Origin of the sequence: Halomonas sp. SL1 (assembly GCF_003030865.2) — a bacterium.
GTDB classification, from domain to species: Bacteria; Pseudomonadota; Gammaproteobacteria; order Pseudomonadales; family Halomonadaceae; genus Halomonas; species Halomonas halophila.
The window spans coordinates 1-56,088 of sequence record NZ_PYUQ02000003.1; the positions used below are offsets into that span (position 1 = coordinate 1).

Sequence of the window (56,088 nt, forward strand, 5' to 3'; positions counted from 1 at the left end):
TGTGGGAGTTCCCATGCGAGAGTAGGTCATCGTCAGGCACTTATCCCGAGAAAACCCCGAGCCCAAAAGGCTCGGGGTTTTTTCATTCGGGTCGATGAAAAAGAGAAGGCAAGGGCGTTCCTGGAGAGCACCGGAGCGCCGGCCGGATCCCCGTCAGGCACTTATTACCGAGATAACCCCGAGCCTGAAAGGTTTGGGGTTCTTCATGTCTGGACGGTCGAACAGGGTGCCGAGACTGAGCCTGGATCGATATCCAAAAAAACGCCCCGTCCTCTTCAGGAGGGCGGGGCGTTCGTGGACGGGATGAAGCGCTAGTCGACGTGCTTGGTCTTCTCGGGTAGCAGCCCCTTGGGCGCGAAGCGCAGCACCAGGGTGATCAGCAGGCCGATCACGAACACTCGGGCCTGAAGCGCGCGGCTGTCGAGGCTGGCCGGGGCATCCCAGCCGAAGGTGCTCTCGCCGAAGTGCACGGCCAGCTCCATCAGGAACAGCGCCAGCGGCTCAGACATCAACCAGATGATGTACACCGCCACGGCGCCGAAGATGGTGCCCAGGTTGTTGCCGGGGCCGCCGAGGATGACCATCACCAGCACCAGGAAGGTGTGGTTCAGCGGCAGGTAGCCCTGTGGGTCGAACAGGCTGTTGAAGCTCGCCAGCACGGCACCGCCGATGCCCATCAGGATGCAGCCCAGCACGAAGATCTCCAGGCGGCGTCGGTTGATGTTCTTGCCCATGGCCGCGGACGAGATCTCGTTGTCGCGGATGGCGCGGATCATCCGCCCCCAGGGGGCGTGGTAGGCGCGGTGCAGCAGGAAGAAGATCGCCGCGATCACCACCGCCGTCACCGACAGGTACAGCGCGCGGGCCAGGGTGAAGCCGACTTCGGCGGGGCCGGGCACCGGCCAGGGCAGCGGCGATACGGTGGCGGTGCCGCGGGTCAGCCAGTCGGAGTTCTTGAGGAACGCCTTGATGATCTCGGCGATGCCGATGGTGGCGATGGCCAGGTAGTCGCTGCGCAGGCCCAGGCAGACGTGGCCGATGAAGTAGCCCACGCCGCCGGCCAGGGCGCCGCCGACGATCCAGCCGACCCAGGGCGGCAGGCCCAGGCCGCCGACGAAGCCGGCCTGGGACTCGATCTGCCCGGTCACGCCGCGGAAGGCGCTGATCACTACCAGGTAGAGCACCACGGCCAGCACCACGGTGATGACGGTGCGCAGCTTCTTCGGCACGCCGATGCGGTCGAGCCGCGAAGCGCCGAACACCACCAGCGCGGCGCCGACGATATAGCCCAGCACGACGCCGAGCTCGCCGGGCAGCTCGGAGTCCCAGAAGGCCTCGTTGACCGGCACGCTGAAGAACATGGCGCAGAAGCCGCCCAGGGCGACGAAGCCCATGACGCCGGCATTGAACTGGCCGGCATAGCCCCACTGGATGGTCAGGCCCAGGGCCAGGATGGCGTAGCAGGCGGCCTCGACCAGCATGCGGGTGCTGTAGGCGGCGCCCATGATCCCGTAGACGCCGAGCACGGCGATCAGCAGGGCCACGAAGATGACCACCTCGCGCAGCGGAAAGCGGCGCGGGGCGGCGACGGTATCGGTGCGTGTCGTGCTCATCAGATCACCTTGCCCTTGAAGATGCCGGTGGGGCGCCACACCAGGATGGCGACGAGGATGAAGAAGGGCACCACGATCTTGTACTCGGTGCCGACGAAGGCCAGGTTGCCGGGCAGCGACAGCCACTCGGGCAGGCTGTCACGGAACGGCCGGAGCAGGATGCCCCAGTTGAACACCGCCAGCGTCTCGGCGAAGCCGACCACGAAGCCGCCGGCGATGGCGCCGTAGGGGTGGCCCACGCCGCCGACGATGGCCGCGGCGAAGATCGGCAGCAGCAGGAAGAAGCTGAGGTCCGGCTTGAAGGTCACGTCCAGCGACAGCAGGGTGCCGGCGATGGCGGCCAGGCCGCCGGCGAGCACCCAGGTCACGGCAACGATGGTGTTGGTGTTGATGCCCGAGGCCTGGGCCAGCGAGGGGTTGTCGGACATCGCCCGCATGGCCTTGCCCAGCCGCGAGCGCGACAGGAAGAAGTGCAGTGCCACCACGCTGATCAGCGTCAGCGCGAACAGGTAGAGCTGCGGCTCGGTGATCACCACCGGCACTCGCACGCCCTCGATGGGCAGCGGAATGCGGAAGATCTCCTTGCGGTCGTCGACGTAGAGGCTCTCGCCGCCGGTGCCGGCGAACAGCCGGATCAGCCCCTGCAGCATCAGGGTCACGCCCAGCGAGGCGATGACCATGACGATCGGCTTCACGCCGTGGGCACGCAGCGGCTTGTAGAAGGTGCGGTCGATGCCCACCGCCAGCAGCGCGGTCAGCGCCATGGCCAGCGGCAGCATGATCAGCGGCGTGGGCACGCCGATGGCGGCGCCGGCCTGCGGGAAGAGGGTGGTCAGCAGCAGCACCATGAAGGCGCCGAAGGTCATCATGTCGCCGTGGGCGAAGTGGGCGAAGCGCATGATGCTGAAGATCAGCGTCACGCCCACCGCGCCGATGGCGTAGATCGAGCCGGCCACGCTGCCGGCGATCACCACGTTGTTGATGAAGAAGACGAGTTCGTTCACGGGGTCTCTCCGATGTGCCGTCGGGGCGGTCTCAGCCGCCGAGGAAGCTCTTGGCGACGTCCGGGTCGGCCAGCAGGGCCGCGCCGGTGTCGGTGAAGCGGTTCTGGCCGGCGGCCAGCACGAAGCCCTTGTCGGCGATGGCCAGCGCCTGCTTGGCGTTCTGTTCGACCATCAGGATGCCGACACCGGCGGCGTTGACCTCCCTCACCCGCTCGAAGATCTCGTTCATGTACAGCGGCGAGAGCCCGGCGGTGGGCTCGTCGAGCAGCAGCACCTCGGGCTCGGCCATCAGCGCGCGGCCCATGGCGACCATCTGGCGCTGGCCGCCGGAGAGCTCGCCGGCGGGCTGGTGGCGCTTGTCCTTGAGCGGCGGAAAGAACTCGTAGACCCGGGACAGCATGCGCTTGACGTTACCGGGCTTGAGGTAGGCGCCCATCTCCAGGTTTTCCTTCACCGAGAGGCTGGGGAAGACGTTGTATTCCTGGGGCACGAAGCCCATGCCCTTCTGCACGAGCTTGTTGGGCGGCAGGTTGTGGATGGGTTCGCCGCGCAGCAGGATCTCGCCCTGGCTGACGTGGAGCAGGCCGAACACGGCCTTGAGCATGGTCGACTTGCCGGCCCCGTTGGGACCGACGATGACGCCGATCTCGTCCGCCTCGATGGCCATGTCCACCCCGTTGAGGATGTTCATGCCGCCGTAGCCGCCGTGCACGTCGCGTGCGTCGAGTAGTGGCATAGCTGGTTCTCTGCGTTGTCGTTATCGGGCGGGATCCGGCCGCCCGTCGTTGTTGTTGCTGCGACGGGCATTCCTCGGGTGACGGGGAATGCCCTGGTGTCGCGGACCCGCTCCTTGAGCCCCGGGAGCGTCGGTGCCCCTAGGCCGCCGGAGAACCGAAGTAGGCCTCGATGACCTCGGGGTTGTTCTGGATCTCCTCGATGCTGCCCTCGACCATCACGCTGCCCTGGGCCAGCACGATCACCGGGTCGCAGAGCCGCGCGATCATGTCCATGTCGTGCTCGATGACCAGGAAGGTGTAGCCCATCTCGCGGTTGAGGCGCTCGATGTTGCCGACCAGGTCGCCGAGCAGGGTGCGGTTGACCCCGGCGGCGATCTCGTCCAGCAGCACGACCTTGGCGTCGGTCATCATGGTGCGGCCGAGCTCGAGCAGCTTCTTCTGGCCGCCGGAGAGGTTGCCGGCCAGCTCGTTGCGCACGTGGTGCAGGCCGACGAAGTCGATCACCTCCAGCGCCCGGCGCCTCACCTCGGCTTCCTCGCGTCGCACCTGACCCGGCTTGAACCAGGAGGCGAACAGGTTCTCGCCGGCCTGGGCGGGCGGCACCATCATCAGGTTCTCCAGCGCCGTCATGTTCGAGAACTCGTGGGCGATCTGGAAGGTGCGCAGCAGGCCCTTGTGGAACAAGGCGTCGGCGGGGCGGTTGGTGATGTCCTCGCCGTCGAAGAGGATCTGGCCCGAGTCGAGCGGCAGGGCGCCGGCGATGATGTTGAACAGCGTCGACTTGCCGGCGCCGTTGGGGCCGATCAGGCCGGTGATCGAGCCTTCCTCGACCTGAAGGGAGCAGTCGTTGATGACCTGGAGGCCGCCGAAGGCCTTGTTGACGTGTTGGACGTCGATGATGGCGGACATGGTGCCCTCGTTATGCATTGTTCATTGTTATGGGGTGGAGCGAGGGGCCTCATGAGCCGTGGCGCTCCACCAGGAAGCTGTGTGCGGCGGCGAAGGCGCCGACGATCACCGCCGCGCCGATGGCCGGAACCCAGTAGCCCTGTACCTGGGGAATGCTGCGCAGGAACACGAAGGCCACGGCGGCCGGCGCCACGAAGCGTACCAGCAGGCGCCAGACCCGGAACCAGCTCGCGCCGGTGCGCATCTCCTTGGTCACTTCGCCATGGGTCAGTACCCAGCCGGCGAACAGCGCGATCAGCAGGCCGCCGAGCGGCATGAAGATGTTGGTGAGCAGCTCCAGCACCGCGAAGGGGCTGCGGCCGAACAGCTCGTGGAAGGGCGAGTCGCTGGCCCAGGTGTTGAAGCTGAACACCGTGAGCAGGCCCAGCGCCCAGCTGGCCACCACCATGGCGGACACCGCCTGGGGGCGGCTGAGGTCGAAGCGCTCGACCAGGTAGGCGGCCACCGGTTCGATCAGCGAGATCGCCGAGCTCAGCGCCGCGCCCAGCACCAGCAGGAAGAAGACGGCACCGAGCAGCGTGCCGCCGGGCATCTCGCCGAAGGCCAGCGGCAGGGTGACGAACATCAGCCCCGGGCCCTCGGCCGGGTCGAGCCCGGCGCCGAAGACCAGGGCGAAGATCGCCAGGCCGGCGACCAGCGCCACGGCGGTGTCGACGATGGCCACGGTGAAGGCGGTGCCGGTCAAGGAGGCGTCGCCGGACATGTAGGCCCCGTAGGCCATGATGGCCCCCATGCCGAGGCTCAGGGTGAAGAACGACTGGCCCATGGCCTCCAGCCAGCCCTCCAGGCTCAGATCGGCCAGGTGGAAAGTGAACAGAAAGTCCGCGGCGGCGGCCATGTCGCCGATCATCACCGCGTAGGCCAGCACCACCATCAGGATCACGAACAGTGCCGGCATCAGGATGCGCAGGCCGTTCTCGATGCCGCGATGGACGCCGAGCCCGACGATCAGCGCCGAGGCGCCGATGAACAGGCTGTGGTAGAGCGCCAGCAGCGGCGGCGAGGCCAGCAGGACATCGAAGCTCGCGGCCACGCGCTCGGCATCGGCGTCGATCAGTCCACCGCTGAGCATCAGCCCGGTGTAATGAATCGCCCAGCCGGCGATCACCGAATAGAAGCTGAGAATCACGAAGGCCGAGACCGCGCCCAGCCAGCCGATGGATTCCCAGGCGCGGGAGGTGTGATGGGTGCGGGTCAGGAAGCGCATGCCCATGATCGGGCTGCGTCGGCTGTTGCGGCCGAGCATGGTCTCGGCGATCAGGATCGGGATGCCGACCGCGAAGATGGTCAGGGCGTAGACCAGCAGGAAGGCCCCGCCTCCGTTCTCGCCGGCCAGGTAGGGAAAGCGCCACAGGTTGCCCAGCCCTACCGCCGAACCGACGGCGGCGAGCAGGAAGGTGCCCTTGTGCGTCCAGACGTTGTTGGTGCTCATCGGTTCCCGGCGCTCGCGGCCTCGTGACTCGGGCCCCACGGCCACGAGCGGGCCATGGGGGCTGCGTGGGGCGGTGCCGCCCCATGGTCGTCACTGTGCGCCAGACGCGGGGTACTTGACCAGATGGCTAGCGTTTAGGGGCCGTTGGCGATGGCGGATGGTAATCCGGTCGCCGGCTCAGTCGGGAGCGTCGTCCGCCTCGGGGTGACGCGGCTCGAGCGCACGCAGGGCATCGGGCAGGCGCACGGTGTCGCCGAGCGCCAGGTCGCCGACGTGCTGCTCGCGGCGTCCGTTGTCGTCGGCGATCAGCGCAACCACCTCGCCGATGCTGGTGTCCTCGACGTGGGCGTCGACCCGCACCCGCACCGTGAAGCCGCGGAAGTGGGCGCTGATGATGCTGCCCTCGTGGGGCTCCGGGTAATCCTGGGGATGGTCCTGGTAGTAGCGCAGCACGCTGGCGCTGCCGGGATCGTCCCATTCGACGTGCTTGTGCATCGGGCTGGCCTCCATGGCGAATGCTGGAGCCTCAGCATAGTCCCCGGCCGGGGGGCGAGGCCACCGATGGAGGGAAAGGGCTGGCACGGCGGCCGCTGAAACGAAGGAGCCCGCCATGATGGCGGGCTCCTTGTGCGCAGCGAATCGCGGCGCTCAGACGCGCGGTGCGGCGAAGACGCTTACTTCTTCTTGGCGCGCTTGCGCTCGTTCTCGGACAGCAGCTTCTTGCGCAGGCGGATGTGGTTCGGGGTGATCTCCACCAGCTCGTCGTCGTCGAGGAACTCGATGGCCTGCTCCAGGGTGAAGCGGATCGGCGGGGTCAGCACCAGGTTCTCGTCGTTGCCGGAAGCGCGCATGTTGTCGAGCTTCTTGGCCTTGGTCGGGTTGACGACCATGTCCTCGGCACGGCTGTTGATGCCGATCAGCATGCCCTCGTAGACCTCGGTGCCGTGCTCGATGATCAGCTTGCCGCGGTCCTGCAGCGCGAACAGCGCGTAGGCCAGGGCCTTGCCGGAGACCATGGAGACCAGCACGCCGTTGCGACGCTCGACCGAGGCGTCCGGCTTGAGGTCGCCGTAGTGGTCGAAGCGGCTGGTCAGGATGCCGGTGCCCGAGGTCAGGGTCAGGAACTGACCGCGGAAGCCGATCAGGCCGCGCGCCGGGATGATGAAGTCGAGACGCACCCGGCCCTTGCCGTCGGGGTTCATGTTCTTGAGCTCGCCCTTGCGGTAGCCGAGCTCTTCCATGATGGCGCCCTGGTGCTGCTCCTCGCAGTCGATGATGACTTCTTCGTAGGGCTCCTGCTCCTGGCCGTCGATCTCGCGGATGATGACCTCGGGGCGGCCCACGGCCAGCTCGAAGCCTTCACGACGCATGCTCTCGATCAGCACCGAGAGGTGCAGCTCGCCGCGGCCGGAGACGATGAACTTCTCGGGGGAGTCGCCCTGCTCGACGCGCAGCGCCACGTTGTGGATCAGCTCCTGGTCGAGGCGATCCTTGATGTTGCGGCTGGTGACGAACTTGCCGTCCTTGCCGGCGAACGGCGAGTCGTTGACCTGGAAGGTCATGGACACGGTCGGTTCGTCGACGGTCAGCGCCGGCAGCGCCTCGACGGCAGACGGGTCGCACAGCGTATCGGAGATCGCCAGATCCTCGATGCCGGTGATGCAGATGATGTCGCCGGCGGTGGCTTCCTCGGTCTGCACGCGCTCGAGGCCGAGGTGGGTCATGACCTGGCCGATCTTGCCGCGGCGGGTGTTGCCTTCCTTGGAAACGACGGTGACCTGCTGGTTCGGCTTGACGCTGCCGCGGGTGATGCGGCCCAGGCCGATGACGCCGACGTAGCTGTTGTAGTCCAGTGCGGAGACCTGCATCTGGAACGGCGCTTCCAGCTCGACCTTGGGCGGCTCGACGATGTCGACGATGGCCTCGAACATCGGGCGCATGTCATCGCTCAGCTCTTCCGGCTCGGTGCCGGCGATGCCGTTGAGCGCGGAGCAGTAGATGATCGGGAAATCGAGCTGCTCGTCGGAGGCGCCGAGGTTGTCGAACAGGTCGAAGATCTGGTCGATGACCCAGTCGGGGCGGGCGCCCGGGCGGTCGATCTTGTTGACCACGACGATCGGCTTGAGGCCCTGGTCGAAGGCCTTCTGGGTCACGAAGCGGGTCTGCGGCATCGGGCCGTCGACGGCGTCGACCATCAGCAGCACGGAGTCGACCATGGACATCACGCGCTCGACCTCGCCGCCGAAGTCGGCGTGTCCAGGGGTGTCCACGATGTTGATGTGGTAGTCGCGGCCCTTGCCATCATCCCAGCGGATCGCCGTGTTCTTGGCCAGGATGGTGATGCCGCGTTCCTTCTCCTGGTCGTTGGAGTCCATGATGCGCTCCTGGCCTTCGGCCTTGCGGTCCAGGGTGCCGGACTGCTGGAGGAGCTTGTCGACCAGGGTGGTCTTGCCGTGGTCGACGTGAGCGATGATGGCGATGTTGCGAAGATTCTCGATCACGACGGGATCCTGCTGGGAAATTGGGGTGGCATTATAGGGTCAGGACCTCGACGCTACCAGCCTTGTAGCCGCCGGAATCCGGATCGTCGAGGTGTTTTTCGCCATGGGGCGCGTCGCACGGCGTCCGAACGGCGGAAGCGTCGGTTTGGTGCGCGAGAAAAGAAGGTGTGCACACGTTTGGTGCAAAGAGGCCTTCCAGGCTCCATTATGGGGCGTTCGGCACGGCCTGGAAGGCGTCATGAGCGGGCATGGTACGGGGTGGTCGGCTTTGCACTCTCATGGAGCAATTTTTTTCTTCTTTCTCTTCAGCTGTTTATAGATCGGTGTCGGCGTGCGTCGTCATTTTGGCACGTTGTATGCTTTGTTTCGGACAATGCCATGGTCGTGCATGGCGGCGTGGGCATCGCGCCGACGCCATGCTACAACGTCGACTGGACACACCCGCGACCGACGACAGACAGATTCAGCGGAATACCAACACCAGCCACTGTACCCTGGAGGACCTCATGTCCGAGAAGACTCTCGCCCTGATCGAAGAGCATGACGTGAAGTGGATCGACCTGCGCTTCACCGACACCAAAGGCAAGGAACAGCACGTCACCATTCCGGCCCGTGACGTCGACGAAGAGTTCTTCGAGAACGGTCAGATGTTCGATGGCTCCTCCATCTCCGGCTGGAAGGGCATCAACGAGTCCGACATGATTCTGCGCCCGGAAGACGGCACCGGCTTCCTCGACCCCTTCACCGAAGACGCCACCCTGATCCTGCGCTGCGACATCATCGAGCCGGCCACCATGCAGGGCTACGAGCGTGACCCGCGCTCCATCGCCAAGCGCGCCGAGGCTTACCTGCAGTCCACCGGTCTGGGCGATACCGCCTTCTTCGGTCCGGAGCCCGAGTTCTTCATCTTCGACGAAGTGCACTGGAAGGCCGACATCGAAGGCGCCATGTACAAGATCACCTCCGAGGAAGGCGCCTGGGCCACCGACCGTCAGGTCGAAGGCGGCAACCTGGCGCACCGTCCGCGCGTCAAGGGCGGCTACTTCCCGGTTCCGCCGGTCGACAGCTTCCACGACATCCGTGGCGCCATGTGCAACACCCTCGAGGCCATCGGCCAGTCCGTCGAGGTGCACCACCACGAGGTCGCCAACGCCGGCCAGAACGAGATCGGCGTCAAGTTCAACACCCTGGTGAAGAAGGCCGACGAACTTCAGGAAATGAAGTACGTGGTGCACAACGTCGCCCACGCCTACGGCAAGACCGCCACCTTCATGCCCAAGCCGCTGGTCGGTGACAACGGTTCCGGCATGCACGTCCACCAGTCCTTCTGGAAGGACGGCCAGAACCAGTTCGCCGGCGACGAGTACGCGGGCCTGTCCGAAATGGCGCTGTACTACATCGGCGGCATCATCAAGCACGCGCGTGCCCTGAACGCCTTCACCAACGCGTCCACCAACTCCTACAAGCGTCTGGTGCCGGGCTTCGAAGCGCCGGTCATGCTGGCCTACAGCGCCCGCAACCGCTCCGCTTCCATCCGTATCCCGTACACCGCCAGCCCGAAGGGCAAGCGTGTCGAGGCGCGTTTCCCCGACCCGACCGCCAACCCCTACCTGTGCTTCGCGGCGATGCTGATGGCCGGCATCGATGGCATCAAGAACAAGATCCATCCCGGCGACGCCATGGACAAGAACCTCTATGACCTGCCGCCGGAAGAAGGCAAGTCCATCCCGACCGTCGCCGAGAGCCTGGACCAGGCCCTCGAGGCGCTGGCCGAGGACCGTGCCTTCCTGACCGAAGGTGGCGTGTTCACCGACGAGATGATCGATGCCTACATCGAGCTCAAGGAAGAGGACGTCGAGCGCCTGCGCATGACCACGCATCCGGTCGAGTTCGACATGTACTACAGCTGCTGATGCCGCGCGGCGCCTGGCGCCGCGCTCCAGCACGCGAAAGGCACGCCCGAGGGCGTGCCTTTTTTGTGCGTCTTTCTTTTGCGTGTCTCGATGCCGCGGGCTGACCCCGTCATGGCCATCAGTGGATCAGCATGTGACCGACGATGCCCATGGCGAAGCCGAGCACTGCGCCCAGCGGCGGCCCCCAGTGGCGTTCGAGGCGGGCCTGGGGGGCCAGGTCCTGAAACACCGAGTAGAGGATGCCGCCGGCGGCGAACAGCATGATCGCGGCCACCGGGGTGGGGTAGTCGCCCAGCCACCAGAGCCCGCCCAGCCCCGCCAGCGGGCCCAGCCAGGCCATGGCGAAGAACAGCGTCAGCAGGCGCCGGGCCGAGTAGTGGGTGGTCTCGCGCAGCTCGCGATAGGCGTTGAAGCCTTCCGGCAGGTTCTGCAGCGTCATCAGCAGGGCCAGCAGCACGCCGCTGCCACCGCCATAGGTGAAGGCGGCCCCCAGAGCCAGGGCTTCGGGCAGGAAGTCGGAGAGCATGGCCGTCAGCTGGCTGGCGGAGGTGCCGTTGCGGTCGAGCAGGATGTCGATGCCCATGAAGGCCAGGCCGCCGGCGAGGAACCAGAGCATGGCCGGCCCCGGGGCCAGCGCCTCTAGGCTGTTGGGCACCAGCACCAGGGCCACCGCCGAGAGCAGGGCGCCGCCGCCGAAGGCGATGATGCCGTGGCGCAGCTCGTTCTCCAGCCAGTTCGGCCCGAGGCGTTCCACCTGGGCGACCCAGCCCCCCAACGGCATCGCCATGCCGGCCACCAGGGTCAGCAAGACCACTTTCTCCCATGCCTCCATGCCCGTCGCTCCTTGGCTGTTGGTGTCGCCGCCTCATCCTACTCTTCTTCACCCGGGGCGCGAACGTGGATTCCGTTCCGGGGCGACGGTGGGCTAGGCTTGGAGCAGGACGATGGCAGGCGCACGGCGCGCCGCACGGGACCGTCACGGAGCTCGGGAGAGACGCATGCACAAGGTTGTCATGACACTGGCGCTGGGCCTGGCGATGAGCCTGCCGGCCGTCGCGCAGACCATCTATCGCACCACCGATGCCCAGGGCAACGTCGTCTTCACCGACGACCCCGGGCGCGGCGGCGAGGCGGTGGAGCTCGATCCGCTCACCGTGGTGCCGTCGCGGCCGGTGCAGCCGCTGTCGAGCGCCTCGTCCGGTCGGCCCGAGAGCACCACGCGCTACGGCGAGCCTGGCCAGCCCTTCATGCCCTACGACGTCTTCGCGATCGCCTCCCCCGAGCAGCAGACGACCCTGCCTACCGGGGCCGCGGGCAACGTTCAGGTGCAGCTCGCCATCCGCCCCGACCTGCGCGACGACCATCGCGTGCGGCTGCTGGTGGACGGCCAGGTCAGTCAGTCCGCCATGCACACCGACACCTTCCTGCTCTCCAATCTCAACCGCGGTGAGCACCGGGTGCAGGCCGAGCTGCTCGACGCCTCCGGCGCGGTGCGCCACCGCACCTCGCCGCTGACGCTCTACGTTCAGCGGGCCAGCGTCAATCTGCCGAGCAATCCCAACAATCCCGCCAACCATTAGCTGCCCCCTCGCCGGCCGCATCGACCGCTGTGTCCGGATGGCTCCCCGAGGCCCTGTATCCCACCGCCGGCGCGTGACGACGGGCACTTCGATGCCTTCGATCACGCCGACCGGGTGAGCGAGGGCAGCGCCTTCCGCCATGCCGAGGCGCTGCGCGGCGATCGTCCGCCCGGAAGCGATCGCCGTCGGCACGGCCATGAAGCATGGCGAGCGCATCACGCCCCGCGAGCGCACTTCAGGAAGCCGCTCGAGCCGGAGTGAGCGCTGCCTCGCAGTGCGTGCACCAGCGTGGTGCACTACCATGGTGCATGATCCCCATGTCGGATCAGCTGGGAGGCGACGCCATGCCGTCTTCCCCAAAGTGGCGCGCTTCTTGCAGCACATGAGGGAGGCGCCGCATCGTTTCGCCGCCGGAATGCACCAACGGGAATGCCTTCATGTATCAACGCCTGATGGAACACCTCACCACCGCCGTGCTGCTGCTGGATGGCCGGCTGCAGCTGCGCTGGATGAATCCGGCGGCGGAGGCGTTGCTGGCATTGAGCCGCTCGAGGGTCACCGGCCTGCCGCTGCCGGGGCTGGTGAACTCGGATGACGATATCGGCGAACTGCTGGCCAAGGCACGCGACGAGTTCCATCCCTACACCCAGCGCGAGGCGCGCCTGACCCTGCCCACCGGCGACGCGCTGACGGTGGACTACACCGTCACGCCGCTGTCGGCGGACGAGCTGCTGATGGAGCTGGAGCCCCGCGACCGGCTGCTGCGCATCTCACGCGAGGAGGCGCTGCAGACCCGCCAGGAGACGATCAAGGTGCTGGCGCGGGGGCTCGCCCATGAGGTCAAGAATCCGCTGGGCGGCATCCGCGGCGCCGCCCAGCTGCTGGAGCGCGACCTGGGCGACTCCCAGCTCACCGAGTTCACCCGCATCATCGTCGAGGAGGTCGATCGGTTGCGCGACCTGGTGGATGCCATGCTCGGCCCCCATCGGCTCAATCGTCCCGAGCCGCTCAACATCCACAAGGTACTGGAGCGGGTCCGGGCCCTGGTGTCGGTGGAACACCCCGAAGTGACCTTCACTCGCGACTACGATCCCAGCCTGCCGGATCTGATGGGCGACGAATCCCAGCTGATCCAGGCCATCCTCAACGTGGCACGCAACGCCGTGCAGGCGATGACCGAGGCCGGCATCGAGGGTCCCACCCTGGTGCTGAAGACCCGCGCGCGTCGCCAGTTCACCCTCGGCGCCGAGCGCCATCGCCTGGTCTGCCAGGTGAGCCTCATCGACAACGGTCCCGGCATCCCCGAGGAGCTCAAGGAGACGCTGTTCTACCCCATGGTGTCCGGCCGCGCCGAGGGCAGCGGCTTGGGGCTGTCGATCGCCCAGTCGGTCCTGCACCGCCACCAGGGGCTGATCGAATGCGACTCCCGGCCGGGCCAGACCGAATTCCGACTGCTGATACCGCTGGAGACATCCCATGACTGAAGCCGCACGCGTCATGATCGTCGATGACGATCGCGCCATTCGCTGGGTGCTGGAGCGCGCTCTGGCCCAGCCCGACCTCGAGGTCGAGAGCGTCGAGCGTGCCGACCGGATCCTCGAGCGGCTGCTCGAGGATCCGCCCGACGTGCTGGTCACCGACATCCGCATGCCGGGCCTGGACGGCCTGGACCTGATGGCGAAGGTGCGCGAGGCGCATCCGGAGCTGCCGGTGATCGTGATGACCGCTCATTCCGACCTCGACAGCGCGGTGGCCTCCTATCAGGGCGGTGCCTTCGAGTACCTGCCCAAGCCGTTCGACGTCGACGAGGCCCTGGCGCTGGTGCGCCGCGCCGTGGCCCATGCCCGCGAGCGCCAGCGCCCGGTGCACGCCCCCGAGGGGCTGGACGCCGAGATCATCGGCGAGGCGCCGGCCATGCAGGAGGTGTTCCGCGCCATCGGTCGGCTGTCGCAGTCGCACATCACGGTGCTGATCAACGGCGAGTCCGGCACCGGCAAGGAGCGCGTCGCCCAGGCGCTGCATCAACACAGCCCGCGGGCCGGCAAGCCGTTCATCGCCCTGAACATGGCGGCGATCCCCCGCGACTTGATCGAGTCCGAGCTGTTCGGCCACGAGAAGGGCGCCTTCACCGGCGCCACCGCCCAGCGCCAGGGGCGCTTCGAGCAGGCTGATGGCGGCACCCTGTTTCTCGACGAGATCGGCGACATGCCCGCCGAGACCCAGACCCGCCTGCTGCGGGTGCTGGCCGACGGCGAGTTCTACCGCGTGGGTGGCCACACCTCGGTGAAGGTCGACGTGCGCATCATCGCCGCCACCCACCAGAACCTGGAGGGGCTGGTCGAAGACGGCCGCTTCCGCGAGGACCTGTTCCACCGCCTCAACGTCATCCGCATTCACCTGCCCAAGCTCGCCGACCGCCGCGAGGACATTCCGCGCCTGGCCCGCCACTTCCTGGCCGAAGCCGCCAAGGAGCTCGCCACCGACGTCAAGGTGCTGACGTCGGAGGCCGAGACCCACCTGACGCGGCTGGCCTGGCCGGGCAACGTGCGCCAGCTGGAGAACACCTGCCGCTGGCTGACGGTGATGGCCTCCGGCCGCGAGGTGCTGGTCGAGGACCTGCCGCCGGAGCTGCGCGAGGCCGACGAGGGCGGCGCCGCCGGCGACTGGCGCCTGGCCTTCCGCGACTGGGCCGATCGCGCGCTCGCCGCCGGCCACACCCATCTGCTGGAGGAGGCGGTGCCGGACTTCGAGAAGATCCTCATCGAGACCGCGCTCAAGCACACCGGTGGACGCAAGGGCGAGGCCGCCGAACTGCTTGGCTGGGGGCGCAACACCCTGACCCGCAAGCTCAAGACGCTGCTGCCGGAGATGGCGGAGGACTGAGCCGCCGAGCCGCTGGGCTGGGGGCGCAATACGCGCTCTCTCAAGGGCCGGCAAGCTCAAGACGCTGCTGCCGGAGATGGCGGAGGATCAGTTGCGAGGTGCGAGGTACGAGGAGCAAGAGGTGAGGAGTGAGTAATAAAGAAGGGCGCCCTGCGGGGCGCCCTTCTTCTGTTCCGGGCTCAGGAATGCCGCTTCCGCTCAGCCGCGCTCGAGCGGCTGGGTGCGCTTCTCGAGCCAGGCCAGGGCCTCGCCCTCGAGCTTCGGCGCGAGCCGGCTGCGGACCTCGGCGTGATAGGCGTCGAGCCAGTCGGCCTCGGCGGGGTCGAGCAGGGCGACGTCGATCGGCCGGGCATCGATGGGGCACAGGGTCAGCGTCTCGAAGCGCAGGAAGTCGCCGAACTCGCTGGCCTCGGCGGGGCGGTTGGCGGCCAGGTTCTCGATGCGGATGCCCCATTGGCCCGGGCGATACACGCCGGGCTCGATGGAGGTGATCATCCCCGGCTGCATGGCGGTGTGCGGCGCCACCGGCGCGTACCAGGCGATTACCTGCGGGCCCTCGTGGACGTTGAGGAAGTAGCCCACGCCGTGGCCGGTGCCGTGGCCGTAGTCGCGGCCGCTGGCCCACAGCGGGGCGCGGGCGATGGCGTCGAGCTGCGGCGAGGGGATGCCGCGCGGGAAGTGCGCCCGGGACAGGGCGATGGTGCCCTTGAGCACCCGAGTGTAGTCCTCGCGGTGGGCGTCCGTGATGGTGCCCACCGGCACCACCCGGGTGATGTCGGTGGTGCCGCCGTGGTACTGGCCGCCGGAGTCGATCAGCAGCAGGCCGTCGCCCTCGATGGTGGCGTGGGCCTCCGGCGTGGCGTGGTAGTGCGGCAGCGCACCGTTGGCGTTGTAGGCGGCGATGGTGCCGAAGCTGCGGCTGACGAAACCGGGGCGGCGGGCGCGGGCGGCGGTGAGCTGCTCGTCCACGGTCAGCTCGGTGACCGCCTCGCCGCGCTCCAGCGCGGCCTCGAGCCAGGCGAAGAACTCGCACAGGGCCGCGCCGTCCTCCTCCATGGCCTCGCGCACGTGGGCCAGGTCGGCGTCGCTCTTGCGGCCCTTGGCCAGGGTGCTGGGCTGGTAGGCCTCGGCCAGCGCCACGCCCTCGGGCAGCGCCTCGCGGGTGCCCAGGGTCAGCTTTGCCGGGTCGATCTGCACCCGGGCGTCGGCCGGCAGCGCATTGAGCCGGCGATGCCAGTCGGCGTAGTCCGCCACCGCGATGCCGTCGTCGGCCAGCGCCGCCGTGAGCTCGTCGTCGAGCTTGCCCGGGGCGACGAACAGCGTGGCGGTGTCGCGGCCCACCAGCAGGTGGGCGAGGAACACCGGGTTGAACGCGACGTCGGCGCCGCGCAGCTGGGTCAGCCAGGCGATGTCGTCGAGGGTCGAGATCGGGTGCCAGTCGGCGCCGTGCTCGGCCATGGCCTCGCGCACCCGGGCCAGGCGCTCGCCGCGGGTCTCGTCGAGATAGGCCGCCGGATGGGCGTAGAGCGGCGCCTCCGGCAGCGCCGGGCGCTCCGGCCAGATGGCGTCGAGCAGGTCCAGGTCGCCGCGCAGGCGAACGCCCGCCGGGGCCAGATGCGCCTCGAGCCGGCGGGCATGAGCCAGCGCCACCACGTCGGCGTCGAAGCCGAGGGTGGCGCCCTCGTCGAGCCGATCGGCCAGCCAGCGCATCGGCGCGTCGGCCTGGCCGGGCTGTAGCTTCATCAGCGCGATGCCGCTGCCGGCCAGCTGTTCCTCGGCCTGAACCCAGTAGCGGCTGTCGACCCACACGCCGGCGGCGTCCTGGGTCACCACCAGGGTGCCCACCGAGCCGTCGAAGCCGGACAGCCAGGCGCGGCCGGCCCAGTGCTCGGGCAGGTACTCGGAGTTGTGCGGGTCGGAGGAGGGCAGCCACCAGGCGTCGATGGCGTGTTCGCGCATGACCTCGCGCAGGGCGTCGAGACGTTGGCGGGCGGTGTCGGCACTGGGTGAGGTCATGCTTGGGCTCCTGAGTCGAGGGTGGCATCGGCGTCCGCGCGACGGGCGGCCGCCGGGTCGATGAGACGATGGTGTCCGAGCATGCGCTTGAACACCGGGACGAGCAACAGCAGCACCGCGGCGAAGATCACCAAGGCGATGGCGGAACGGCCGAACAGCTCGGGCAGCTGCTGGACTTCCTCGGGATTGACGTGGCCGCCGATCAGGCCGGCCACCAGGTTGCCGAGCGCCGAACCGGTGAACCACAGGCCCATCAGCTGACCCTGGGTGCGCCGCGGCGACAGGCCGGACATGGTGGAGAGGCCCACCGGGCTCAGGCACAGCTCGCCCAGCGTCAGCAGCAGCATGCTGGCGATGATCCACAGCGGCGAGACCAGCCCCGGGCCGCTCAGCACCTGCTGGGCGGCCAGTACCATCAGGCCGAAGCCGGCGGCGGCCAGCAGCAGGCCGAGCACGAACTTCATCGGGCTGCCGGGTTCCAGGCGACGGCGCCCCAGCGCCGGCCACAGCCAGCCGAACAGCGGGCCGAGCAGCACGATGAAGATGGGGTTCAGCGACTGGAACCAGACGGTGGGAATCTCCCAGCCGAACAGTCCGCGGTCGGTGTAGTTCTGGGCGAACAGGTTGTAGGAGGTGGGCTGTTGCTCGAAGGCCGCCCAGAAGAAGGCCGCGGCCACGATCAGCACGAAGCACACCGTGACCCGGGCACGCTCGTCGCGGTTCAGGCCGTTGAACAGCATCAGGTAGGCATAGAAGCCGATCGCCACCACGATCAGCACCGTGGTCATGACCTCGGCCAGGGCGCGGGCGTCGATGTGGATGACGTCGGTCGCGCTCAGCACCACCAGCCCGGCGATCAGCGCCATGATGCCGGCGACCCAGCTTCCGACGTGGCGGCGGCTTTGGGCCGGGGCATCCCAGCTGGCCTCGCGGCCGCGCTCGCGGTCGGCGCGCTGCATGGCCGGCACCGCCCACAGGCGGAAGATCAGCAGCGCTGCCAGCATGCCGAGCCCGCCGATGCCGAAGCCCCAGTGCCAGCCCCAGCGCTCCAGCATCACGCCGCTGATCAGCGGCGCCAGCAGCGCGCCGAGGTTGATGCCCATGTAGAAGATGGCGAAGCCGCCGTCGCGGCGCACGTCGCCGTCATCATAGAGGCCGCCGACCATCACCGAGATGCAGGTCTTGAACAGTCCCGAGCCGAGCACGATCAGGATCAGGCCGACGAAGAAGGCCGGCGCGCCGAACGGTGCCGACAGCGCGATGGCCAGGTGGCCCAGGGCGATCAGTACCGAGCCGTACCACACCGCCCGGCGCTGGCCGAGCCAGTTATCGGCCAGCCAGCCGCCGGGCAGGGCGGCCAGATAGATGGCGCCGGCGTAGAGACCGACGATGGCCGAGGCGGTCTTCTCGTCGAACCCCAGGCCGCCGTCGAAGAGGCTGGCGGCCATGAACAGCACCAGCAGCGGGCGGATGCCGTAGTAGGAGAAGCGTTCCCACATCTCGGTGAAGAACAGCGGCCCCAGCGGGCGCGGATGGCCGAAGAAGCCGCGATCCCGTCGGGAGGTCGCGGCGTCGGAGGTGGAGGTCATGAAACGTCTGCCTTGTCGCTTGCTTGTGCATTGTCGACCGCGCCAGGCGAGAGTCCACGACGCCATATGTTGGCGTTTGCTGCTGAATAACCAGCAGTGTGGATGGCATTTTTTCTGTCTGGCGCGGTTCAGGCGGGCGATTTTATGGTGTTTTGTTAGCCAACGAAATACGACGGAAGCGGTATGGCGAGGCGCGCCTCGGGGAAGGGGCGGCGCGCCACCGCCAAAAGACTAATGTGAGCGGTTTCGAGCGCTGCCTATAGTGACTCGACGCGTGCCTTGCACGCCGTCTGTCGGAAGGGAGTCCGTCGTCATGTCATCCGCCCTCGAGCGTCAGCCTTCGCGAGTCCATGTCACCGAGGTCGGTCCTCGTGACGGCCTGCAGAACGAGTCCGTCATCCTGAGCACCGCCGAGAAGCTCGAGCTGGTTCATGCGCTGATGGACGCGGGCGTCCGCGCCTTCGAGATTTCCTCCTTCGTCAGCCCCCGGGCCGTGCCGGCGCTGGCCGATGCCGGCGAGCTGGTCGCCGCGCTGCGCGGCTTCGAGGGCCTTCACCTGTCGGCCCTGGTGCCCAACCGCCGGGGTGCCGAGCGCGCGCTGGAGGCCGGCGTCGACGCCGTGGTGATGTTCGTCTCGGCCTCGGAGACCCACAACGCCAAGAACGTGAACCGCTCGGTGGCGGCCTCGCTCGAGGGCTTCGAGGAGGTGGCGCGGCTGCTCGAGGGCAGCGGCGTCGAGCTGCGCGGGGCGATCGCCACCAGCTTCGGCTGTCCCTTCGAGGGCGATATCGAGGTCGGTGCGGTGGGGCGGATCGCCCGCCACTTCGCCGACATCGGCGTGCGCCACGTCTCGCTCGGCGACACCACCGGCATGGCCACGCCGCCGCTGGTCAGCGAGCGCATCCGGCACCTGCGCGAGGTAGCGCCTCGGATTGCCCCCACGCTGCACTTCCACAACACCCGCGGCATCGGACTGGCCAACGTCATGCAGGGGCTCGCCCTCGGCGTGGACCGCTACGAGAGCTCCATCGGCGGCCTCGGGGGCTGCCCCTTCGCGCCCGGGGCCTCGGGCAACATCGCCAGCGAGGATCTGGTCTACTTGCTCGACGAGATGGGCATCGACACCGGTATCGATCTCACCGGCATGATCGAGGCCGCCCGGGTCGCCACGCGGCTGATGGGCCGCGACCTGCCGGGGCAGGTGTCCAAGGCCGGGGCGCGCCTGACGCTCGGCGACTGTTCCGCCGTTCCCACCGCACGAGGATGAGCATGCTCGACTCCGCCACGTCTTCTTCGGGTTCCCTGCAGGGCATCCGCGTCATCGACCTGACTCGGGTGATCTCGGGGCCCTTCTGCACCCAGATACTGGGCGATCACGGCGCCGAGGTGATCAAGGTCGAGCCGCCCGGACGCGGCGACATCGTTCGCTCCCAGGGCAACATGGTGAACGGCTTCAGCTGGTACTTCGCCCAGTTCAACCGCAACAAGCGTTCCCTGACCCTGGACCTGCGCCAGGAGGAGGGCAAGGCCGTGCTGAGCCGGCTGCTGGAAGACGCCGACGTGCTGGTGGAGAACTTTCGCCCCGGTGTCATGGCCAGGATGGGCTTCAGCGACGAGGTGCTGCGCGAGCGCTTCCCGCACCTGGTGGTGGGGCGCATCAACGGCTTCGGCTCCAGTGGCCCGTATCGAGATCGTCCGGCCTACGACTTCATCGCCCAGGCGATGAGCGGCTTCATGGGCGTGAACGGCCACGAGAGCGGCGAGCCCATGCGGGCCGCGCCGCCGATCAGCGACATGGTCGCCAGCCAGAACCTGGCCTTCGGCATCAGCGCGGCGCTGGTGCGTCGCGAGCGCACCGGCCAGGGCGATATCGTCGAGACCGCGCTGACCAACGGCCTGATCAGCATGATGGGGTATCTGGCGGCGGAGTACTTCGCCACCGGCGAGGTGCCGAAACGCACCGGCAACGACCATCCCATGCTCTACCCCTACGGCTTGTTTCAGGCCAGCGACGGCGAGGTCGCCATCGCGCCGAGCAACGACACCATGGTCGAGCGCTTCCTCGGCGCGCTCGACATGCTGGAACTGCTGGAGGACGAGCGCTTCCTCGACAACCGCCGCCGCATGGACAACCGCGAGGCGCTGCGCGAGATCCTCGACCGCGAGATCGCGCGGCGCAGCGTGGCGGAGTGGATCGAGCACTTCAACGAGGCCGGGGTGCCCTGCGGCCGAGTCTACGACCTGCACGAGACGTTCGAGGACCCGCAGGTCCGCGAGCAGCAGATGGCGCTGGAGCTCGACCAGGGCGAGCGCGGCAAGGTGCCGACCACCGGCTTCCCGGTGAAGATGTCCGAGGCCCCGGCGGCCATCCACCACCCGGTGCCGGAGCTCGGCGAGCACACCGAGGAGATCCTCGCCGCGCTGGGGTTGGCGGCCGCCGAGCGCGGGGCGCTGCGCGACAAGGGCGTCATCTGAACCGCCCCTGCGGGGCAGGCACAGCAGCACGACAACAACAAGGACCAGGAGCGACGACATGCCGATCACTTCCATGACACCCCGCCGCCTGATGGCCTCCACCCTGCTGGGGCTGGGCCTGACGGGCGGCCTTGCCGGCCAGGCGCTGGCCATCGACGAGTGCATCGCCCCGGCCGACCCCGGTGGCGGCTGGGACTTCACCTGCCGCTCGGTGGGCCAGCTGCTGCGCGAGCTGGACCTGGTCGACGGCAACGTCCAGGTGACCAACATGCCGGGCGGCGTGGGCGCCGTGGCGTTCTCCAACGTGGCCGGCAAGCGTGCCGACGACAGCGATCTGATGGTGGCCACCAGCACCGTGGGCATGACCCAGATCGCCCAGGGGCGCTACCCGGGCGACGCCGACACCATGCGCTGGCTGGGGATGCTCGGCACCGACGTTGGGGTGATCCTGGTCGATGACGAGAGCGCCTATCAGACCCTCGACCAGCTGCTCGAGGCGATCGTTGCCGACCCCACCTCGGTGGTGATGTCCGGCTCCAGCGGCGCCGGCGGCTGGGACCATATCCGCGCGCTGATGCTGGCCAAGGCCGCGGGGCTGCCGGGGGATCGCATCGGCGCGCTACGCTGGGTGCAGTTCGACGGCGGCGGGCCGGCCGTGACCCAGATGATGGGTGGTCACGTGGATGCGGTCTCCACCGACCTGGGCGAGATCGCCGGCTTCATCGAGTCCGGCGACGTGCGGGTGCTGGCGGTGCTCTCCGACGAGCCGCTGCCCGAGCCGTTCGACGCGCTGCCGACGGCCGTCTCCCAGGGCTACGACGTGACCGGTTACAACTGGCGCGGTTTCTATACCGGTGGCGAGGTCTCGGACGACGATTACGCGGCCATGGTCGAGACCCTCCATGCCCTTTATGAAAGCGACGAGTGGAAGGCGGTCGCGGCGCAGAACGGCCTGGTGCCGCTGTGGCGCGGTGGCGACGAGTTCAGCGACTTCGTGCGCGAGTCGATCGACAGCGTCGAGGCCATTTCCCGCGAGATCGGAGTCATTCAGTGAGCGCCGCCCCGCCGATTCGCCATGCCGCCCTGGGCGACCGCATCGCCGGGGCGGCGCTGGCACTGCTGGCGCTGGGCGCCTGGTGGCACTCGCATACCTTCGTCACCGGTTTCATGCAGCCGGTGGGGCCGGGGGTCTTCCCCCGGCTGGTCAGCGTGCCGCTGGGCGTGCTGTCGCTGTACCTGATTGCGCGCCCCGGCATCAATCAGCGCTGGCCGGAGAAGACGGCGCTGGTGCGCCAGCTCGGCATGCTGCTGCTGCTGGGCTGCTATGCCATCGTGCTCGAGCCGCTGGGCTTCGTGCCGGCGACGCTGCTGGCCACGGTGCTGCTGATGCGCCTGTTCGGTGCCCGATGGCGTCAGGCCCTGCCATACGGGGCGCTGCTCGGGTTTGCGCTGTACGTGCTGTTCGAATTCGCCCTGGGCATTCCGCTGCCCGACACGCCCGGCTGGAGTGGGTAGCGATACGTCATGGATATTCTCGATTTCCTCGTGCACGGGTTCGCGGTGGCGCTGCAGCCCGAACATCTGCTGCTGGCGCTGATCGGCTGCACCGTCGGTACCCTGATCGGCGCCCTGCCAGGGCTGGGGCCGGTGAACGGCGTGGCGCTGATGATCCCGCTGGCGTTCAACTTCGGGCTGGCGCCCACCGCGGCGCTGATCCTGCTGGTCAGCGTGTATTACGGCTGCATGTATGGCGGCCGCATCAGCTCCATCGTGCTCAACATTCCCGGCGACGAGCCGGCGATGATGACGACCCTCGACGGCTACCCGATGGCGCGCGCCGGCCGCGGCGGCGAGGCGCTGGGGCTGTCCGCCGTGGCCTCTTTCGCCGGGGCGACCATCGCCACCATCGGCCTGACGCTGTTCGCGCCGCTGCTGGTCAAGGTGGCGATCCGCTTCGGGCCCGCCGAGTACTTCGCGCTGTTCATGCTGGCCTTCGCCACCATCGGCGGGGTGACCTCCGGCAGCTTCACCAAGAGTTTCATCGCCGCCTGCCTGGGCCTGCTGCTCGGCACGGTGGGGATCGATCCCGTCAGCAGCGTGGCGCGCTACACCTTCGGCTGGTATGAGCTCTATGACGGCATCGACTATCTGGTGGCGCTGATCGGGCTGTTCGCCATCTCCGAGTGCCTGCTGTTCCTGGAGCGTGATCATCGCCTGGAGATCACGCCCGTGCGGCTCGGCTCGGCCGTGCCGGGCATGCGGCGCTCGAAAAGCTGCGCTTCGACCATCGGCCGCGGCTCGCTGATCGGCTTCATCGCCGGTGTGCTGCCCGGCGCCGGCGCCTCGCTCGGCAGCTTCCTGTCCTATTCGCTGGAGAAGCGCCGCTGGGGCGACAAGGGCGACTTCGGTCGCGGCGACCCCCGCGGCGTGGCGGCCCCGGAGGCGGGCAACAACGCCGCCGCCGGCGGGGCGCTGATCCCCATGCTGTCGCTGGGCATCCCCGGCAGCGGCACCACCGCCATCCTGCTGGCGCTGCTGCTGTCGATGAACATCACCCCCGGGCCGCTGCTGTTCGAGCAGCAGCCGGACATGGTCTGGGGCCTGGTGGCGGCGCTGTTCATCGGCAACGTCATGCTGCTGGTGCTCAACATCCCGCTGGTGGGGCTGTTCGCCAAGGTGCTGCAGGCGCCCTCCTGGTTCCTGATGCCGATGGTGGTGCTGGTGGCCTTCGTGGGGGTCTATTCGCTCAACAACAGCCCCTTCGACCTCTTCATGATGCTGGCCTTCGGCGTGCTCGGCTATGTGCTGCGCAAGCTCGAGATTCCCACCGTGCCGGTGGTGCTGGGGCTGCTGCTGGGTGGGCAGATGGAGTTCAACCTGCGGCGGGCGATGTCGATCACCGGCGGCGACTGGAGCATCCTGTGGAGCAGCGGGATCTCGATCGGCATCTATGTCTTCGCCGCGACCCTGCTGTGCGCCGGGCTGATCTATGCGCTGCTGGTCAAGCGCCGGCTGGTCTGACGGAAAGCGAAAGCCGCGCCGGCGGCTTGGGTGGCGTGCCTCCCGGTGCCAGAATGAAGGCCTCAAGGAGGAACGCCCATGACGCAGATGACCTGGGAGCGGCTGCTCGACCCGGCCCGGCTCCATGACCGGCGCGGCACGTCTCGCGACGAGATCGGCCGCAGCCCCTTCCACAAGGACCACGACCGCATCGTCTTCGCCGGCTCCTTCCGCCGCCTGGGGCGCAAGACCCAGGTGCACCCGCTGACCGACAACGATCATATCCACACCCGCTTGACCCACTCGCTGGAGGTCGGCTGCGTAGGGCGCTCGCTGGGCATGAGCGTCGGCGAGGGGCTGCGCCACCGGCTGCCCGAGGACATCACGCCGGCCGATCTCGGCGTGATCGTCCAGGCCGCCTGCCTGGGCCACGACATCGGCAACCCGCCCTTCGGCCACGCCGGGGAGTACGCGATCCGCGACTGGTTCAAGCGCGCCGAGAGCGACGGCAGCGGGCTGCTGGAGGGGCTGTCCGACGCCGAGCGCGCCGACCTGCTGACCTACGAGGGCAACGCCCAGGGCTTTCGCATCGTCACCCAGATCGAATACAACCAGTTCCGCGGTGGCATGCGCCTGACCGCGGCGACGCTGGGCACCCTGCTCAAGTATCCCTGGACCGTCGAGCACGGCGGCAGCGCCGGCAAGTTCGGCTGCTACCAGAGCGAGGCCCATCTGCTGACCGAGGTGGCCGAGCGGCTGGGGCTGCTGCCCCAGGGCGAGAACCGCTGGAGCCGGCATCCGCTGGCCTGGCTGGTCGAGGCCGCCGACGACATCTGCTACGCGCTGCTCGACCTGGAGGACGGCCTGGAGATGGGCATCCTCGGTTTCGACGAGGTGGCCGGCATCCTGACCCAGATCGCCGGCGGCGAGCCCGGCGACTTCGCGACCATGCGCGAGGAGGGCGTGTCCCAGCGGCGGCGGATCGCCGCGCTGCGCGGGGCGGCCATGGAGCGGGCGGTGACCGAGGTGGCCGGAGCGTTCGTCCAGCACGAGGCCGAGCTGCTCGGCGGCCGGCTGCGCCACGACCTGCTCGAGCTGTGCCACCCGGACCTGGACTGGGGGGTGAAGACGGCCAAGCAGCTGGCGCGGGAGCGCATCTTCCGCAACGAACGCAAGGCCAAGCTGGAGATCGGCGCCTACACCACCCTGGGCATCCTGCTGGAGGCCTTCATCGGCGCCGCCCACGAGCTGCACCACACCGGCGGCTCGACCTTCAAGCACCAGCGGGTGCTGGCGCTGATCGGCGAGAACACCCCGCGCCCCTCCTGGTCGCTCTACGACAGCTACCGGCGCATGCTCGACTTCATCGGCGGCATGACCGACCACTACGCGGTGGATCTGGCTCAGGAGATGGGCGGGCGGCTCAGGGGCGACTGAGCGGCGGGCCTCTGCGGCGCCGGTTCAGGCCGTCAGCTGCAGCGGCGGCTCCCCGTCAGGATCGCGATCGTCGTCGTCCAGGCCGATGACGCGGCGGATGGCGTCGCCGATGCGCCGGCTGCTGTTGGCGATGCCCTGGTTGCCGAACAGGCGGTTGAACTCGAACACGTAGGGATGCCCGTCGACCATGGCGATGTCGAAGCCGGCGTGGTCGATGTCGAGCTCGCGGGCCAGGCGGCGGGCCAGACCGATGGCCGCCTCGGGAATCGCCGCGTGGTCGATTCGTCCGCCCTGGCTGACGTTGGCGCGATAGCCCTCGAGCGGCGTGATCCGCCAGTAGGCGGCGATCACCTCGCCGCCGACCAGCACGATGCGCAGGTCACGGTCGATCGGCAGCCGCGCCTGGGCATACAGCACCGGCTCCTCGGCGACGTGGTCGTCGAGATCCTGGCGCGACGCGATCAGCCGTACGCCCTCGCCCATGGCGCTCTTGATGCGCTTGGCGATGAAGGGGTAGCCGAAGCGCGCCTCGATGTGGTCGAGAGCGGCGCGGGAGGTGCCGCGAATCTCGGTGGGCGGCACGTGCTCGGGGCACAGTGCCAGGAAGGCGCGGGTCTGCTGGACCTTGTCGTGGCCCAGGTGGTAGCTGGCCAGACTCGGGAAGATGCGCGCGCCGAGCCCGTAGGCCAGGGCATTGACCTGCCAGTATTCGGGGAACAGCAGCCAGTCCGCCTGACGGATCTCCTCCAGGTGATCGTACATGCGTTCCGGCTTGATATAGCGCACCCCGGGAATCCCCAGGGTGCGAAAAACGTCGAACGTGATGAGTTTCATGGTGATGAAAAGGCCATCTCCTGCGAAGGCGGCGAATTATTATCCGCCTTCATGGTTCTGGCAAGCGTTATCGGCCCTCGGGCATCCCCGAGGCAGGCATGATGAGGAGGAGCGCACGACAGTGAAGCGTTCTAGACCGTATTGGCGGCCGAAGAAGGTGCTGCTGATGGGGCTGCTGGGCGGCTGGCTGGCCGTGACCTCGGCCCTGCCGGCCTCGGCGTCATCGCCACTGGCGCTGGACGGTGTCGATCACTACACCTTGGCGCTGACCTGGCATCCCGGCTTCTGCGCCAGTCGCTCGCGGCCGCCACGAGAGTGCCGGGAGGCCCGGCTGCGGCGCGGGGCGGACGACGGCTTCGTGCTGCACGGGCTCTGGGCCTCGCTGCCCGACGACTTCCGCGAGCGCGGGGTCACGCGTCGTGACTGGTGGCGCCAGGGATGCTTCCTGGAAACGCCACGGCCGGCCGGCGGTTTCTGCCGCGCCCATGCGCCGCTGGCGCTGCCGGACGCCCTCGGGCGGCGGCTGGATCGTGCCATGCCGGGGCGGGCGAGCTGCCTGGATCGCTACCAGTACGCCAAGCACGCGGCCTGCCTGGCGCTGCCCGAGGAGGCGCTGTTCGCGACCTCGCTCGAGCTGCTTGAGGCAGTGAACGACAGCGCCTTCGGCGACTTCGTGGCGCTGCATCGTGGCGGCGTGGTGGGGCGCAACGCCCTGATCGACGCCTTCGAGGCGGCTTTCGGCGAGGGCCGGGGGCGGGCGCTGCGCCTGGAGTGCCGCGGGCGCGGCAATCGGCTGCTGACCGAGGTGCGTATCGGCATCGATGCCGAGGCCCTCGACCGCTTCCCGTCGGCCGACAGCCTGGTACGGCTCGGCCGCGGGCGCTGCGCGACGCGGGTCAGGATCGCCGATTTCGACTGACGGCCATCCCTCAGTGCGGGGCGCGGCGGTGGATCGCGGCGATCACCGCCTCGCGGGTGGCGTCGTCGAGGGCATCCAGACGCCGCTCGGGCAGCCGCTCGGCCAGGGCATCGCCGCTGACCACCAGCAGGTCATCGGCGGCCTCGGGGTGCTCGATCTGCCAGCCAGGCAGGGCCAGCACGCCCTGCACCGGCACCGGTTGGCCCAGCTCTTGCTCCAGCCATTCGGCCAGCCAGCGCGCGGCGCGGCGGGTGTCGCGCAGCGGGCGTCGCTCGATCCAGCCCGGGAAGCGCAGGCGAGCGTGTTCGACCGTGACGCGGTTGTCCTCCTCGCCAGAGGGGCGCACCGTCGGGCTGCGGGCCCAGGTCTCGACGGCGAACACGCCATGGGGCGTGATCGCCACGTGATCGAGCGTGTCGCCTTCGGCGGGCACGTCGTGGAAGATGACGTAGGGGTGTGACTCGGGGCGGATCAGTCGCTCGAGCTCCTGGCCCACCGCCAGTTCGCAGGCCAGCCCCAGCTTGAGGCGGCGGATGCGCTGGAAGTCGCGGATCAGTCGGAAGCAGAAGATCAGCACCAGCAGCGTGGAGAGCGCGCCGTAGAGGGTCCATTCGACCCATTCCGGTTCGTCGGAGAACAGCATGCGCCCCATGCCGTAGACCAGCGGCGTCATGATCACGATCGGGCCCAGGGCGCCGTTGAGGAACAGGCCGGCGAAGGCGCGGTCCAGACGGTCGCGCAGCGACTGGCCCGGCTCGCGCAGCGGGTGGGCGTCGAAGGGCGAGCTGACCCGGGCGTCGTGCAGATTGCGCAGCCCGACCACGATCACCGCGGTCGCCGCCAGAGGAAACAGGAAGATGAGGGGAATCAGGTATTCCAGCCAGGCCATCGGGAGTCCTTGCCCGTGGGGGATCCCGTCTATTGTAGACAGGATCGGCGCCCCGAGGCCATGCTCGGCGCGCATGCCGAGAAGCGAGGAGTGACATGAGCGATCGTCAGGCGCCGCTCGGCGCCGATCTCGAGGCCCTGGCGGCCTTCGTGGCGAGCACGCCGCGCCTGGCCGTGCTGACCGGGGCCGGCGTCAGCACGGCCAGCGGCATCCCCGACTATCGCGACGACGGCGGCGACTGGAAGCGCTCGCCGCCGATGCAGCATGGCGTCTTCATGGGCAGCCAGGCCGCCCGGCAGCGCTATTGGGCGCGGGCGCTGATCGGCTTCCGCACGCTTCAGGAGGCGCGCCCCAACGAGGCCCATGGTGCCCTGGCGCGGCTCGAGGCCGAAGGGCGGGTGATCGGCATCATCACCCAGAACGTCGACGGCCTGCATCGCCGCGCCGGCTCGCGTCGGGTGATCGAGCTGCATGGCCGGGCCGACCTGGTGCGCTGCATGGGCTGCGGGGCGACACGCATGCGCCATGATCTGCATGCCGAGCTGGCCCGCCACAATCCCGACTGGCTCGACACCGGCGCCCGGGCCGGTCCGGATGGCGATGCCGACCTGGAAGCGGACTTCGCGGGCTTCCGTGTGCCGGACTGCACCCGCTGCGGTGACGGCATCTGGAAGCCGGACGTGGTGTTCTTCGGCGACAGCGTGCCTCGCCCCCGCGTGGACGAGGCCTTCGCGTTGCTGGAGGAGGCCGACGGGCTGCTGGTGGTGGGCTCGTCGCTGATGGTCTACTCGGGCTTCCGCTTCGCCCGCGAAGCCGCCCGGGCCGGCAAGCCACTGGCCTGTCTGAACCTCGGACGCACCCGCGCCGACGACCTCTATACGCTCAAGGTCACGGCCGGCGCCGAGGCCGGGCTGGCCGCGCTGGTCGAGACGCTGAAGGAAGGGCCTAGCCGCCGGCCAGCCTGACCTTGAACCCTCGCTTCTCCAGCTCGCCCTTGAGCACCTCGCGCTGGTCGCCTTGAATCTCGATCACGCCGTCCTTCAGGGCGCCGCCGGTGCCGCAGCGTTTCTTGAGCTCCTTGGCCAGGGTCTTGAGCTCGTCGGCCTTGAGCGGCACGCCATCGACCAGGGTCACGCCCTTGCCCTTGCGGCCCTTGGTCTCGCGGCGTAGGCGCACGATGCCGTCCAGGCCCGCCAGGCGCTCCTCTTCGGCGGCCTCGGCGCAGCGGCAGTCGTCGACGGGCTGGCGGCACTCGGGGCAGGTGTCGCCGTGTTCGGTGGAGTAGACCAGGCCACGCAGCTGGTCCTGGAGAGATGCCATGGGGCCTCCTCGGCAATGGATGCGGGCCCCAGATGATACGAGGCCCGGCGGCGGCGGTCGATGCGGGCGGGCCTTGCGCGTCGGCTCATGTGTGCCGACGGTCGGGCCCGAGGACCTCGGGGCCGAGCTCGGAGGCCTGGCTCAGCCCCAGCAAGCCGATCGTCCGGTCCACTTCTCCGCGCAGCAGGTCGAGGGCATGCGCGACGCCGGCCTGGCCGCCGGCGGCCAGGCCGTACAGCGTCGCTCGCCCCAGCCAGACCGCATCGGCCCCCAGGGCCAGCGCCTTGACGATATCCGTGCCACGCCGGAAGCCGCTGTCGATGAACAGCTGGCAGCGTTCGCCGACGGCCTTTCTGGCGTCGGGCAGCACCTCCAGCGGCGAGCAGGCGCTATCGAGCTGGCGCCCCCCATGATTGGAGAGTACCACCCCGTCGACGCCGAGTGTCGCGGCCTGCTCGGCCTCGGCCGGCGCCAGGATGCCCTTGACGATCAGCTTGCCCTGCCAGTGATCGCGCAGCCAGGCGATATCGTCCCAGTTGAGGGAAGGGTCCAGCTGCTGGCCGATGATGGCCGAGGCGCCCTGCACGCTCTGCTTGCCGGGCGGCAGCAGGTCGCCGAGGTTCTTGAAGGTGGGCATGCCGTCGGGGATCAGCACGTCGGCGATCCAGCGCGGGCGGGTCAGCAGATGCAGGAGATTGCGCAGCGTGGGCTGCATGGGCTTGCGGAAGTTGCGCAGGTCCCACTCCCGGTTGCCGTAGATGGCGCTGTCGGTGGTGACCACGAGCGTCTCGTATCGCGCCGTTCGGCAGCGTTCGACCAGTTTCCTGACGTAGTCGCGGTCGCGATAGAAGTAGATCTGCATCCAGGCCCTGAGGTCTTCGACGTCGGCGATCTCCTCCAGCGAGGTGGTGGCCACGTTGCTGAGCACGAAGGGGATGTTCGCAGCGGACGCCGCCGCGGCCAGCTTCAGGTCGCCGTTCTTCGTCATCATGCCGTTGTAGCCGGTCGGTCCGATCACCAGAGGCAGGGCATGTTGCCGGCCCAGCAGGGTGGTGGACAGGTCCCGGGGGCCGACGCGCGTCAGGGTTTTCGGTTCGAACCGGTAATCGTCGAACACCCGGCGGTTGCGATCCAGCGTGCGTTCATCGTCGGCACCGCCCTCGAGATACTCATGGACAAAATGGGGCAGTCTGCGGCGGGCGATCCGCGCCAGGTCCTCGATGTTGAGTGCCTTTCGATAGTCGGTTCCGGCATAGCTGGCGCGTTCCACGTGGGTCTCCCTTTGCCGATGGCGCATGACACCAATGTCTAATAACGAAGCGCTTTTCGCTCTCCTGCCATACTACCATACTAGTTGCATCGAAAAGGCGAGGGCCCATGGCCGTGCCGATAACGGGGTGACGTCATGAACACGACATTGCAGGCGCTGTGGCAGGAGATGCGCGACGAGGGGGCGGTGCGCCAGCGGCTCTACACGGTGCTGCGGCAGTCGATCATCCGCATGGTGCTGGCGCCGGGGCAGGCGCTGTCGGAGAAGGAGCTGGCCGAGACCTTTTCGGTCAGTCGTCAGCCCGTCCGCGAGGCCTTCATCCGGCTGTCGGAGGCCGGACTGGTCGAGGTGCGCCCCCAGCGTGGCACCTTCGTGGTCAAGATTTCGCAGCAGGCCGTTCTCGAGGCCCGTTTCGTGCGCGAGGCGGTCGAGGTGGCCGTGGCACGAGAGGCCGCCAGCAAGGGGCTGAGTGATCGCACCCTGGCGGAGCTGCACGAGCTGATCGCGCGACAGCGCCGGTGCATCGAGCCGGCGGATCACGATCGCTTCTTCCTGCTGGATGAAGAGTTCCATCGCACCCTGTCGCTGGGGGCCGGGCAGCAGACCGCCTGGAAGGTGGCCGAGGAGGTCAAGGCGCAGCTCGATCGCGTGCGCTATCTGAGCGTTCCCGAGAGCACGCCGCTCGACAAGCTGATCGCCCAGCACCAGGCGATCGTCGATGCAATCGAGCGACGCGATGCCGACGCGGCCGCCGAGGCGATGCGTGTTCACCAGTGCGAGATCCTGCAGTCGCTGCCCGACCTCGTGAGCCGATTCCCCGAAATGTTCCAGTCCGCCCTGATACCACCGCTTGTCGAGGAGAGCCAGGCATGAAGATCGAACGGGCCTATACCATCGTCACCGCACCGGGGCGCAACTTCGTCACCCTCAAGATCGTTACCGACGAGGGCGTCTACGGCATTGGTGATGCCACCCTCAACGGCCGCGAGCAGGCGGTGGTGGCCTATCTCGAGGAACACGTGATTCCGGCCCTGATCGGCCGCGATCCCCAGCGCATCGAGGACATCTGGCACTACCTCTATCGCGGTGCCTACTGGCGCCGCGGTCCGGTGACCATGACCGCCATCGCCGCCGTCGACATGGCGCTGTGGGATATCAAGGCCAAGGTCGCCGGGATGCCGCTGTACCAGCTGCTGGGCGGCAAGAGTCGCGAGCGAGTGATGGTCTACGGCCACGCCACCGGCAAGGACATCGAGTCCTGCCTCGAGGAGGTCGCGCGCCACGTCGAGCAGGGCTATCGCGCGGTTCGCGTGCAGGCCGGCGTGCCGGGGATCGCCAGCATCTACGGCGTGGCCAAGCGCCCCGGCGAGCGCTACGAGCCCGCCGATGCCGACCTGCCGGCCGAGCACGTCTGGAGCACCGCCAAGTATCTCAACCACGTGCCCAAGCTGTTCGCCGCCGTGCGCGAGCGCTTCGGCGATGACCTGCACGTGCTGCACGACGTCCACCACCGACTGACGCCCATCGAGGCGGCGCGACTGGGCAAGGAGGTCGAGCCCTACCACCTGTTCTGGCTCGAGGACTGCGTGCCGGCCGAGAACCAGGAGAGCTTCGGCCTGATCCGCCAGCACACCACCACGCCGCTGGCGGTGGGCGAGGTCTTCAACAGCCTCTTCGATGCCAAGGCGCTGATCGAGAACCAGTGGATCGACTATATCCGGGCGACCCTGACCCATGCCGGCGGCATCACCCACATGCGGCGGCTGGCCGACCTGGCCGGGCTCTATCACGTGCGCACCGGCTTCCACGGCCCGACCGATCTGTCGCCGGTCTGCCTGGGGGCGGCGATCCACTTCGATACCTGGGTGCCCAACTTCGGCATCCAGGAGTACATGCCTCATGCGGACGTGACCAACGAGGTCTTTCCCCACGACTACCGTTTCGAGGATGGCCACTTCATCGTCGGCGAGACGCCTGGACACGGCGTCGATATCGACGAGGACGCGGCCGCCCAATATCCCTATCGCCGTGCCAGCCTGCCGGTCAACCGGCTCGAGGACGGCACGCTGTGGCACTGGTAACGAGGTGAATCGATGAAAGCCTTTCAGGTAAACGCGCCCCAGGACTACCGGCTGGTCGAGGCCGAAGCCCCCGCGGTGGCCGCGGGCGAGGTCCAGGTGAAGGTGGCCTTCGCCGGGATCTGCGGCTCCGACATGCACATCATCCACGGTGACAACGCCTTCGTGCGTTTCCCGCGGATCACCGGCCACGAGTTCGCCGGGCTGGTCGAGGCGGTGGGCGAGGGTGTCGAGGGCGTGGCCGTCGGCGACCGGGTGTGTATCGATCCGGTGATCAGCTGCGGCGAGTGCTATCCCTGCCGCATCGGCCGTCCCAATGTCTGCACCGCGCTGGAAGTGATCGGCGTGCATCGCAACGGCGGCTTCGAGGAGCGGGTCAACGTGCCGGCCGGCAACGTCCATCGCCTGCCCGAGGGGCTCGGGCTGGATGCCGCGGCGCTGGTCGAACCCTATACCATCGCCGCCAACGTGCTGAGTCGCATGCAGCCGCATCCGGGCGATCGCCTGCTGATTCTCGGGGCCGGCGTGATCGGCCTGACCATTCTGCAGGTGGCTCGCGCCCAGGGCATCGAGGACATCACCGTCAGCGACGTCATCGACGCTCGCCTGGAGACCGCTCGCGAGCTGGGCGCCACCCGAACCCTCAACGGCGCCGAGCAGGACGTCGAGGCCGAGGTCGAGGCGCTGACCGGCGGTGAAGGCATGCCGCTGATCGCCGATGCCGCCTGCGTGCCGGCCCTGCTGCCGCAGATGCTGCGCATGGCGTCGCCGGCGGGCCGCATCGGGCTGCTTGGCTTCAACCCGACGCCCAGCGATCTGGTGCAGCTGGAGGTGATCAAGAAGGAGCTGACCCTGGTCGGCTCGCGACTCAACAACCGCAAGTTTCCGGAAGTGATCGAGCTGATGGCATCCGGGCGACTCGATCCGCTGGCGCTGGTGAGCCATCGCCTGCCCTTCGACGACATGCCCGGGGCCATCGAGATGATCGATCATCATCCCGAAAGTGCCCGCAAGGTACTGATCGAGATCGGTGCCTGAGGGCTGCACTCGCGCCATCCAGCCAACAACACACAACAGCAAGTGCCAGGAGAACACGCCATGTTCAAGCGACTCGTCACCAGCGCCGTCCTCGGCGCCGCCCTGCTCGGCAGCCAGGCCAGCCTCGCCGCCGACTACACCCTGAAGTTCGGCCATCTGGCCAACGAGCAGCACATCTGGAACCAGGCGGCCCTCAAGTTCAAGGAACTGGTCGAGGAGAACTCCGACGGGCAGATCGAGGTTCAGGTCTATCCCAACGAGCAGCTCGGCGCCGAGATGGACGTCATCAACAGCATCCAGCTGGGCACCGCCGACATGACCATCACCGGCGAGAGCCTGCAGAACTGGGCGCCCAAGGCGGCGATGATGGCCGTGCCCTATGCCTTCCGCGACTCCGAGCACCTCAGGCAGGCCGTGGAAGGGGATATCGGCGACCAGATCGAGGCTCAGATCACCGAACGCGCCAACCTGGTGCCGCTGGCCTGGTTCGAGCGCGGCCCGCGCGAGCTGACCAGCAACCGTCCGATCACCTCGCCCGAGGATCTGGACGGCATCCGCCTGCGGGTGCCCAACGTGCCGCTGTTCGTCGACGCCTGGGAGGCGCTGGGCGCGCGGCCGACGCCGATGGCCTTCAGCGAGGTCTTCACCGCGCTGCAGCAGAGCACCATACAGGCCCAGGAGAACCCGCTGAGCCTGATCGAGAGCGCCAGCTTCGATGAGGTGCAGGACTACGTGAACCTCACTGGCCACGTGCGCAGCTGGATCTACGTGGTGATCGGCAGGAACCAGCTCGAGGCGATGCCCGACGACTTGCAGCAGGTCGTGCGTGATGCCGCCCAGGAGATGCAGGCCTACGAAGCCGACCTGTTCGCGACGGACCAGGAGCGTCTGCGCCAGAGCCTGGAGGAGCGCGGCATGGAGTTCGTCGAGGTTGACACCGAGGCCTTCGCCGAGAAGGCGCGCCCGGCGGTGCTCGAGGCGCTGAACGACGAGCAGCGTGCGCTCTACGACGCGATTCAGGACCTCTAAAGTACGGGGCGGGCACTTCGGTGCCCGCCACTTCCTTCCTGTTGCCATCGGGGTGGCCGATCACCCCCGAGAGGTGTACCCATGGATGCTTCCGAGCAGCGGGCCGTCGAGGAGCTCGACGCCCTGTCGGCGGTGCCACGCCTGCCGGGCCTGGCCGGTCGTGTGATCGGCTGGCTCGATACCCTGTTCACCTTCCTCGCGACACTGGCACTGGTGGGCATCGCCGCCACCGTGCTGCTGCAGGTCGTCGGGCGTCTGGCGCTGCCTTCCTCGCCGGCCTGGACCGAAGAACTGTCGCGTTACCTGTTCATCTACATGGTCGCCCTCTCCGCCGGCGTGGTGATCCGCCGGCGCCGCAACGTCAACGTGGAGCTCTTCCATCACTGGATGGGGCCGCGCGGGCGGGCGATCTACCAGGTGCTGGTATGCCTGCTGGTGGGGGGCTTCGCCCTGATCGTGCTGCCCTACGCCTGGCAGTACGCCGCCAATGGCACCTGGCAGACCTCGCCGACCCTGAGGGTGCCCATGCTCTACATTTTCTTCTCCACCGTGGTGCTGTTCGGGCTGGTCCTGCTGTATAGCGCCATCGGTGTCATCGAAGGCCTTTGGGGTGCCTGGCACCCGGCCTCCCACGCCGATACGGAGACCCCGTGATGGAAGTGATCGCGCTGTTCGCCGTCTTCCTGGTGCTGCTGCTGGTCGGGGTGCCGATCGCCTTCTCGCTGGGCATCGCCTCGCTGAGCTATCTGCTGCTGGCGGGGATTCCGCTGACCATCGTGCCGCAGCGCCTCTACTCGGGAATCGACACTTTCGTGCTGTTGTGTATTCCCGGTTTCGTGCTGGCCGGGAACCTGATGAACGTCGGCAACATCACCGAGCACATCGTGCGTTTCTCCAACGCCCTCGTCGGCCACATCCGCGGCGGCCTGGGCCTGGCCAACGTCGGCGGCTCGATGATCTTCGGCGGCATCTCGGGCACGGCCGTGGCGGATGCCGCCAGCATCGGCTCGGTGATGATTCCCGGCATGTCGAAGGCCGGCTACGACAAGCCGTTCTCGGCCGCCGTCACTGCGGCCTCCTCGACCATCGGGCCGATCATCCCGCCCAGCGTGCCGATGATCATCGCCGGCTCGCTGACCGGCGTCTCGGTCGGCCGCATGTTCCTGGCCGGCGCCATCCCGGGCATCCTGCTGGGCGTGGCGATGATGGTCACTGTCTACCTGCTGGCCATTCGCCGCGGCTATCCCAAGGAGAAGCGGGTATCCCTGCTGCAGCTGGTGCGCGAGGGGCGCACCGCCTTCTGGGCGCTGCTGATGACCGCCATCATTCTCTACGGCATCATCGGCGGTTTCTTCACGCCCACCGAGGCCTCCATCGTCGCCAGCCTCTATGCGCTGGTGGTCGGCATGTACGTCTACAAGGGGCTCTCCTGGCGCAAGCTGCCGGCCATCCTCACCGACACCGTGCTGACCTCTTCCGCACTGCTGCTGCTGGTGGGGCTGGCCAACCTGTTCGGCTGGATCCTGACCAGCGAGCAGATTCCCCAGATGGTCGCGTCCGGCATCCTGGCGATCAGCGAGAATCCGCTGGTGGTGATCCTGATCCTCAACCTGATCATGTTGTGCGTCGGCGCCTTCATGGAGACGATCGCTGCGCTGATCATCCTCTTCCCGGCGCTGCTGGGCGTGGCGACCGGGGTGGGCATGGACCCGGTGCACTTCGCGGTGATGGCGGTGCTCAACCTGATGATCGGCCTCACCACACCACCGGTGGGCGTCTGCCTGTTCGTGGTCTCGGGGATCGGCAACCTGCAGGTGCTGACCGTGGCCCGGGCGATCCTGCCGTTCCTGATCTGCAACCTTGCCGTGCTGCTGCTGGTGGCCTACGTGCCGGCCATCTCGATGTGGCTGCCCAACCTGATCCTCGGCCCGTAAGGCCGCGCCCCTGACATGGAGAGCATGATGCAGAGTGTCAAACGGCTGCCGGCCAGTGCCGGCAGGGTTCGAATCGGCATGGTCCATCTGGGCCTGGGCGCCTTCCACCGCGCCCACCAGGCGGTCTACCTGGAGCGCTATCGCCAGCGTACCGGCGATGACGCCTGGGGCGTGAGCAGTGCCAACCTGCGTGCCAGCGTGGCGCTGGTCGATGCCCTGCGCGAGGCCGGCCATCGCTATCACGTGGCCGAATACGCCGACAGCGAGCATGTCACCGTGCGCGAGATCGGCGTGATCGAGGAGACGCTGTTCACCGGCAAGGACGAGAACGGCCGCTGGGGGCGCGACGTCGAGACGCTGCTCGAGCGCATGGCGTCCCCCGAGACCCGCATCGTCACCCTGACGGTGACCGAGAAGGGCTATTTCCTGAGCCCGGCCAGCGGCGAGCTGCTGGTCGACGACCCGCTGGTGGCCGCCGATATCGCTCATCCCGAGGCGCCGCGTACCGCGCCGGGGCTGCTGGTCGAGGCGCTGGCGCGACGTCATGCGGCAGGGCAGGCGCCGTTCACGGTGCTCAGCTGTGACAACATGCCCGACAACGGCAAGCGCACCCGGGCCGCCGTGATGGCGCTGGCGGCGCGGCGCGATGCTGGGCTGGCCGACTGGATCGCGGACGAGGTCGCCTTCCCGTGCAGCATGGTCGACCGCATCGTGCCGGCCATGACCGAGGCCGACTTCTCGCGCCTGGCAGTGCTCGGCATCGAGGATCGCAACGCCGTGGTCGGCGAGTCGTTCAGTCAGTGGGTGGTCGAGGACGACTTCCCCCAAGGGCGTCCCGACTGGGCCGCGGACGGCGTGGAGATGGTGGCCGACGTGGCCCCCTTCGAGACCATGAAGCTGCGGATGCTCAACGGCAGTCATTCCCTGCTCGCCTACCTGGGCGCGCTGGGTGGCATCGAGACGGTGGCCGAGGCCGTGGGCCGCGAGGATCTGACGTCGCTGCTGCGCCGCTACATGCTCGACGAGGCCGCCTCGACCCTCGCCATGCCCGAGGGCACGGACCTCGACGCCTACGCCGAGCAGCTGCTGGCCCGCTTCGCCAACGACAGCCTGCACCACCGTCTGCAGCAGATCGCCATGGACGGTTCCCAGAAGCTGCCCCAACGCTGGCTGAGTGGTGCCGAGATCCACCTTGCCGCCGGGCGAGACGTGGCCTGCACGGCGCTCGGTGTGGCCGCCTGGATTCGCTACACGGCCGGCACAGACCTGGCCGGCACCCCCCACGCCGTGGACGACCCGCTGGCCGACCGCCTGGCGGCGCTGCATGTGCGTCATGGCGATGACATCGCCGGTCTCGTTTCCGCCTTCATGGCCGTGGAAGACGTTTTCCCGCCGGCGCTGGCGGCCGAGCCGCGTTTCGTCGCCGCCGTCACCGCCGCCTACACCGATCTGACACAACAGGGGCTGGCCGGGGCGCTGGACGCCCTCGGACGGGCCTGATCGAGAGGACACTCCCATGGAACATACCTGGCGCTGGTTCGGCCCCGCGGACCCCATCACCCTCGACGAGATTCGCCAGACCGGTGCGACCGGCATCGTCACCGCGCTGCACGAGATTCCCAACGGCGAGGTCTGGCCGGTGGAGGCCATTGAAGAGCGCAAGCGAATGATCGAGGCCGCCGGCCTGTCCTGGTCGGTGGTCGAGAGCGTGCCGGTACACGAGGACATCAAGAAGGGGTTGCCGGAGCGTGACGCCCATATCGCCGCCTACCAGCAGACGCTGCGCAATCTGGCGGCCTGTGGCATCGACACCGTCTGCTACAACTTCATGCCGGTGCTCGACTGGACGCGCACCGACCTGAGCTGGCGCCTGCCGGACGGCGGACTGGCGCTGCGCTTCGATCAGGTCGCCTTCGCTGCCTTCGACCTCTACCTGCTGGCGCGCCCCGGCGCCGAGGCCGAGTACTCCGATGCCGAGAAGACCGAGGCGAGGGCGTATTTCGACGACCTCGACGAGGCCGGGCGAGCGCGCCTGAAAGACACCATCATCGCCGGGCTGCCCGGCGCCGAGGAGCACTACACGCTCGAGCAGTTCCGGGGTGTGCTGGCGGAGTATGCCGAGATCGATGCCGAGCGGCTGCGCGAGCATCTGGGCGACTTCCTGGAGGCCATCGTTCCGGTGGCCGAAGAGGTAGGCGTACGCCTGGCGATTCACCCCGACGACCCTCCCCGGCCGCTGTTCGGTCTCCCTCGGGTGGTGTCCGACCCCGAGGACGCCCAGTGGCTGCTCGAGCGGGTGCCGAGTCCGGCCAACGGGCTGACGCTTTGCACCGGCTCCTACGGCGTCAGCGCCGATATCGACCTGGTGGGCATGGCCGAACGCTTCGCGCAGAATATCTACTTCGCTCACCTGCGCTCCACGCAGCGCGAGGCACCGGACTCGCGCTCCTTTCACGAGGCTCCGCATCTGGGCGGGGACGTGGACATGGTCGGCGTGGTCCGGGCGCTCGTCGCCGAGGAGCGTCGTCGCGAACGCGAAGGCGGCCCGCGGCTGCCGCTGCGCCCCGACCATGGCCATCACATCCTCGACGATCAGCACCGCGATACCGCCCCGGGGTACCCGCTCTACGGGCGCCTCAAGGGGCTGGCCGAGCTGCGCGGGGTGGAGCTGGGGGTGCGTTCGTTGACCAGCTGAAGGAGACTGGCTCGACAGGTGATGTCCCCGCTAGTGTGCCGGCGGGGGCGTCGTCGTCTCGCGGAGTGAGGGAGTCTCAGGGAGCCGGCGTCGTGCCGGCGGCCAGCCGGGCGATTGCCGCCGGCAGCTCGCTGGCGTGGCCGATGGACACGGCGCCTTCCGGCGTCGTTTCCTCCTCGGGAAGGCGGTTCAGGTGCACCACCCGCATGCCGGCATCCAGGCCGGCCGCCACGCCCACCGCGGCATCGTCGATCACCACGCAGTGCTCGGGCGCATGGCCCATGGCCTCGGCGGCCTTGAGGTAGAGGGCCGGGTCGGGCTTCCACACCCCCAGGGTGTAGGCGCTGAACAGCCGGTCGCCGAAGTGGTGGCCGAGCCCGGAGCTTTCCATGGCGCAGCGGATCTTGCGCTCCGGGCCGTTGGAGACCACCGCACGGGGATGCTCGGCGAGGGCCTCCAGGGCCGCCGGCATGCCGTCGATCGCGGCCAGCTCCGCGCGCATCCGCGCTTCCATCCGTGCCCGCATTTCGTCTTCCGCCGACCGGCGGCGCGCCTCGTCGAGGCTGCCGTGGTGGGCTTCCAGTGCCTGCACGATGGACAGGAAGCGCACGCCGCGAAACTCGTCCATGTACTGGCGGGCGGTGAAGGGCAGGCCGTGGCGCGGCAGGATCTCGGCCATCACCTCGGCCAGCAGGATCTCGCTGTCGACCAGGGTGCCGTCGGAATCGAAGAGCAGGCAGAGGGGCTGGGGCATGGTGTCCTCGTGATCGATCATGGAGTCAGGCCGGCGTGCAGGCCGGTTCGTTGAACGGGCTCAGCGGCCGCTCGCCGGACAACGCCAGGCGGATGTTGTCCACCGCGCGCTTGGCCATGTCATAGCGGGTCTCGTGGGTCGCCGAGCCGATGTGCGGCAGGGCGACCACGTTGGCCATGCGGGGCAGTGGGGAATCGGCCGGCAGTGGCTCGCGCTCGAAGACGTCGAGCCCGGCGGCGCGGATGCGTCCGGTGTCCAGCGCCTCGATCAGCGCCGCCTCGTCGACCACCTTGCCGCGGGCAATGTTGACCAGGATCGCCGAGTCGCGCATCAGGCCGAGCTCGCGTTCGCCGATCAGCCGCTCGGTCTCGGCGCTCAGCGGCACGGTGACGCAGACGAAGTCGGCCTCGGCGAGCAGTTCGTCCAGCTCGCGGCGCCGGGCGCCGAGTTCGTCCTCGAGCGCCGGCTTCGGCGAGGCGTTGGAATAGAGAATGCGCATGCCGAAGCCCAGCGCGCCGCGCCTGGCGATGGCGGCGCCGATACGCCCCATGCCGACCATGCCCAGGGTCTTGCCGTGCACGTCGCTGCCGTAGTGGGCCTCGCCGATGCTGGCCTGCCAGTCGCCGCGACGAACGAGGTTGGCCAGCTCCACGGCGCGGCGGGCCGTCGCCATGATCAGCAGGAAGCCGGTGTCGGCGGTGGTCTCGGTGAGCACGTCCGGGGTGTGGCACAGCTGGATGCCTCGGCGTGCCAGTTCCTCGACCGGATAGGCGTCGACGCCCACCGAAACGCTGGAGATCGCCTCCAGCTGCGGGGCGGCATCGAGCAGCTCGGCGGTGATCGAGCGGCCGGCGCCGATCAGGCCGTGGGCCTCGGCCAGGGCGGCGCGGAAGCCCGGGTCGTCGAGGTCATCCAGATGGCCGAAGTCGTCGACGTGGAAGTCGCGCTTCAGCTCGGCGAGCAGGTCTTCGGGAAGAGGGCGATAGACGGCAATTCGCTTCGACATGGGCATCTCCTTGCTCCTTGGGTGTCGGTCATGCCTCGAGCTCGGTGAGGCGTTCGCGTGAGGGTAGCCCTTCCATATCGCCCGGCACCTGCACGGCGAGGGCGCCGATCAGGTTGCCGCGCCGCAGGGCCTCACGCGGCGAGCGGCCGTCGAGCAGGGCGCTGATCGCCCCGACCGCGAAGCCATCGCCGGCGCCCACGGTGTCGACGACGTTGGAGACGGCCACGCCGGGAATCTCGAAGCTCTCCTCGTGCCCGTCGAGCGTACCACGGTAGTAGCTGCCTTCCGGGCCCAGCTTGATGATCACCGCCCGGGCGCCGCGGTCGAGGTAGAAGCCGGCGATGTCGTGGGGCGTGTCCAGCCCGGTCAGGCGGCGGCCCTCCGCCAGGCCCGGCAGCACCCAGTCGGCGTGGCCGGCCATGGCGTTGAGGGTGTCGCGCATCTCGGCCTCGCTGGCCCACAGCGACGGGCGCAGGTTGGGGTCGAAGGAGATGCTGGCGCCGGCCTGGCGGGCCCGCTCGAGCATGTGCCAGGACAGCTCGCGGCAGCTGGCCGAGAGGGCCGGCGGGATGCCGGTGGCGTGCAGGTGACGGGCGGCGCCGAAGTTCACCGCCCGGGCATCTTCCGGCGACAGCCGGCTGGCGGCGCTGCCGCGGCGGAAGTATTCGACGTGCGGATCGGCGCCGCCCTGGGCGCGTTCCTTGAAGATCAGTCCGGTGGAGGCGTCCGGGTCGCCGGTCAGGTGACGGCAGTCCAGGCCCTCGGCCTCGAGGGTGTGGCGGATGTAGCGGCCGAAGCCGTCGTCGCCGACCCGGCTCAGCCAGCCGACGCCGAAGCCCAGTCGCGCCAGGCCGATGGCGACGTTGGTGTCCGCACCGGCGATTCGGCGTCGGAAGGTCTCGACCTCGGCCAGTTCGCCGGCGGCCTCGGCGACGAACAGGGTCATGGCCTCGCCGAAGGCGAGAATCTCGGGGCTGGGGGAGGGTGTGGTCATTGGCGGTATCTCCTGCATCATGATGGGAACGTTACCATCGAGCGGCGAGTCGCGCCGCTCGATGGCGCTATGGTGTCAGCGGCGGGTCGAGCCGCGGGCGATCAGGGTCGGCGAGAAGCGAACCTGCCGAGGTGGGCGCCGGGCATCGTTAAGGCGCTCCAGCAGGCTGTCCATGGCGGCCCGGCCGATCGCCTCGGTGGGCTGGGCGAGGGTGGTGATGCCGGGGCCGACCAGGCCGCACCAGTCGAGTTCGTCGATGCCCATCAGGCCGGTGGTGCCGAGGGTGTCGCCGCGGGCCTGCAGCACGCGTGTGACCGCCAGAGTGACGTTGCCGTTGGCGCACAGCACGGCCCTGGGGGCGGCGGCCGGGCGGTCGAGGAAATCGGCGATGGCGCGCTCCAGGGCCGGGGTGTCGTCGAGCGGGAGACAGCAGACTTCACCCTCCAGCCCATCGGCGCCGAGCTTGGTCCAGAAGCGCTCCAGGCGGCGCTGGCGGGAGCTGGCGCGTTCCGGCGGCTCGCTGATGTACAGCAGCTCGCCGTAGCCCTGGGCCCGCAGATGCTCCAGGGCGGCGTCGATGGCGCGGTCGTTGTCGAGGCCGACCATGTCCGCCTCGAGATCGTCCAGCGAGCGGTCGAGCAGCACCAGCGGCGTGTCCCGCTCGGTCAGGGCCGCGAGCTCCTCGCCGGGGTGGCCGGCGACGTTGAGCACCAGGCCTTCGACACGGTACGACGCCAGCAGCGCCAGATGATCGCGTTCCTGGGCGGGGTCGTTGTCGGTGTTGCAGACCATCAGCGAGAAGCCGTGGGCGCGGCAGGCCTGCTCCACGCCGTGCATCACCGCCACCGAGAAGGGGTTGCGGATGTCGGCGACCAGCATGCCGATCAGCCCCGACTGTCCGCCCTTGAGGCCGCGCGCGATGCGGTTGGGCCGGTAGCCGAGTCGGCTGGCGCTGGCGGCGATGCGCTGCTGCATGTCGGGCGACAGCCGGCTGCGCTCATCGCCGAAATAGCGCGAGACGCTGGTCTTGGAGACGCCAGCGTCGCGGGCGACTTCCAGGATGGTGGCGCGGGATCGGCGTGTCGGAGCGGTCATGAAGGGGCATCACGAAAAATGGGAACGTTCCCAAATTAGTGGCAAGCGCCATGACATGACAAGTCCGACGTGATTAGACCATGGTGGAGAAGCGGGCCCCTAGGCCCGTGACAGCGAGCGCTGGCGGTCGTGTTCCAGGCGGGCGATCACGGTGGGCAGCTGGAACATGCTGGTGATCATGATGGCGCCTTCCGGCGTCTCTTCTGCGTCGGGGAAGCGGTTGAGGTGGATCACCGTCATGCCGGCATTCAGCGCCGCCTGGACGCCGACCAGGGCGTCGTCGATGGCCACGCAGTCCTCGGGCGCGTAGCCCAGCATGGCCCCGGCGTGGCGATACAGGCAGGGGTCGGGCTTCCAGCACTGCGCCTCGTAGGCGCTGAACAGGTGATCGCCGAATACCGGCTCGAGGTTGGTCGCCAGCAGCGAGGTGCGGATCTTGTTGATCGGCCCGTTGGAGACCACGCCCATGGGATGGCCGGACAGGGCGGCCAGGGCCTCGGCGGCGCCGGTGATCGGCGTCAGGTCGGTGGCCAGGCGGCGGTTGAGGTTGGCGCGCATGTCGCGCTCCAGCACCTCGAGGCGGTCCGGGTCGACGGCGCCATGGCGGCTCTCCAGCTCGGCGACGATATGGCGGAAGCGGGCGCCGCGGAACTCGCCGACGTAGTCGCTGGCCTGGAAGGGCAGGCCGGCGGCGGTCAGGCTGGTTTCCATCTCGGCGGCGAGCAGGGGCTCGCTGTCGACCAGGGTGCCATCGCAATCGAAGAGTAGGCAGAGAGGGCGGGCCATCACCGGTAACCTCGCGGGCGTGTCATTCGGCTTTAACGCTATTGTCTCATATCGGCAGCGTTCATCTTTAGTTTAAGACCATTTCCGCGACTTTGTGAACAGTGTTTTTCAATTCAATCTTTGCTGCACATTCTTCATGCGCCGGGTGAGATCAGCCCGGCGCCATCACCAGCATCGCCGCCCCGGCCAGATAGCAGCCGGCAATGGCCAGGCTCTCGAAGCCGATGCGGCCGGGCCCCAGGCGCTCGCGGTGGATCATGCCGACCATCAGGATGGCGGTCATCAGCAGCGAGATCGCCACCCACAGCGCCACGCCGTCGGGCATGGCGTGATAGATCGAGCCGCCGCGATAGGCCGCGTCCGAGGCGGCCACGAACAGGGTGTCGAAGGCATTGCCGCCGATGATGCCGGCCACGGCCAGGGTCAACGCGCCCCGGCGCACCGCCGCGATCGAGGTCACGAGCTCCGGCAGCGAGGTGACCACCGCGGTCATCAGCACGCCCACCACCGACTGCCCGAGGCCGGTGTCCTCGGCGATCACCGAGGCCACGCCTTCCAGCAGCCAGCCGCTGGCGCCGAGCACCACGGCCAGGCCCAGGAAACTCAGCCACAGCCGCGTCGCCGAACGGTTCCGGGCCTGCTCGTCCGGCACGTCCGGCGTCGTTTCCCGGGTCTGGGCCGGCCGCCACATGGGGCGGTCGCGGGTACGCTCCGCCAGCCGCAGCCCGAACAGGTAGCTGATCACGATCAGCGGTGTGACGGGGTGGACCTGCCACAGGGTCCATTCCGGGGCGAAGCGGCCCACCAGCACCAGGGTCAGCAGGCACAGCAGCAGGCCGCCCTGCATCAGGTTGCCGATGGAGGCGGCGGCGTGCTCCAGGTTGGCGCGCCGGTGGGTCAGGTCGGCGATGGTCAGGAACAGGGTCTGGACGGCGATGCCCCCCAGGGCGTTGCTCATCGCCAGGGTGGGGCGGTCGGCCAGCGCCGCCGAGACCGACAGCACCAGTCCCGACAGCGAGGTGGCCATGCCCAGCAGCACGGCGCCGGCGATGGCCTCGCCGAGGCCGGTGCGGTCGGCCAGGTCGTCGACGATGTGCGTCAGCCGCGTGCCGGCGACGCCGATCACCAGGGCGCAGGCGACGAACGCCGCGAAGGCGAGGGGCAGCGAGAGGGCGCTCAGCATGGCCGGCGGCCGTTCGGCATGAGGACGGGATGTCGCGAGGGGGACGGAAAGGCCGAGGGCGGCGCGGGCATGGGAGCTCCTGGCTGGGCATGACGGCGGCGATGCGCGAGCCGCCAGTCCAGCGCGAAGCCGGGTGTCGCGTCAAGGCGCCGAGGGGATCGAGCGCCTTGAAACGCCTCGGCCCCGCATGAGCGGGGCCGAGGGCGTGGGGCGGTGAATCGCGGCGTGGATCAGCCGCGGTTGCGGGCCGGGGCGTTGCCCAGTGCCTGATGGGCGCGCTCGAGGTCCTCGGGTTCGAGCTCCCAGGCCTTGGGGTCCAGGTCCAGATCCGGGTGATCCTTGGCGTTGAAGACCGGTTGCTCCACGCCGGCGCGCATCTGGCCGTCGAAGTCCCGCAGGATGCGCAGGCCCGGCTTGAACAGCATGATCAGGGCGATCAGGTTGGCCACCGCCAGCAGGCCCATGGTCACGTCGGCGAAGCCGAACGCGGTGCCCAGGTCGGTGGTGGCGCCCCAGCAGACCAGCAGCACGATGGTCACGCGGAAGGCATTGAACAGGCCCTGATTGCGGCGGCTGAAGAAGTTCAGGCTGTTCTCGCCCAGATAGTAGTTGTAGAGGATGGTGCTGAAGGCGAACAGCAGCAGCGCGATGCTGACGAAGGTGCGGCCCCATTCGCCGACGTGGTCGGCCAGGGCGGCCTGGGTCAGGGCGATGCCGGCGACGTCGACGCCGGCGCCCGCTTCATAGACGCCGCTGAGCAGGATCACGAAGGCGGTGGCGGAGCAGATGATCACGGTGTCGATGAACACCGAGAAGGCCTGCACGATGCCCTGGTTGGCCGGGTGCGGCACGTAGGCCACGGCCGCCACGTTGGGCGCGCTGCCGAGGCCGGCCTCGTTGGAGAACAGGCCGCGCTTGAGGCCCATCATGATGGCCGCGCCGATGCCGCCGCCGATGGCCGGCTCGAGACCGAAGGCGCTCTTCACGATCAGCGCGATGACGTCCGGAATCTGGGTGATGTTCAGGGCCAGCACCACCAGCGCGATCAGCAGATAGCCGCCGGCCATGATCGGCACCAGGAACTCGGAGATGCGGGCGATACGCTTGATGCCGCCGAAGATGATCAGGCCCACCAGCAGCGCCAGGCCGAGACCGCTGTAGAGCACCGGCACGCCGAAGGCGTCGCCGAAGGAGGTGGCCACGGAATAGGACTGCAGGGCGGTGAAGGCGAAGCCGAAGGTCACCAGCAGCAGCGCCGAGTAGACGCCGGCCAGCCAGTTCCAGTGGCGGCCAAGGCCACGGGAGATGTAGTAGGCCGGGCCACCGCGATAGGTGCCGTCGCCTTCGGCGGTCTTGTAGGTCTGCGCCAGGGTGCACTCGAGGAAGCTGGTGGCCATGCCCATCAGGCCGACGACCCACATCCAGAACACGGCGCCGGGGCCGCCAAGGGTGATGGCCACGGCGACGCCGGCGATGTTGCCGCCGCCGACCCGGCCGGCCACCGACAGCACCAGCGCCTGGAAGGAGCTCAGGTGGCCGTGCTTGTCCTTCTTGAAGGCTTGGCTGGCGCCCAGGATGCGGAACATGCGGCCGAAGTAGCGGAACTGCACGAAGCGCGAGGCGACGGTGAAGCCGATGCCCACGGCGATCAGCAGTACGATCAGGACCTTGCCCCATAGCAGGTCGTTGAGGAAAGCCAACATTCCATTCATCTCCATCTTGGCGTTATTCGCGGTGCGGGGGATTTAAGCAGGCCGCGGTCACGCTGTGATTTGACGCTATGGTGCAGCCTGGCGCACCATGCGCCGCACCCAGTGCACCAGGGTGCACCATCTTGGGGCGAGCGCCCGACAGGAACCCACCGACATGCATGACGACTTCGCGGCCAACCTCCGGCTGCTGTGCAGCTACTACCGCTCCATCGCCGAGGTCTGCCGCCGGCTCGACATCAATCGGGCCCAGTTCAACCGCTATCTCAGCGGCCGCTACAAGCCCGCCAGCAACACCATGCGCCGCATCTGCGACTTCTTCGGCGTCGAGGTGCACGAGATCCTGCTGCCCCACGACGAGTTCCGCTCGCTGGTGCGGCTGCATCCGACGCCGGACGGCGAGTCGCCCGAGCGGGCGCCGTCGCTGGGGCTGCCCGCCGCGCTGCTCGAGCAGGGGCGTCAGGGCATGTCGCGCTATCTCGGCTGCTACCACGAGTATTACCTGGCCATGTCGCGGCCCGGGCAGGTGCTGTGCACCCTGGTCTGCCTCGAGCGGCGCGGCGAGGACGTGCTCTACCAGCGCACCGAGCGCATGCCGCCCCGTGCCGGTGGCCGCCACTGGCACAACCGCTATCAGGGCGTGGCGCTGCTGCTGACCGACCGCCTGTTCCTGGCCGATCACGAGTCGCTCAACGGTCACGAGATGACCCAGACCATCCTCTTCCCCAGCTTCAAGAGTCACGTCGCGCGACTCACCGGGCTCAAGCTGGGCGTGGCCGACAGCAGCGAGCGCATGCCCTGCGGCGTGCGGGTGGTCTACGAGCGCATCGCCGACACGGTCAGCCCGCGCCAGGCGCTGGCGCAGTGCGGCCTCTACGACCTGGACGACCCGGCCCTCGATCCCGATATCGTGGCGGCGATCCACAACGACATCGGCCCCGGAGAGTGGCATTTCCGGGCGCGCTACCTCTAGGCAGGCACGTCAGCGTGCGGCGTGGCGGCCGCAGTTCTCGCGGTAGGCCGGGGCGTCGGCGCCCAATGCCAGCTGCTCGGTGACGGTGTGGTAGTAGAACGGCAGGGCGGGGCGATCGGCGCGCACGGCGTCGCCGCACAGGCCGTAGCCCTTGTTCACCTCGAGCAGGCGCTCGATCTCGACGTCGTCCTGAGCCTCGAGGCGCTCGGCGATACGGGCGGCGATCCGGTCGTCGCGGTCGTTGTCGGCCATCCACTGGCCGCCGAAGATCAGGCCGGCGACGAGCAGGATGGCGACCACGGGAATCCACAGATTGTGCATGGCGGGGCTCGCATGATGCCCGCCGGCACGGAGGCCGGCGGGGCGGGGACGCTTACTTGACGCGCGGGTCCAGTTCGCCGCGCTCGTAGCGCAGGAACATCTCTTCCAGGTTGATCGGCTTGATCTTGCTGGCCTGGCCGGCGGTGCCGAAGGCTTCGTAGCGGGCCTTGCAGACTTCCTTCATGGCCGCGGTGCTGACCTTGAGGAACTTGCGCGGGTCGAACTCGGCCGGGTGCTCGGCCAGGAAGCGACGCACCGCGCCGGTGGAGGCCAGGCGCAGGTCGGTGTCGATGTTGACCTTGCGCACGCCGTGCTTGATGCCCTCGACGATCTCCTCGACCGGCACGCCGTAGGTCTCGGGGATGGCGCCGCCGAACTCGTTGATCACCTCGAGCCACTCCTGCGGCACGGAGGAGGAGCCGTGCATCACCAGGTGGGTCTCGGGGATGCGGGCGTGGATCTCCTTGATGCGCTGGATGGAGAGGGTGTCGCCGGTGGGCGGCTGGGTGAACTTGTAGGCGCCGTGGCTGGTGCCGATGGCGATCGCCAGGGCGTCCACGTGGGTGGCCTTGACGAACTCGGCGGCCTCTTCCGGGTCGGTCAGCAGCTGGTCGTGATCGAGCTTGCCCTCGGCGCCGACGCCGTCTTCCTCGCCGGCCATGCCGGTTTCCAGGCTACCCAGGCAGCCCAGCTCGCCCTCGACGGAGACGCCGCAGGCGTGGGCCATCTCGACGGTGCGACGGGTGACGTCGACGTTGTAGTCGTAGCTGGTCGGGGTCTTGCCGTCGGTGCCCAGCGAGCCGTCCATCATCACCGAGGAGAAGCCCAGCTGGATGGAGCGCTGGCACACCGCGGGGCTGGTGCCGTGGTCCTGGTGCATGACCACCGGGATGTGCGGGAATTCCTCGACGGCGGCCAGGATCAGGTGGCGCAGGAAGGGCGCACCGGCATACTTGCGGGCGCCGGCGGAGGCCTGGACGATCACCGGAGAGTCGGTCTCGTCGGCGGCTTCCATGATGGCGCGCATCTGCTCGAGGTTGTTGACGTTGAACGCCGGGATGCCGTAGCCGTGCTCGGCGGCGTGGTCCAGCATCTGGCGCATGCTGATCAGTGCCATGAAGTCACCCTTTGTCGTGTGAGGCGGCGGGCTGCGCCGCCTGCATCGCAGTAATGATGGTTTATTTTGCGGCGGCTTCGAGGGCCGCGACCGCCGGCAGCACCTTGCCCTCGACGTATTCGAGGAAGGCGCCGCCGCCGGTGGAGATGTAGGAGACCCGGTCGGCGATGCCGTACTTGTCGATGGCCGCCAGGGTGTCGCCGCCGCCGGCGATGGAGAAACCGTCGCTCTCGGCGATGGCGTAGGACAGCGCCTCGGTGCCGTGGCCGAACTGGTCGATCTCGAACACGCCGACCGGGCCGTTCCACAGGATGGTGCCGGCGGCCTTGAGCTGCTCGCCGAGCCTGGCGGCGGTGTCCGGGCCGATGTCGAGGATCATCTCGTCATCATTCACCTGGTCGACCGGCTTGGTCACCGCGGTGGCGCTGTCGGAGAACTCGGTGGCCACCACCACGTCGGAGGGCAGCGGGATCTCGACCTTGTCCATCAGCGCCTTGGCGGCCTCGACCAGGTCGGCCTCGTGCAGCGACTTGCCGACGTTGTAGCCGGCCGCGGCGATGAAGGTGTTGGCGATGCCGCCGCCGACGATGATGCGGTCGCACTTCTCGGACAGCGCGTTGAGCACCTCGAGCTTGGTGGAGACCTTGGAGCCGCCGACGATGGCGGTCATCGGGCGCTTCGGCGTGGCCAGCGCCTTCTCCAGTGCCTCGAGTTCCTGGGCCAGCAGCGGGCCGGCGCAGGCGGCGGGAGCGAAGCGCGCCACGCCGTGGGTCGAGGCCTGGGCGCGGTGGGCGGTGCCGAAGGCATCCATCACGTAGACGTCGCACAGCGCGGCGTAGGCCTTGGCCAGCGCCTCGTCGTCCTTCTTCTCGCCCTTGTTGAAGCGCACGTTCTCGAGCAGCACGACCTCGCCGTCGGTGAAGGCGGGTGCCGTCTCCAGGTAGTCCTCGACCAGGCGCACCGGGCGACCGAGCAGGCCGGAGAGATGCTCGGCTACCGGCGCCAGGGAGAACTCCTCGGCCGGCTCGCCCTCGGTGGGGCGTCCCAGGTGGCTCATCAGCATCACCTTGCCGCCGGCCTCGAGTGCCGCCTGGATGGTCGGCAGGGCGGCCCGCAGGCGGGCGTCGCTGGTCACCTGGCCGTTCTTGACGGGCACGTTCAGGTCCTCGCGGATCAGCACTCGCTGGCCGTCGAGGTCGAGGTCGGTCATCTTGCGCACGTTCATGGAAGCAGATTCCTCGTCTGGGAAAGCCGAAGGGGTCTCAGGCATCGGAGGGTGGCACCGGGCCCAGTCGCGCGATGCGGCCGGCGACGTCGAGCATGCGATTGGCGAAGCCCCACTCGTTGTCGAACCAGCACAGCATCTTGATCAGGCGGCCGCCGGCCACCCGGGTCTGGGTGGCGTCCACGATACCGGAGCGCGGATCGTGGTTGAAGTCGACCGAGGCCATGGGCGTTTCGGTGTAGCCGAGCAGCCCGGCGAGCCGTCGGGCGCTGGCCTCGCGGAGCAGGGCGTTGACCGTCTCGGCGTCGGTATCGGTGCGCACCGAGAGGGCCAGATCCATGGCCGAGACGTTGATGGTCGGCACCCGCACGTGCAGGCATTCGAAGCGGTCGGCCAGGTGCGGCATCAGGCGGTTGATGCCGCGCGCAAGGCCGGTGTCCACCGGCACGATGGAGTGCATTGCCGAGCGCGTCAGGCGCAGGTCGGTCTGGTGATAGGCGTCGATCACCGGCTGGTCGTTCATCGCCGAGTGAATGGTGGTGGTGACGCCGTGGTCGAGGCCCAGCGCCTCGTCGAGCACCGTCAGCACCGGCACCAGGCAGTTGGTGGTGCAGGAGGCGGCGGAGATCACCCGGCACTCGGGCGTCAGGTCGGCGTCGTTGATGCCGCTGACGATGGTGGCGTCGACGTCGCTCTCGGCGGGCTGGGAGAACAGCAGTCGCGCGGCGCCGGCGGCCAGGTGGGCCTCGGCGACATCGCGCTCCTTGAAGCTGCCGGAGCATTCCAGCACCAGGTCGATCCCGAGCTCGGCCCAGGGCAGGGCGGCCGGGTCGGCCTCGGAGAGCACCCGGATCGGACGGCCGTCGATCACCAGGTGTTCGCCGTCGACTTCCACGCTGCCGGGGAAGCGACCGTGGGTGGTGTCGAAGCGGGTCAGGTAGGCGATGGTGTCGAGCCCGGACAGCTCGTTGAGGGCCACTACCTCGAGTTCCGGCATGTCGCGCTCGACGAGCGCGCGCAGCACGCACTGGCCGATGCGGCCGTAACCGTTGATGGCGATGCGTAGGGCCATGGCCTGTCCTGGGCTCCCGAATCCGGTGGGCGAGAGGCGGCGATTCTAGCCTATTTCGCGATCGGCGTCGCCGGTCGGGGCGGCCGAGGCATGCGCGTCGGCGCCGCTCATGCTGCCGTGTGCGACGAAAGTCGCCCGCTGGCGGAGGTGGCGTCTAGAGGCCCAGCAGCCGCCAGGCCAGCGGCAGGCACAGGGCGGTGAGGATGCCGGTCAGGCTCATACCCAGCGAGGCGAAGGCACCGGCGGCGGGGCTCATCTCGAAGGCGCGCACGGTGCCGATGGCATGGCCGTTGACCCCCAGGGCGAAGCCGAGGATACGATGGTCGCGAATGCCCAGCGCCGGGGCCAGCAGGCTGACCGCCAGGGTCGCCATCACGCCGGTGAGCAGCAGCCCGCCCATCAGCAGCGGCACCGAGCCGCCGAGTTCCTCGACGATGCCGAGCGCGATCGGTGCGGTCACCGACTTGGGGGCCAGCGAGGCCAGCACCTCGGGGCTGGCGCCCAGCGCCCAGGCCAGCGCCAGCGAATAGCACGAGGCCAGGGCCGCCGCCGGCGGCAGACTCAGCGCCAGCGGTTTCCACAGCGTGCGGATGTGGGGCAGCTGCTGGTAGAGGGGCACCCCGAGCGCCACCGTGGCCGGGCCGAGCAGCAGCATCAGCCAGTCGGCGCCGCGCCGGTAGTCGGCGACGTCGATGGACAGCCCCCGCAGTGTGGCGGCGACCAGCAACGCGGCCAGCAGCACCGCCGGGCACCAGCCGGGGCGCCCCAGGCGCTCGACGGCCCACAGGGCGGCGAGATAGGCGGCCAGCGTCAGGGCGATGGCCGACAGCGGAGTGGCCAGCAGCGCTTCGCGCACCGCCACCAGGGCGTCGCTCATGAGCGGGACTCCGGCGGCGCGTCCGCGTCAGGCTCGGCGGGCATGCAGCGGCGCATCAGCAGCAGGGTGGTCAGCACGCTGGCCAGGGTGCCGACCACCAGCGCCACCGCGACGGCCAGCCACTGGCCGGCGAAGTCGTCCGCGACGAAGAACACGCCCACCACGCCGGGCATGATCAGCATCGCCAGCAGGCCGATCAGCGGCTGGCCGGCGGCGGCGATGTCATCGAGCCGGCCGATGCGCAGCATCAGCAGGATAGTCATCAGCAGCATGCCCACCACCCCGGCCGAGACCGGCAGGTCGAGCAGCACCACCAGCGTCTCGCCGGCCAGCCACACCCCCGTGAGCCACAGAAACCCGCGCAGTACTGCGATCACCTCGTCCTCCCTGACGGATTGTTCCACTCAGGCGTCATCATGCCAGAGCGGCGGGGGGAAATCCGTTCGCCGTCGCCGGCCGCGCCCTGTGGGCGCCCGGAGACTGTCGCTGGCGGGAGGCGCCGACAAGTCGGGTTCGGGGGAGCGAAGACGACGCCGTTTTCGTCGCGTCGGTGGGCTGTCGACGGCCGGCGCTTGCTCTAGGCTAGGGGAACCGTCCGTCAATCATCAGGAGAGAGGGTGCGATGACCGATATAGCGCAGTTGCTCGGCAGCGAAACGGAAAGCCTGCTGACCCACCAGTGCCGGGGCATTCCGGCGGCGTCGATTCACGCGCCGGGCCCGGACTACGTCGACCGGGTAATGGCCCACAGCGACCGCCGGCCCCACGTGCTGCGCAACATGCAGGCGCTGTTCGATCACGGTCGGCTCGGCGGCACCGGCTACCTGAGTATCCTGCCGGTGGATCAGGGCATCGAGCACTCCGCCGGGGCGTCCTTCGCGCCCAACCCGCTCTACTTCGACCCGGCCAACATCGTCGAGCTGGCCATCGAAGGCGGCTGCAACGCCGTGGCCTCGACCCTGGGCGGGCTGTCCTCGGTGGCGCGGCAGTACGCGCACAAGATCCCGATGCTGCTCAAGCTCAACCACAACGAGACGCTGACCTATCCGGCGGTCTACGACCAGACGCTGTTCGCCCAGGTCGAGCAGGCCTTCGAGATGGGCTGTGCGGCGGTGGGGGCGACCATCTACTTCGGCTCGCCCGAGAGCCGCCGCCAGATCGGCGAGATCAGCCAGGCCTTCGAGCGCGCCCACGAGCTGGGCATGGTCACGGTGCTGTGGGCCTACCTGCGCAACCCGGCCTTCAAGCACGAGGGCCAGGACTACCACACCGCCGCCGACCTCACCGGCCAGGCGATCCACCTGGCGGCGACCCTCAAGGCCGATATCGTCAAGCAGAAGATGGCCGAGACCAACGCCGGCTATCGCGACATCGGCTTCGGCCACACCCACGCCAAGGTCTACGACGAGCTGACCTCCGAGCATCCCATCGACCTGGCCCGCTACCAGGTGGCCAGCAGTTACATGGGCCGCGCCGGGCTGATCAACTCCGGCGGTGCGGCGGGCGGCGAGAGCGACCTGGCCCAGGCGGTGCGCACCGCGGTGATCAACAAGCGCGCCGGGGGCATGGGGCTGATCTCCGGCCGCAAGGCCTTCCAGAAGTCGATGGCCGAGGGCGTCGAGCTGCTCCATGCCATCCAGGACGTCTACCTGGACGACGGCATCACCCTGGCTTGATCCGGGGCGCGAGAGGCACGACGAAAAAAAGGCACGGCATAAGCCGTGCCTTTTTCGTTGTCACCTCGCCGAGCGGGCGCCAGACATGCCTCAGGCGTCGATCAGCTTGCGCGCCTCGCGCAGGTTGGCAAGCGTCATGGCGCAGGAGTCGGCGGCCTCGCGGCCCTTGGTCACGAAGTGTTCGTGGTAGAAGGCCGTGTGGGTGGCGTGCTCGTGGAAGTGGTGCGGGGTGAGCACCACCGACAGCACCGGCACCTCGGTGTCCAGCTGGACGCGCATCATGCCGTCGATCACCGCGTGGGCGACGAAGTCGTGGCGGTAGATGCCGCCGTCGACCACGAAGCCGGCGCCGACGATGGCGTCATAGCGGCCGCTTTTCGCCAGCAGCTTGGCCTGCAGCGGGATCTCGTAGGCGCCGGCGACGCTGACGACGTCGATGCGGTCGGCCGCGATGCCGTGCTGCTCGGCGAGGGTGGCGGTGAAGGCCTCGCGGGCCTGGCCGACGATGTCGCTGTGCCAGCTGGCCTGGATGAAGGCGATGCGGGGGGCGTGTTCGAACTTCGACTGATTCATGGTCTTCCTCGAAAAAGCTACCAGAATCAGGGCATGCGGAACCGTCGACGGATAAACGGGGCGTGCGGCATCGACCGCGCGTCCGCGCCTTCCCGGCTGGGGTGCCGTTCTCTTTCATCCGGACTGTGACCGTCGGCTTCGGGATCTCACCGAATCTGCTGACCCCGGCGGCCGTGTTGGCCGGCCGGGCGCTCGCGGGCTCGTGTCGCTGGCAGGCTCGTATCGAACGAGGCGCGCGGGACCATCACCGCCGGTGGGGACTTTCACCCCGCCCTGAGAACAGTGGCCATGGGACATGGCCGAGGCCTCATCATAGGGGCTCGCGCGGGGCGCGCCAAGGCGTGGCGTCCACAAAAAAGGCACGGCGTGAGCCGTGCCTTCTCGATGTCGCAGAGAGTGTTGCGATCAGTCGTCGTCGGCATCGTCCAGCAGCTGCTCGGCCTCGCCCACCACGTTTTCCACGGTGAAGCCGAAGTGCTTGAACAGGTCGCCGGCCGGGGCGGACTCGCCGAAGGTGCTCATGCCGACGATGCGGCCCTCGAGACCCACGTACTTGTACCAGAAGTCGCGATGACCGGCCTCGACGGCGATGCGGTTGCCCACTTCGGCCGGCAGCACGGCCTGGCGGTAGGCGGCGTCCTGGGCGTCGAAGACGTCGGTGGACGGCATCGACACCACGCGCACCGCGCGGCCCTGCTCGGCGAGCACGGCGGCGGCGTCCATGGCCAGGCCGACCTCGGAGCCGGTGGCGATCAGGATAAGGTCAGGCGTCACCACACGGTCCTTGAGCACGCTCTCTTTCAGAACGTATCCACCGCGCTGGATGTCGGCCAGCTGCTGGGTGTCGCGCTGCTGGTGCGGCAGGCCCTGGCGGGACAGCACCAGCGCGGTCGGGCCGGCCTGACGCTTGATGGCCGCGTTCCAGGCCGCGGCGGTCTCCACGGCGTCGCAGGGGCGCCAGGTGGAGAGATTCGGCGTGGTGCGCAGGCTAGTCAGCTGCTCGACCGGCTGGTGGGTCGGGCCGTCCTCGCCCAGGCCGATGGAGTCGTGGGTGAAGACATAGGCCGCGCGCTGGCCCATCAGCGCCGCCATGCGCACGGCATTGCGCATGTATTCCATGAAGATCAGGAAGGTGGCGCCGTAGGGCACGAAGCCGCCGTGCAGGGCCAGGCCGTTCATGATCGCGCCCATGCCGAACTCGCGCACGCCGTAGTGCAGGTAGTTGCCGCCCGGCACGTCGGTGGAGATCGCCTCGGCGCCCTTCCAGAAGGTCAGGTTGGACGGCGCCAGGTCGGCGCTGCCGCCGAGCAGTTCGGGCAGCTGCGGGCCGAGCTCGTTGAGGCAGGCCAGCGAGGCCTTGCGGCTGGCGACGGAGTCGCCCTTTTCCTGGGCCTGCTTGATCATCGCCTCGCTGGTCAGCTCGGCGGGCAGCTCGCCCTTCTGGCGGCGCAGGAACTCGCGGGCCAGCTCCGGGTGGGCCTCGGCGTAGCGGTCGAAGCGCGTCTGCCACTCGGCCTGGCGGGTGCTGCCGGCCTCGTTGGCGTCCCAGCCCTGGTAGATGTCTTCCGGCACG

The 56,088-nt window shown here is 68.7% G+C and carries 51 protein-coding genes and 1 riboswitch (1 of these 52 only partly in view); of the genes, 22 read left to right on the forward strand and 29 right to left on the reverse strand.

Translation table 11 applies throughout. The annotated features are described in order from the left end of the window. Positions 1-311: 311 nt before the first annotated feature. From C9J49_RS00635 to typA, 7 genes are all read right to left on the reverse strand, one after another. Complete coding sequence (locus C9J49_RS00635; protein ID WP_046078511.1) at positions 312-1,613, reverse strand: branched-chain amino acid ABC transporter permease; 1,302 nt, start codon at positions 1,611-1,613, stop codon at positions 312-314. Beyond that, complete coding sequence (locus C9J49_RS00640) at positions 1,613-2,617, reverse strand: branched-chain amino acid ABC transporter permease (RefSeq protein ID WP_046078510.1); 1,005 nt, start codon at positions 2,615-2,617, stop codon at positions 1,613-1,615. The genes C9J49_RS00635 and C9J49_RS00640 overlap by 1 nt, the downstream gene beginning before the upstream one ends. 31 nt (positions 2,618-2,648) lie before the next feature. Continuing rightward, positions 2,649-3,353 (reverse strand): ABC transporter ATP-binding protein, encoded by a 705-nt coding sequence (locus tag C9J49_RS00645; RefSeq protein WP_107181121.1) that lies wholly within the window; start codon positions 3,351-3,353, stop codon positions 2,649-2,651. A gap of 139 nt (positions 3,354-3,492) precedes the next feature. Then, the gene (locus C9J49_RS00650; RefSeq protein WP_046078509.1) at positions 3,493-4,263 is read right to left on the reverse strand and encodes an ABC transporter ATP-binding protein; all 771 of its coding nucleotides are present in this window, start codon (positions 4,261-4,263) and stop codon (positions 3,493-3,495) included. Positions 4,264-4,312: 49 nt separating this feature from the next. Then, complete coding sequence (locus C9J49_RS00655) at positions 4,313-5,755, reverse strand: sodium-dependent transporter (protein ID WP_107181122.1); 1,443 nt, start codon at positions 5,753-5,755, stop codon at positions 4,313-4,315. A 177-nt stretch (positions 5,756-5,932) separates the two neighbouring features. After that, complete coding sequence (locus tag C9J49_RS00660) at positions 5,933-6,250, reverse strand: hypothetical protein (RefSeq protein WP_107181123.1); 318 nt, start codon at positions 6,248-6,250, stop codon at positions 5,933-5,935. Between the two features lie 179 nt (positions 6,251-6,429). Further along, complete coding sequence (gene typA, locus C9J49_RS00665; RefSeq protein WP_046078507.1) at positions 6,430-8,256, reverse strand: translational GTPase TypA; 1,827 nt, start codon at positions 8,254-8,256, stop codon at positions 6,430-6,432. Between the two features lie 506 nt (positions 8,257-8,762). Between typA and glnA the strand changes: the two genes are divergently transcribed. Further along, positions 8,763-10,169, forward strand: coding sequence for a glutamate--ammonia ligase (glnA, locus tag C9J49_RS00670; RefSeq protein WP_035595733.1), 1,407 nt, complete (start codon positions 8,763-8,765; stop codon positions 10,167-10,169). A 118-nt stretch (positions 10,170-10,287) separates the two neighbouring features. Here glnA and C9J49_RS00675 read toward each other — a convergent pair whose 3' ends face one another. Next, positions 10,288-11,001, reverse strand: coding sequence for a ZIP family metal transporter (locus tag C9J49_RS00675; RefSeq protein ID WP_046078506.1), 714 nt, complete (start codon positions 10,999-11,001; stop codon positions 10,288-10,290). A gap of 166 nt (positions 11,002-11,167) precedes the next feature. Between C9J49_RS00675 and C9J49_RS00680 the strand changes: the two genes are divergently transcribed. The 3 genes from C9J49_RS00680 (at position 11,168) to ntrC (ending at position 14,632) form a co-directional block, all read left to right on the forward strand. After that, positions 11,168-11,749, forward strand: a complete 582-nt coding sequence (locus C9J49_RS00680; protein WP_046078505.1) for a DUF4124 domain-containing protein — start codon at positions 11,168-11,170, stop codon at positions 11,747-11,749. Positions 11,750-12,186: 437 nt separating this feature from the next. Next, on the forward strand, positions 12,187-13,233 hold the full coding sequence (glnL, locus tag C9J49_RS00685) for a nitrogen regulation protein NR(II) (RefSeq protein WP_035595739.1): 1,047 nt from the start codon (positions 12,187-12,189) through the stop codon (positions 13,231-13,233). After that, a complete protein-coding gene (gene ntrC, locus C9J49_RS00690; RefSeq protein ID WP_107181124.1) occupies positions 13,226-14,632 on the forward strand; it encodes a nitrogen regulation protein NR(I) in 1,407 nt (468 codons plus the stop codon). Before glnL ends, ntrC begins: the two co-directional genes overlap by 8 nt. Before the next feature lie 198 nt (positions 14,633-14,830). On the opposite strand, the gene C9J49_RS00695 is transcribed toward ntrC, so the two are convergent. Continuing rightward, complete coding sequence (locus tag C9J49_RS00695) at positions 14,831-16,648, reverse strand: aminopeptidase P family protein (RefSeq protein ID WP_107181125.1); 1,818 nt, start codon at positions 16,646-16,648, stop codon at positions 14,831-14,833. Then, the gene (locus C9J49_RS00700) at positions 16,645-18,237 is read right to left on the reverse strand and encodes a peptide MFS transporter (protein WP_107181126.1); all 1,593 of its coding nucleotides are present in this window, start codon (positions 18,235-18,237) and stop codon (positions 16,645-16,647) included. The genes C9J49_RS00695 and C9J49_RS00700 overlap by 4 nt, the downstream gene beginning before the upstream one ends. 313 nt (positions 18,238-18,550) lie before the next feature. Here C9J49_RS00700 and C9J49_RS00705 point away from each other — a divergent pair, with 313 nt between their 5' ends. From C9J49_RS00705 to C9J49_RS00730, 6 genes are all read left to right on the forward strand, one after another. Beyond that, entirely contained in the window at positions 18,551-19,504 is a 954-nt protein-coding gene (locus C9J49_RS00705) for a hydroxymethylglutaryl-CoA lyase (protein ID WP_107181127.1), read from the forward strand. A 2-nt stretch (positions 19,505-19,506) separates the two neighbouring features. Then, positions 19,507-20,712 (forward strand): CaiB/BaiF CoA-transferase family protein, encoded by a 1,206-nt coding sequence (locus C9J49_RS00710; protein ID WP_046078500.1) that lies wholly within the window; start codon positions 19,507-19,509, stop codon positions 20,710-20,712. A gap of 58 nt (positions 20,713-20,770) precedes the next feature. Beyond that, a complete protein-coding gene (locus tag C9J49_RS00715; RefSeq protein WP_107181128.1) occupies positions 20,771-21,766 on the forward strand; it encodes a tripartite tricarboxylate transporter substrate binding protein in 996 nt (331 codons plus the stop codon). Further along, a complete protein-coding gene (locus C9J49_RS00720; protein ID WP_181454223.1) occupies positions 21,763-22,227 on the forward strand; it encodes a tripartite tricarboxylate transporter TctB family protein in 465 nt (154 codons plus the stop codon). The genes C9J49_RS00715 and C9J49_RS00720 overlap by 4 nt, the downstream gene beginning before the upstream one ends. A gap of 9 nt (positions 22,228-22,236) precedes the next feature. After that, complete coding sequence (locus C9J49_RS00725; RefSeq protein ID WP_046078498.1) at positions 22,237-23,733, forward strand: tripartite tricarboxylate transporter permease; 1,497 nt, start codon at positions 22,237-22,239, stop codon at positions 23,731-23,733. A 78-nt stretch (positions 23,734-23,811) separates the two neighbouring features. Next, positions 23,812-25,149, forward strand: coding sequence for a deoxyguanosinetriphosphate triphosphohydrolase (locus C9J49_RS00730; RefSeq protein WP_046078497.1), 1,338 nt, complete (start codon positions 23,812-23,814; stop codon positions 25,147-25,149). Positions 25,150-25,173: 24 nt separating this feature from the next. On the opposite strand, the gene C9J49_RS00735 is transcribed toward C9J49_RS00730, so the two are convergent. Next, positions 25,174-25,983, reverse strand: coding sequence for a RimK family alpha-L-glutamate ligase (locus tag C9J49_RS00735; protein WP_046078496.1), 810 nt, complete (start codon positions 25,981-25,983; stop codon positions 25,174-25,176). Positions 25,984-26,104: 121 nt separating this feature from the next. Here C9J49_RS00735 and C9J49_RS00740 point away from each other — a divergent pair, with 121 nt between their 5' ends. Further along, positions 26,105-26,902: a ribonuclease I gene (locus tag C9J49_RS00740; RefSeq protein WP_258393716.1), complete on the forward strand. Its 798-nt coding sequence runs from the start codon at positions 26,105-26,107 to the stop codon at positions 26,900-26,902. A gap of 10 nt (positions 26,903-26,912) precedes the next feature. Here the strand turns inward: C9J49_RS00740 and C9J49_RS00745 are convergent, their stop codons facing one another. After that, positions 26,913-27,791 (reverse strand): nuclease-related domain-containing protein, encoded by an 879-nt coding sequence (locus tag C9J49_RS00745; protein WP_046078494.1) that lies wholly within the window; start codon positions 27,789-27,791, stop codon positions 26,913-26,915. A gap of 95 nt (positions 27,792-27,886) precedes the next feature. Between C9J49_RS00745 and C9J49_RS00750 the strand changes: the two genes are divergently transcribed. Continuing rightward, complete coding sequence (locus tag C9J49_RS00750; protein WP_107181130.1) at positions 27,887-28,756, forward strand: NAD-dependent protein deacetylase; 870 nt, start codon at positions 27,887-27,889, stop codon at positions 28,754-28,756. Here C9J49_RS00750 and C9J49_RS00755 read toward each other — a convergent pair. Next, the gene (locus C9J49_RS00755; protein WP_107181131.1) at positions 28,737-29,111 is read right to left on the reverse strand and encodes a translation initiation factor Sui1; all 375 of its coding nucleotides are present in this window, start codon (positions 29,109-29,111) and stop codon (positions 28,737-28,739) included. The genes C9J49_RS00750 and C9J49_RS00755 overlap by 20 nt on opposite strands. 85 nt (positions 29,112-29,196) lie before the next feature. Continuing rightward, a complete protein-coding gene (locus C9J49_RS00760; RefSeq protein WP_107181132.1) occupies positions 29,197-30,381 on the reverse strand; it encodes an alpha-hydroxy acid oxidase in 1,185 nt (394 codons plus the stop codon). A gap of 135 nt (positions 30,382-30,516) precedes the next feature. On the opposite strand from C9J49_RS00760, the gene C9J49_RS00765 reads away from it, so the two are divergent. From C9J49_RS00765 to uxuA, 8 genes are all read left to right on the forward strand, one after another. Further along, positions 30,517-31,254 carry a GntR family transcriptional regulator gene (locus C9J49_RS00765; protein WP_046078490.1) on the forward strand — a complete coding sequence of 246 codons (738 nt, stop codon included), beginning with the start codon at positions 30,517-30,519 and terminating at the stop codon, positions 31,252-31,254. Further along, positions 31,251-32,462 (forward strand): D-mannonate dehydratase ManD, encoded by a 1,212-nt coding sequence (gene manD, locus C9J49_RS00770; RefSeq protein ID WP_046078489.1) that lies wholly within the window; start codon positions 31,251-31,253, stop codon positions 32,460-32,462. The genes C9J49_RS00765 and manD overlap by 4 nt, the downstream gene beginning before the upstream one ends. Positions 32,463-32,474: 12 nt before the next feature. Beyond that, positions 32,475-33,497, forward strand: coding sequence for a Zn-dependent oxidoreductase (locus C9J49_RS00775; RefSeq protein WP_046078488.1), 1,023 nt, complete (start codon positions 32,475-32,477; stop codon positions 33,495-33,497). Positions 33,498-33,557: 60 nt separating this feature from the next. Beyond that, complete coding sequence (locus C9J49_RS00780) at positions 33,558-34,526, forward strand: TRAP transporter substrate-binding protein (RefSeq protein WP_046078487.1); 969 nt, start codon at positions 33,558-33,560, stop codon at positions 34,524-34,526. Positions 34,527-34,607: 81 nt separating this feature from the next. Next, positions 34,608-35,180 carry a TRAP transporter small permease gene (locus C9J49_RS00785; RefSeq protein WP_046078486.1) on the forward strand — a complete coding sequence of 191 codons (573 nt, stop codon included), beginning with the start codon at positions 34,608-34,610 and terminating at the stop codon, positions 35,178-35,180. After that, positions 35,180-36,460, forward strand: a complete 1,281-nt coding sequence (locus C9J49_RS00790; protein ID WP_046078485.1) for a TRAP transporter large permease — start codon at positions 35,180-35,182, stop codon at positions 36,458-36,460. The genes C9J49_RS00785 and C9J49_RS00790 overlap by 1 nt, the downstream gene beginning before the upstream one ends. Positions 36,461-36,487: 27 nt before the next feature. Then, positions 36,488-37,960 (forward strand): mannitol dehydrogenase family protein, encoded by a 1,473-nt coding sequence (locus tag C9J49_RS00795; protein ID WP_107181133.1) that lies wholly within the window; start codon positions 36,488-36,490, stop codon positions 37,958-37,960. Positions 37,961-37,976: 16 nt separating this feature from the next. Next, the gene (gene uxuA / locus C9J49_RS00800) at positions 37,977-39,155 is read left to right on the forward strand and encodes a mannonate dehydratase (protein ID WP_107181134.1); all 1,179 of its coding nucleotides are present in this window, start codon (positions 37,977-37,979) and stop codon (positions 39,153-39,155) included. A 76-nt stretch (positions 39,156-39,231) separates the two neighbouring features. Here uxuA and C9J49_RS00805 read toward each other — a convergent pair whose 3' ends face one another. The 7 genes from C9J49_RS00805 to C9J49_RS00835 form a co-directional block, all read right to left on the reverse strand. Continuing rightward, positions 39,232-39,909 carry an HAD family phosphatase gene (locus C9J49_RS00805; protein WP_107181154.1) on the reverse strand — a complete coding sequence of 226 codons (678 nt, stop codon included), beginning with the start codon at positions 39,907-39,909 and terminating at the stop codon, positions 39,232-39,234. A gap of 25 nt (positions 39,910-39,934) precedes the next feature. Further along, on the reverse strand, positions 39,935-40,915 hold the full coding sequence (locus tag C9J49_RS00810) for a D-glycerate dehydrogenase (protein WP_107181155.1): 981 nt from the start codon (positions 40,913-40,915) through the stop codon (positions 39,935-39,937). Positions 40,916-40,943: 28 nt separating this feature from the next. Further along, positions 40,944-41,909, reverse strand: coding sequence for a sugar kinase (locus C9J49_RS00815; protein ID WP_046078482.1), 966 nt, complete (start codon positions 41,907-41,909; stop codon positions 40,944-40,946). A 75-nt stretch (positions 41,910-41,984) separates the two neighbouring features. Next, positions 41,985-43,004, reverse strand: coding sequence for a LacI family DNA-binding transcriptional regulator (locus tag C9J49_RS00820; protein ID WP_107181135.1), 1,020 nt, complete (start codon positions 43,002-43,004; stop codon positions 41,985-41,987). Positions 43,005-43,103: 99 nt separating this feature from the next. Next, entirely contained in the window at positions 43,104-43,790 is a 687-nt protein-coding gene (locus C9J49_RS00825) for an HAD family phosphatase (RefSeq protein WP_035597202.1), read from the reverse strand. A 151-nt stretch (positions 43,791-43,941) separates the two neighbouring features. After that, positions 43,942-44,973, reverse strand: coding sequence for a sodium:calcium antiporter (locus C9J49_RS00830; protein WP_046078480.1), 1,032 nt, complete (start codon positions 44,971-44,973; stop codon positions 43,942-43,944). 230 nt (positions 44,974-45,203) lie between these two features. Beyond that, entirely contained in the window at positions 45,204-46,676 is a 1,473-nt protein-coding gene (locus C9J49_RS00835; RefSeq protein WP_035597196.1) for a sodium:alanine symporter family protein, read from the reverse strand. A gap of 163 nt (positions 46,677-46,839) precedes the next feature. On the opposite strand from C9J49_RS00835, the gene C9J49_RS00840 reads away from it, so the two are divergent. Further along, complete coding sequence (locus C9J49_RS00840) at positions 46,840-47,655, forward strand: helix-turn-helix transcriptional regulator (protein ID WP_046078479.1); 816 nt, start codon at positions 46,840-46,842, stop codon at positions 47,653-47,655. Between the two features lie 9 nt (positions 47,656-47,664). Here C9J49_RS00840 and C9J49_RS00845 read toward each other — a convergent pair whose 3' ends face one another. The 6 genes from C9J49_RS00845 to C9J49_RS00870 all read right to left on the reverse strand — a co-directional run bounded on the left by C9J49_RS00845 (position 47,665) and on the right by C9J49_RS00870 (position 52,641). After that, positions 47,665-47,976, reverse strand: coding sequence for a hypothetical protein (locus C9J49_RS00845; protein ID WP_107181136.1), 312 nt, complete (start codon positions 47,974-47,976; stop codon positions 47,665-47,667). A 52-nt stretch (positions 47,977-48,028) separates the two neighbouring features. Continuing rightward, complete coding sequence (gene fba / locus C9J49_RS00850) at positions 48,029-49,093, reverse strand: class II fructose-bisphosphate aldolase (protein ID WP_035597188.1); 1,065 nt, start codon at positions 49,091-49,093, stop codon at positions 48,029-48,031. A 61-nt stretch (positions 49,094-49,154) separates the two neighbouring features. Next, complete coding sequence (locus C9J49_RS00855) at positions 49,155-50,318, reverse strand: phosphoglycerate kinase (RefSeq protein WP_107181137.1); 1,164 nt, start codon at positions 50,316-50,318, stop codon at positions 49,155-49,157. 37 nt (positions 50,319-50,355) lie between these two features. Beyond that, positions 50,356-51,390 (reverse strand): type I glyceraldehyde-3-phosphate dehydrogenase, encoded by a 1,035-nt coding sequence (locus C9J49_RS00860; RefSeq protein ID WP_046078476.1) that lies wholly within the window; start codon positions 51,388-51,390, stop codon positions 50,356-50,358. A 154-nt stretch (positions 51,391-51,544) separates the two neighbouring features. Then, positions 51,545-52,267, reverse strand: a complete 723-nt coding sequence (locus tag C9J49_RS00865; RefSeq protein WP_107181138.1) for an LrgB family protein — start codon at positions 52,265-52,267, stop codon at positions 51,545-51,547. After that, entirely contained in the window at positions 52,264-52,641 is a 378-nt protein-coding gene (locus C9J49_RS00870; RefSeq protein WP_046078513.1) for a CidA/LrgA family protein, read from the reverse strand. The genes C9J49_RS00865 and C9J49_RS00870 overlap by 4 nt, the downstream gene beginning before the upstream one ends. A gap of 248 nt (positions 52,642-52,889) precedes the next feature. Here C9J49_RS00870 and C9J49_RS00875 point away from each other — a divergent pair, with 248 nt between their 5' ends. Then, entirely contained in the window at positions 52,890-53,942 is a 1,053-nt protein-coding gene (locus tag C9J49_RS00875) for a class I fructose-bisphosphate aldolase (RefSeq protein ID WP_035597176.1), read from the forward strand. A gap of 90 nt (positions 53,943-54,032) precedes the next feature. Here C9J49_RS00875 and C9J49_RS00880 read toward each other — a convergent pair whose 3' ends face one another. Together C9J49_RS00880 and tkt are read right to left on the reverse strand one after the other, a co-directional pair. Continuing rightward, positions 54,033-54,515, reverse strand: coding sequence for a 6,7-dimethyl-8-ribityllumazine synthase (locus C9J49_RS00880; RefSeq protein ID WP_107181139.1), 483 nt, complete (start codon positions 54,513-54,515; stop codon positions 54,033-54,035). 102 nt (positions 54,516-54,617) lie between these two features. Beyond that, a riboswitch (FMN riboswitch) is annotated at positions 54,618-54,800 on the reverse strand. Positions 54,801-54,920: 120 nt separating this feature from the next. Beyond that, positions 54,921-56,088, reverse strand: partial view of a transketolase gene (gene tkt / locus C9J49_RS00885; RefSeq protein WP_107181140.1) — the 3' portion only. 854 nt of this gene lie beyond the right edge of the window; 1,168 of the gene's 2,022 nt are visible here — the last part of the coding sequence; its start codon lies off the right edge, out of view — the gene reads right to left on this strand; the stop codon is at positions 54,921-54,923.

Excerpts from the sequence above, each read along its gene's own strand:
- C9J49_RS00635 (WP_046078511.1), bottom strand. The coding sequence starts at position 1,613 with ATGAGCACGACACGCACCGATACCGTCGCCGCCCCGCGCCGCTTTCCG.
- C9J49_RS00645 (WP_107181121.1), bottom strand. The coding sequence starts at position 3,353 with ATGCCACTACTCGACGCACGCGACGTGCACGGCGGCTACGGCGGCATG.
- C9J49_RS00650 (WP_046078509.1), bottom strand. The coding sequence starts at position 4,263 with ATGTCCGCCATCATCGACGTCCAACACGTCAACAAGGCCTTCGGCGGC.
- C9J49_RS00655 (WP_107181122.1), bottom strand. The coding sequence starts at position 5,755 with ATGAGCACCAACAACGTCTGGACGCACAAGGGCACCTTCCTGCTCGCC.
- C9J49_RS00660 (WP_107181123.1), bottom strand. The coding sequence starts at position 6,250 with ATGCACAAGCACGTCGAATGGGACGATCCCGGCAGCGCCAGCGTGCTG.
- glnA (WP_035595733.1), top strand. The coding sequence starts at position 8,763 with ATGTCCGAGAAGACTCTCGCCCTGATCGAAGAGCATGACGTGAAGTGG.
- C9J49_RS00675 (WP_046078506.1), bottom strand. The coding sequence starts at position 11,001 with ATGGAGGCATGGGAGAAAGTGGTCTTGCTGACCCTGGTGGCCGGCATG.
- C9J49_RS00680 (WP_046078505.1), top strand. The coding sequence starts at position 11,168 with ATGCACAAGGTTGTCATGACACTGGCGCTGGGCCTGGCGATGAGCCTG.
- glnL (WP_035595739.1), top strand. The coding sequence starts at position 12,187 with ATGTATCAACGCCTGATGGAACACCTCACCACCGCCGTGCTGCTGCTG.
- ntrC (WP_107181124.1), top strand. The coding sequence starts at position 13,226 with ATGACTGAAGCCGCACGCGTCATGATCGTCGATGACGATCGCGCCATT.
- C9J49_RS00695 (WP_107181125.1), bottom strand. The coding sequence starts at position 16,648 with ATGACCTCACCCAGTGCCGACACCGCCCGCCAACGTCTCGACGCCCTG.
- C9J49_RS00700 (WP_107181126.1), bottom strand. The coding sequence starts at position 18,237 with ATGACCTCCACCTCCGACGCCGCGACCTCCCGACGGGATCGCGGCTTC.
- C9J49_RS00705 (WP_107181127.1), top strand. The coding sequence starts at position 18,551 with ATGTCATCCGCCCTCGAGCGTCAGCCTTCGCGAGTCCATGTCACCGAG.
- C9J49_RS00710 (WP_046078500.1), top strand. The coding sequence starts at position 19,507 with ATGCTCGACTCCGCCACGTCTTCTTCGGGTTCCCTGCAGGGCATCCGC.
- C9J49_RS00715 (WP_107181128.1), top strand. The coding sequence starts at position 20,771 with ATGCCGATCACTTCCATGACACCCCGCCGCCTGATGGCCTCCACCCTG.
- C9J49_RS00725 (WP_046078498.1), top strand. The coding sequence starts at position 22,237 with ATGGATATTCTCGATTTCCTCGTGCACGGGTTCGCGGTGGCGCTGCAG.
- C9J49_RS00730 (WP_046078497.1), top strand. The coding sequence starts at position 23,812 with ATGACGCAGATGACCTGGGAGCGGCTGCTCGACCCGGCCCGGCTCCAT.
- C9J49_RS00735 (WP_046078496.1), bottom strand. The coding sequence starts at position 25,983 with ATGAAACTCATCACGTTCGACGTTTTTCGCACCCTGGGGATTCCCGGG.
- C9J49_RS00745 (WP_046078494.1), bottom strand. The coding sequence starts at position 27,791 with ATGGCCTGGCTGGAATACCTGATTCCCCTCATCTTCCTGTTTCCTCTG.
- C9J49_RS00750 (WP_107181130.1), top strand. The coding sequence starts at position 27,887 with ATGAGCGATCGTCAGGCGCCGCTCGGCGCCGATCTCGAGGCCCTGGCG.
- C9J49_RS00755 (WP_107181131.1), bottom strand. The coding sequence starts at position 29,111 with ATGGCATCTCTCCAGGACCAGCTGCGTGGCCTGGTCTACTCCACCGAA.
- C9J49_RS00765 (WP_046078490.1), top strand. The coding sequence starts at position 30,517 with ATGAACACGACATTGCAGGCGCTGTGGCAGGAGATGCGCGACGAGGGG.
- manD (WP_046078489.1), top strand. The coding sequence starts at position 31,251 with ATGAAGATCGAACGGGCCTATACCATCGTCACCGCACCGGGGCGCAAC.
- C9J49_RS00775 (WP_046078488.1), top strand. The coding sequence starts at position 32,475 with ATGAAAGCCTTTCAGGTAAACGCGCCCCAGGACTACCGGCTGGTCGAG.
- C9J49_RS00780 (WP_046078487.1), top strand. The coding sequence starts at position 33,558 with ATGTTCAAGCGACTCGTCACCAGCGCCGTCCTCGGCGCCGCCCTGCTC.
- C9J49_RS00785 (WP_046078486.1), top strand. The coding sequence starts at position 34,608 with ATGGATGCTTCCGAGCAGCGGGCCGTCGAGGAGCTCGACGCCCTGTCG.
- C9J49_RS00790 (WP_046078485.1), top strand. The coding sequence starts at position 35,180 with ATGGAAGTGATCGCGCTGTTCGCCGTCTTCCTGGTGCTGCTGCTGGTC.
- C9J49_RS00795 (WP_107181133.1), top strand. The coding sequence starts at position 36,488 with ATGCAGAGTGTCAAACGGCTGCCGGCCAGTGCCGGCAGGGTTCGAATC.
- uxuA (WP_107181134.1), top strand. The coding sequence starts at position 37,977 with ATGGAACATACCTGGCGCTGGTTCGGCCCCGCGGACCCCATCACCCTC.
- C9J49_RS00805 (WP_107181154.1), bottom strand. The coding sequence starts at position 39,909 with ATGCCCCAGCCCCTCTGCCTGCTCTTCGATTCCGACGGCACCCTGGTC.
- C9J49_RS00810 (WP_107181155.1), bottom strand. The coding sequence starts at position 40,915 with ATGTCGAAGCGAATTGCCGTCTATCGCCCTCTTCCCGAAGACCTGCTC.
- C9J49_RS00815 (WP_046078482.1), bottom strand. The coding sequence starts at position 41,909 with ATGACCACACCCTCCCCCAGCCCCGAGATTCTCGCCTTCGGCGAGGCC.
- C9J49_RS00820 (WP_107181135.1), bottom strand. The coding sequence starts at position 43,004 with ATGACCGCTCCGACACGCCGATCCCGCGCCACCATCCTGGAAGTCGCC.
- C9J49_RS00825 (WP_035597202.1), bottom strand. The coding sequence starts at position 43,790 with ATGGCCCGCCCTCTCTGCCTACTCTTCGATTGCGATGGCACCCTGGTC.
- C9J49_RS00830 (WP_046078480.1), bottom strand. The coding sequence starts at position 44,973 with ATGCTGAGCGCCCTCTCGCTGCCCCTCGCCTTCGCGGCGTTCGTCGCC.
- C9J49_RS00835 (WP_035597196.1), bottom strand. The coding sequence starts at position 46,676 with ATGTTGGCTTTCCTCAACGACCTGCTATGGGGCAAGGTCCTGATCGTA.
- C9J49_RS00840 (WP_046078479.1), top strand. The coding sequence starts at position 46,840 with ATGCATGACGACTTCGCGGCCAACCTCCGGCTGCTGTGCAGCTACTAC.
- C9J49_RS00845 (WP_107181136.1), bottom strand. The coding sequence starts at position 47,976 with ATGCACAATCTGTGGATTCCCGTGGTCGCCATCCTGCTCGTCGCCGGC.
- fba (WP_035597188.1), bottom strand. The coding sequence starts at position 49,093 with ATGGCACTGATCAGCATGCGCCAGATGCTGGACCACGCCGCCGAGCAC.
- C9J49_RS00855 (WP_107181137.1), bottom strand. The coding sequence starts at position 50,318 with ATGAACGTGCGCAAGATGACCGACCTCGACCTCGACGGCCAGCGAGTG.
- C9J49_RS00860 (WP_046078476.1), bottom strand. The coding sequence starts at position 51,390 with ATGGCCCTACGCATCGCCATCAACGGTTACGGCCGCATCGGCCAGTGC.
- C9J49_RS00865 (WP_107181138.1), bottom strand. The coding sequence starts at position 52,267 with ATGAGCGACGCCCTGGTGGCGGTGCGCGAAGCGCTGCTGGCCACTCCG.
- C9J49_RS00875 (WP_035597176.1), top strand. The coding sequence starts at position 52,890 with ATGACCGATATAGCGCAGTTGCTCGGCAGCGAAACGGAAAGCCTGCTG.
- C9J49_RS00880 (WP_107181139.1), bottom strand. The coding sequence starts at position 54,515 with ATGAATCAGTCGAAGTTCGAACACGCCCCCCGCATCGCCTTCATCCAG.